This is a genomic window from Lysinibacillus sp. TE18511, from assembly GCF_054062295.1.
This window is the reverse complement of sequence record NZ_JBSSFD010000039.1, coordinates 1-46,298: the sequence shown is the minus strand read 5'-3', so window position 1 is coordinate 46,298 and position 46,298 is coordinate 1. Positions and strand designations below refer to the sequence as shown.

The 46,298-nt window shown below is 38.2% G+C and carries 41 protein-coding genes, 1 tRNA gene, 1 riboswitch and 1 other annotated feature; of the genes, 12 read left to right on the top strand and 30 right to left on the bottom strand.

Features of this window, described 5'->3' with window-relative positions:
- Positions 1 to 149 precede the first annotated feature (149 nt).
- The 8 genes from ACVWXS_RS21010 to ACVWXS_RS20975 form a co-directional block, all read right to left on the bottom strand.
- Entirely contained in the window at positions 150 to 842 is a 693-nt protein-coding gene (locus ACVWXS_RS21010) for an AIM24 family protein (RefSeq protein ID WP_368638199.1), read from the bottom strand.
- 84 nt (positions 843 to 926) lie between these two features.
- Entirely contained in the window at positions 927 to 1,115 is a 189-nt protein-coding gene (locus ACVWXS_RS21005; RefSeq protein WP_456960025.1) for a hypothetical protein, read from the bottom strand.
- Positions 1,116 to 1,447: 332 nt separating this feature from the next.
- Positions 1,448 to 2,719 (bottom strand): L-lactate MFS transporter, encoded by a 1,272-nt coding sequence (locus tag ACVWXS_RS21000; RefSeq protein ID WP_368638198.1) that lies wholly within the window; start codon positions 2,717 to 2,719, stop codon positions 1,448 to 1,450.
- Between the two features lie 815 nt (positions 2,720 to 3,534).
- On the bottom strand, positions 3,535 to 5,952 hold the full coding sequence (gene leuS, locus ACVWXS_RS20995; RefSeq protein WP_456960024.1) for a leucine--tRNA ligase: 2,418 nt from the start codon (positions 5,950 to 5,952) through the stop codon (positions 3,535 to 3,537).
- Between the two features lie 87 nt (positions 5,953 to 6,039).
- Positions 6,040 to 6,251, bottom strand: a binding site (T-box leader).
- Between the two features lie 129 nt (positions 6,252 to 6,380).
- Entirely contained in the window at positions 6,381 to 8,132 is a 1,752-nt protein-coding gene (gene dhaK / locus ACVWXS_RS20990; protein ID WP_456960023.1) for a dihydroxyacetone kinase subunit DhaK, read from the bottom strand.
- Between the two features lie 398 nt (positions 8,133 to 8,530).
- A complete protein-coding gene (locus tag ACVWXS_RS20985; RefSeq protein ID WP_456960022.1) occupies positions 8,531 to 10,297 on the bottom strand; it encodes a SulP family inorganic anion transporter in 1,767 nt (588 codons plus the stop codon).
- Positions 10,298 to 10,341: 44 nt separating this feature from the next.
- Positions 10,342 to 10,710, bottom strand: a complete 369-nt coding sequence (locus tag ACVWXS_RS20980; RefSeq protein WP_374965576.1) for an ArsR/SmtB family transcription factor — start codon at positions 10,708 to 10,710, stop codon at positions 10,342 to 10,344.
- A gap of 146 nt (positions 10,711 to 10,856) precedes the next feature.
- Positions 10,857 to 12,038, bottom strand: coding sequence for an MDR family MFS transporter (locus ACVWXS_RS20975; RefSeq protein ID WP_456960021.1), 1,182 nt, complete (start codon positions 12,036 to 12,038; stop codon positions 10,857 to 10,859).
- A 406-nt stretch (positions 12,039 to 12,444) separates the two neighbouring features.
- On the opposite strand from ACVWXS_RS20975, the gene ACVWXS_RS20970 reads away from it, so the two are divergent.
- The gene (locus ACVWXS_RS20970; protein ID WP_368638192.1) at positions 12,445 to 13,401 is read left to right on the top strand and encodes a TIGR01212 family radical SAM protein; all 957 of its coding nucleotides are present in this window, start codon (positions 12,445 to 12,447) and stop codon (positions 13,399 to 13,401) included.
- A complete protein-coding gene (locus tag ACVWXS_RS20965) occupies positions 13,398 to 13,976 on the top strand; it encodes a class I SAM-dependent methyltransferase (RefSeq protein ID WP_456960020.1) in 579 nt (192 codons plus the stop codon). Before ACVWXS_RS20970 ends, ACVWXS_RS20965 begins: the two co-directional genes overlap by 4 nt.
- A gap of 52 nt (positions 13,977 to 14,028) precedes the next feature.
- Here the strand turns inward: ACVWXS_RS20965 and ACVWXS_RS20960 are convergent, their stop codons facing one another.
- The 4 genes from ACVWXS_RS20960 to ACVWXS_RS20945 form a co-directional block, all read right to left on the bottom strand.
- Positions 14,029 to 14,178: a hypothetical protein gene (locus tag ACVWXS_RS20960; RefSeq protein ID WP_456960019.1), complete on the bottom strand. Its 150-nt coding sequence runs from the start codon at positions 14,176 to 14,178 to the stop codon at positions 14,029 to 14,031.
- A gap of 119 nt (positions 14,179 to 14,297) precedes the next feature.
- Positions 14,298 to 15,806 (bottom strand): alanine/glycine:cation symporter family protein, encoded by a 1,509-nt coding sequence (locus tag ACVWXS_RS20955; protein ID WP_456960018.1) that lies wholly within the window; start codon positions 15,804 to 15,806, stop codon positions 14,298 to 14,300.
- A 171-nt stretch (positions 15,807 to 15,977) separates the two neighbouring features.
- Positions 15,978 to 16,247 carry a hypothetical protein gene (locus ACVWXS_RS20950; RefSeq protein WP_456960017.1) on the bottom strand — a complete coding sequence of 90 codons (270 nt, stop codon included), beginning with the start codon at positions 16,245 to 16,247 and terminating at the stop codon, positions 15,978 to 15,980.
- A gap of 95 nt (positions 16,248 to 16,342) precedes the next feature.
- Complete coding sequence (locus ACVWXS_RS20945) at positions 16,343 to 17,149, bottom strand: alpha/beta hydrolase (protein WP_368638189.1); 807 nt, start codon at positions 17,147 to 17,149, stop codon at positions 16,343 to 16,345.
- A gap of 136 nt (positions 17,150 to 17,285) precedes the next feature.
- On the opposite strand from ACVWXS_RS20945, the gene ACVWXS_RS20940 reads away from it, so the two are divergent.
- Positions 17,286 to 17,804 (top strand): gamma carbonic anhydrase, encoded by a 519-nt coding sequence (locus tag ACVWXS_RS20940; RefSeq protein ID WP_456960016.1) that lies wholly within the window; start codon positions 17,286 to 17,288, stop codon positions 17,802 to 17,804.
- A 173-nt stretch (positions 17,805 to 17,977) separates the two neighbouring features.
- Here ACVWXS_RS20940 and metK read toward each other — a convergent pair whose 3' ends face one another.
- Positions 17,978 to 19,174, bottom strand: coding sequence for a methionine adenosyltransferase (gene metK / locus ACVWXS_RS20935; RefSeq protein WP_456960015.1), 1,197 nt, complete (start codon positions 19,172 to 19,174; stop codon positions 17,978 to 17,980).
- Between the two features lie 331 nt (positions 19,175 to 19,505).
- Positions 19,506 to 19,623, bottom strand: a riboswitch (SAM riboswitch).
- 747 nt (positions 19,624 to 20,370) lie between these two features.
- Between metK and pckA the strand changes: the two genes are divergently transcribed.
- The 3 genes from pckA (at position 20,371) to ACVWXS_RS20920 (ending at position 23,563) form a co-directional block, all read left to right on the top strand.
- Positions 20,371 to 21,957, top strand: coding sequence for a phosphoenolpyruvate carboxykinase (ATP) (gene pckA, locus ACVWXS_RS20930; RefSeq protein ID WP_368638186.1), 1,587 nt, complete (start codon positions 20,371 to 20,373; stop codon positions 21,955 to 21,957).
- 251 nt (positions 21,958 to 22,208) lie between these two features.
- Entirely contained in the window at positions 22,209 to 22,388 is a 180-nt protein-coding gene (locus tag ACVWXS_RS20925; protein ID WP_456960014.1) for a hypothetical protein, read from the top strand.
- 218 nt (positions 22,389 to 22,606) lie between these two features.
- On the top strand, positions 22,607 to 23,563 hold the full coding sequence (locus ACVWXS_RS20920; RefSeq protein WP_456960013.1) for an alpha/beta hydrolase: 957 nt from the start codon (positions 22,607 to 22,609) through the stop codon (positions 23,561 to 23,563).
- Positions 23,564 to 23,743: 180 nt separating this feature from the next.
- Here ACVWXS_RS20920 and ACVWXS_RS20915 read toward each other — a convergent pair whose 3' ends face one another.
- From ACVWXS_RS20915 to ACVWXS_RS20905, 3 genes are all read right to left on the bottom strand, one after another.
- Positions 23,744 to 24,520, bottom strand: a complete 777-nt coding sequence (locus ACVWXS_RS20915; RefSeq protein ID WP_456960012.1) for an alpha/beta hydrolase family protein — start codon at positions 24,518 to 24,520, stop codon at positions 23,744 to 23,746.
- The gene (locus tag ACVWXS_RS20910; protein ID WP_223556795.1) at positions 24,504 to 24,971 is read right to left on the bottom strand and encodes an NUDIX domain-containing protein; all 468 of its coding nucleotides are present in this window, start codon (positions 24,969 to 24,971) and stop codon (positions 24,504 to 24,506) included. Before ACVWXS_RS20910 ends, ACVWXS_RS20915 begins: the two co-directional genes overlap by 17 nt.
- A gap of 585 nt (positions 24,972 to 25,556) precedes the next feature.
- Positions 25,557 to 25,874, bottom strand: coding sequence for a transposase (locus tag ACVWXS_RS20905; RefSeq protein ID WP_068986876.1), 318 nt, complete (start codon positions 25,872 to 25,874; stop codon positions 25,557 to 25,559).
- 136 nt (positions 25,875 to 26,010) lie between these two features.
- On the opposite strand from ACVWXS_RS20905, the gene ytzI reads away from it, so the two are divergent.
- From ytzI to ACVWXS_RS20885, 4 genes are all read left to right on the top strand, one after another.
- The gene (gene ytzI / locus ACVWXS_RS20900) at positions 26,011 to 26,157 is read left to right on the top strand and encodes a YtzI protein (RefSeq protein WP_139114503.1); all 147 of its coding nucleotides are present in this window, start codon (positions 26,011 to 26,013) and stop codon (positions 26,155 to 26,157) included.
- A gap of 70 nt (positions 26,158 to 26,227) precedes the next feature.
- Positions 26,228 to 26,389, top strand: a complete 162-nt coding sequence (locus ACVWXS_RS20895) for a hypothetical protein (protein WP_368638183.1) — start codon at positions 26,228 to 26,230, stop codon at positions 26,387 to 26,389.
- A complete protein-coding gene (gene yidD, locus ACVWXS_RS20890) occupies positions 26,386 to 26,619 on the top strand; it encodes a membrane protein insertion efficiency factor YidD (protein ID WP_456960011.1) in 234 nt (77 codons plus the stop codon). Before ACVWXS_RS20895 ends, yidD begins: the two co-directional genes overlap by 4 nt.
- Before the next feature lie 108 nt (positions 26,620 to 26,727).
- Entirely contained in the window at positions 26,728 to 27,741 is a 1,014-nt protein-coding gene (locus tag ACVWXS_RS20885) for a metal ABC transporter solute-binding protein, Zn/Mn family (protein WP_456960010.1), read from the top strand.
- A 4-nt stretch (positions 27,742 to 27,745) separates the two neighbouring features.
- Here ACVWXS_RS20885 and ACVWXS_RS20880 read toward each other — a convergent pair whose 3' ends face one another.
- The 7 genes from ACVWXS_RS20880 to ACVWXS_RS20850 form a co-directional block, all read right to left on the bottom strand.
- Positions 27,746 to 28,906, bottom strand: coding sequence for a transglutaminase domain-containing protein (locus tag ACVWXS_RS20880; protein ID WP_456960009.1), 1,161 nt, complete (start codon positions 28,904 to 28,906; stop codon positions 27,746 to 27,748).
- Positions 28,907 to 29,506: 600 nt separating this feature from the next.
- Entirely contained in the window at positions 29,507 to 29,713 is a 207-nt protein-coding gene (locus ACVWXS_RS20875) for a hypothetical protein (protein ID WP_456960008.1), read from the bottom strand.
- A gap of 92 nt (positions 29,714 to 29,805) precedes the next feature.
- A complete protein-coding gene (locus ACVWXS_RS20870; protein WP_456960007.1) occupies positions 29,806 to 31,230 on the bottom strand; it encodes an o-succinylbenzoate--CoA ligase in 1,425 nt (474 codons plus the stop codon).
- Positions 31,231 to 31,443: 213 nt separating this feature from the next.
- Positions 31,444 to 32,262, bottom strand: coding sequence for a 1,4-dihydroxy-2-naphthoyl-CoA synthase (gene menB, locus ACVWXS_RS20865; protein ID WP_068986881.1), 819 nt, complete (start codon positions 32,260 to 32,262; stop codon positions 31,444 to 31,446).
- Positions 32,263 to 32,421: 159 nt separating this feature from the next.
- On the bottom strand, positions 32,422 to 33,255 hold the full coding sequence (menH, locus tag ACVWXS_RS20860) for a 2-succinyl-6-hydroxy-2,4-cyclohexadiene-1-carboxylate synthase (protein ID WP_456960006.1): 834 nt from the start codon (positions 33,253 to 33,255) through the stop codon (positions 32,422 to 32,424).
- On the bottom strand, positions 33,243 to 34,967 hold the full coding sequence (gene menD / locus ACVWXS_RS20855; RefSeq protein ID WP_456960005.1) for a 2-succinyl-5-enolpyruvyl-6-hydroxy-3-cyclohexene-1-carboxylic-acid synthase: 1,725 nt from the start codon (positions 34,965 to 34,967) through the stop codon (positions 33,243 to 33,245). The genes menH and menD overlap by 13 nt, the downstream gene beginning before the upstream one ends.
- Positions 34,960 to 36,345 carry an isochorismate synthase gene (locus ACVWXS_RS20850; protein WP_456960004.1) on the bottom strand — a complete coding sequence of 462 codons (1,386 nt, stop codon included), beginning with the start codon at positions 36,343 to 36,345 and terminating at the stop codon, positions 34,960 to 34,962. Before ACVWXS_RS20850 ends, menD begins: the two co-directional genes overlap by 8 nt.
- Positions 36,346 to 36,670: 325 nt before the next feature.
- Here ACVWXS_RS20850 and ACVWXS_RS20845 point away from each other — a divergent pair, with 325 nt between their 5' ends.
- Entirely contained in the window at positions 36,671 to 37,591 is a 921-nt protein-coding gene (locus tag ACVWXS_RS20845; RefSeq protein ID WP_456960003.1) for a 1,4-dihydroxy-2-naphthoate polyprenyltransferase, read from the top strand.
- Positions 37,592 to 37,618: 27 nt separating this feature from the next.
- Here ACVWXS_RS20845 and ACVWXS_RS20840 read toward each other — a convergent pair whose 3' ends face one another.
- The 5 genes from ACVWXS_RS20840 to ACVWXS_RS20820 all read right to left on the bottom strand — a co-directional run bounded on the left by ACVWXS_RS20840 (position 37,619) and on the right by ACVWXS_RS20820 (position 41,721).
- Positions 37,619 to 38,545 carry a dipeptidase gene (locus tag ACVWXS_RS20840; RefSeq protein WP_456960002.1) on the bottom strand — a complete coding sequence of 309 codons (927 nt, stop codon included), beginning with the start codon at positions 38,543 to 38,545 and terminating at the stop codon, positions 37,619 to 37,621.
- A gap of 48 nt (positions 38,546 to 38,593) precedes the next feature.
- A complete protein-coding gene (locus tag ACVWXS_RS20835) occupies positions 38,594 to 39,043 on the bottom strand; it encodes a TraR/DksA C4-type zinc finger protein (protein ID WP_374965555.1) in 450 nt (149 codons plus the stop codon).
- Positions 39,044 to 39,133: 90 nt separating this feature from the next.
- On the bottom strand, positions 39,134 to 39,895 hold the full coding sequence (locus tag ACVWXS_RS20830) for a MerR family transcriptional regulator (protein ID WP_456960001.1): 762 nt from the start codon (positions 39,893 to 39,895) through the stop codon (positions 39,134 to 39,136).
- A gap of 132 nt (positions 39,896 to 40,027) precedes the next feature.
- Positions 40,028 to 40,207: a hypothetical protein gene (locus ACVWXS_RS20825; RefSeq protein WP_456960000.1), complete on the bottom strand. Its 180-nt coding sequence runs from the start codon at positions 40,205 to 40,207 to the stop codon at positions 40,028 to 40,030.
- Between the two features lie 302 nt (positions 40,208 to 40,509).
- Entirely contained in the window at positions 40,510 to 41,721 is a 1,212-nt protein-coding gene (locus ACVWXS_RS20820) for a diaminopropionate ammonia-lyase (protein WP_456959999.1), read from the bottom strand.
- A gap of 139 nt (positions 41,722 to 41,860) precedes the next feature.
- Between ACVWXS_RS20820 and ACVWXS_RS20815 the strand changes: the two genes are divergently transcribed.
- A complete protein-coding gene (locus ACVWXS_RS20815; RefSeq protein WP_456959998.1) occupies positions 41,861 to 42,499 on the top strand; it encodes an NAD(P)-dependent oxidoreductase in 639 nt (212 codons plus the stop codon).
- A gap of 113 nt (positions 42,500 to 42,612) precedes the next feature.
- Here the strand turns inward: ACVWXS_RS20815 and ACVWXS_RS20810 are convergent, their stop codons facing one another.
- A complete protein-coding gene (locus ACVWXS_RS20810) occupies positions 42,613 to 45,405 on the bottom strand; it encodes an S-layer homology domain-containing protein (RefSeq protein ID WP_456959997.1) in 2,793 nt (930 codons plus the stop codon).
- 803 nt (positions 45,406 to 46,208) lie between these two features.
- Positions 46,209 to 46,280 (bottom strand) — tRNA-Glu (locus ACVWXS_RS20805).
- Positions 46,281 to 46,298 lie beyond the last annotated feature (18 nt).

Below are 46,298 nucleotides of genomic sequence, written 5' to 3'. Positions count from 1 at the left end.
TTATCAGCGATTCTGGACTTTTATCAGCGATTTCCTGTAAGTTATCAGCGATTCTGGACTTTTATCAGCGATTTCCTGTAAGTTATCAGCGATTCCAGATCTTCTATCCATTAAAAAAGCGTGTCCTTAAAAAAAACGGACACGCTCTTTTAGCTTTCTTTAGACACATACACTTCCTCAAACGGCTGAATAATGACAAAGCCTTCACCTGAGAAAGCCATTTGAATGGACTCACCGCTCCCACGACCGATAAACGTACGGAAGCTAATATCTGTTTTAAATTCTGGTTTCAAATTGCCTGACCATGCTACTGTTGCATGTGGGTCCGTATAAACCGTTTCACCAGGCTTCACTAACAAGGTAAGCGGTTCAAAATGAGTTGTAATAGCTACCTTCCCTTTCCCTTGTAACGTTACATTAAACAACCCACCTGACATGACTCCAGCCATTTTACGCATTAAATGAATATCCCATTCTATACTCGGTTCAAATGCGAGTAAGTCATTACCATTGACACAAATACTTTCACCCTTTAAATCGAAGATCGTTATTTTTTTTCCTTGATCGGCTAAGTACAGTCGCCCTTTCCCATTCGCTTTCATAAGTTGTATACCTTCGCCTGTTAATGCCTTTTTAAACATTTTACCTAATCCATGCTCCAACACACGCTCACGCTCAAACTTAATATCGCCTATGTAGGAAATCATTGCGCCCATTTTTGACCATACTTCACCATCTAGATTGACCTCTAATACACGTTCAGTTTCTAACTCGAAATATTCATTTTCGTTGTCGTCCTGTTGTGTTTTATTGACAAATTCATCTAAAGAAAATTTACCCATTCCAATTCCTCCCTTTTTTATCTTATATACGTTTAAACTAATGAAAAGATTCAATTCATTTTAATTCCTCTTGAATTTCGCACTCTAACTAAGGCTCTTCACCAAAATCTGTACTTGACAGCACATTCCACTACAGGCGGACGCTTTCCTGGGGGCGAACCTTGAGCCTCCTCGTCGCGTACGCTCCTGCGGGGTCTCAAGCTGTTCGCTAATCCCCAAGGAGTCGCCGCCTTCCGTTCCATGTGCTAATTTCGTTTTTAAAACCAAGTACATGTTTCGGTGATGACCCCTAACTAAACTTACAAACTTTAGCGTTAACGGTTGTGCCTAAATATTTCTGACAAATACATCCCCAATTCTAGGTCCCCCCCTTAATGATTGATCAATGAGCCCTGCATTTACTTTTCGTTACAAAAATTCTCTTTTGGTAGCAAAATCACTTTATTTCCCGTAATGATATTGACATCAGACAACAGCTGTTATACATTAAAAAAAGATTAATCTAGTGTTATATAACACCAGCTACAAAAAAAGACCATACAAGCGTCATGTGCGAAATGACACTCATATGGCCAATACCTTCAAGTGCGAATTGAAAGTAAAATTTATCGTGTAGCGGAGACGTCTCCAACCTTTTGAGAAGCTTCTTTTAATGCTGTTTGTTTACGTACGTCGGCACGTAAAGTTAATGCAATTATTAATGAAGCTGCAATTAATCCTGTAAACACATAGAATACTGGAATATAGCTTCCATAAGCATTTTTAATTGCGCTTACTAAAAGCGGTCCAAAAACACCACCTAATGACCATGTCGTTAATAAATAACCATGTATAACACCAAGTTGCTTCGTACCGAATAAATCACTTGCAAATGCAGGTAAATTCGAGAAGCCTCCACCATAGCAACTAACAACTAAGAAAATAAGTGCTTGGAAAATAATAGCGTTTGTTGTATATGGTAAGACGATAAATGTAACTAGCTGTACGATAAAGAAAATTACAAAGACGTTCGAACGACCAATATAGTCAGACACAGCAGCCCATACTAAACGACCACCACCATTAAATAATCCCATAATTCCTACCATTGCTGCGGCTCCCGCAACTGATAATCCTACAATTTCCTGAGCCATTGGAGATGCAACAGAAATCATCATAATACCTGCTGTTACGTTCACTAAATGCATCGCCCATAGCATCCAGAAATGCTTAGTTCTTACAGCTTCACGCGCTGACATTACAGCTAAATCTTTTTTCACAACTTCTTTCCCATTGTTTGCAGCAGCCTTCATATTCGCTGGCATATAACCAGGTGCAGGCGGCACTATATATAAAGCCCCTAAAATCATTAACGTGAAATAACTTGCCCCTAAAATAAAGTACGTTGTAGAAATACCCACAGCCTCCATTAAGTTAGCTGCGACAGGTGCTGTAATGAGTGCCCCTGATCCAAACCCAAGTACAGCCATACCTGTTGCCAAACCACGACGGTCTGGGAACCATTTAACTAATGTCGATACAGGTGAAATGTAACCAATACCCATACCCAATCCACTTAGTAAACCATATGTTAACCAGTACATTGTTACAGAATCCATTTCAATCGCTAGACCAGCACCAGCTTGTCCTGCTCCAAATAGAACAGCTGCAATCATCGCAGATTTACGTGGCCCCATTTTCTCTACTAAGCTACCAAATAATGCTGCGGAAGAACCCGCAAGCCCCATCATTATTGTAAAGGCAACCGTTACGTTTGTTTCACTCCAGCCCATCTCTGTGACAATCGGTAGCTTATATACACTGTATGCATATGCTCCACCGATCGAAAGATGAATAGCGATTGCGGATAATGCAATTAACCATCTATTTTTATTCATAAATTCTCTTTTCTCCCCTCTTTTGCTACCTGTGAAAGTTTTATGAACGTCCATGTAAAACAATTTACCATTTAGAATTATTCAAATGCAAGATGTTTTTCAAAAAAATATTATTTCCCCAAAAAGTTTTTTATTTTTCACCCTTGTTATATTACATCGAAAACCCTACAACCTCTAAGTAAATAGCTGTTTATTAAAGGAAAACCACAACACTTTTTAGCTAATATTACTTTTCCACACTATTACCTCAGTTCGAAATAATTATTCTGATATAATTAAATTTGTGCATATTTTCACATTCAAACTATGTATAGTTCATATTTTTCCGACTCAGTTATTTTTTTCGCCCTTCTCCATAAATCACAATCGAATATTAAATAGGTAGAAATATTAGGAATAAAAGAGAATTTTAAAACTTAAACAAAAGAAATTTTTCACACAAAAAGAAACCAAAAAATAATATTAAATGATATTTTTAACTTTTAATAAATTTCCACTTTAATAAACCCAATACATGTTGTGCATATTTTAAATTGAATGATCATTACCTATTCATTTTTATTATTCAAATATACATTTTTCTTTCAAAAGGAATCGTATACATTCTCATTTAACTATGGCTAGTGATGTTATTTAAACCCAAAAACAACTATTCCAATTAATTTTCATCAATAACATTTGTTATAGCACGCAAGTAAAAATTGTCCTTTTTAACTAATATTGGTTCACTACCATAACGTGTGGTTATAGTCGTATCGAAATCTCAGTTGGTTTCAGTATAAAAAAAGTGCCCAAATTGGGCACTTTTATCATTATTATTTAACTACGATGTTAACAAGCTTGCCTGGGATAACAATGATTTTTACTAAGTCTTTGCCTGCCATATACTCTTGTACTTTGTCATCTGCAAGTGCTACTTTTTCGATTTCTTCTTTTGAAGCATCTTTTGCTACGATGATTTTGGCACGTACTTTGCCGGCAACCTGAACTGCGACTTCCACTTCATCATCAACAAGTTTAGACTCGTCATATGTTGGCCATTGCTCATATGAAAGTGTTGCATCATGACCTAATAGCTGCCATAACTCTTCTGCAACGTGTGGAACCATTGGAGCTAGCATCTTCACAAAGCCTTCTGCGTAAGCTGTCGGAATAACATCTGCTTTGTAGCAATCGTTAATGAATACCATCATTTGTGAAATAGCTGTATTAAAGCGAATACCTTCATAATCCTCAGTCACTTTTTTCACAGTTTGATGGTATGATTTTTCAAGTGTTTTATCATCAGAAGCTTGAATTTTCGCAGCGATTGTTCCATCTTCTTCATTGATAAATAGACGCCAAATACGATCTAAGAAGCGACGTGCTCCGTCCAAACCATTTGTTGACCATGCAACAGATGCTTCAAGTGGACCCATGAACATTTCATAGAGACGTAAAGTATCAGCACCGTGTGAAGAAATGATTTCATCAGGGTTAACAACATTGCCTTTTGATTTAGACATTTTTTCATTACCCTCACCAAGAATCATCCCTTGGTTAAATAATTTATGGAATGGCTCTTTCGTGTGTACAACACCTAAATCGTATAGTACTTTGTGCCAGAAGCGAGCGTATAGTAAGTGTAATACCGCATGCTCTGCTCCACCGATATAAATATCAACTGGTAACCAGCGTTTTAGTAACTCAGGGTCAGCAATTGCTTCTTTATTTGTTGGGTCAATATAACGTATGAAGTACCAGCTAGAACCTGCCCATTGTGGCATCGTGTTCGTTTCGCGACGACCTTTTTTGCCTGTTTCAGGGTCAACAACATTTACCCATTCAGAAATATTTGCTAGTGGAGATTCACCAGTACCTGAAGGACGAATATTATCTGTTTTTGGTAGCACTAATGGTAATTCGGATTCTGGTACTGGCGTCGTTGTACCATCTTCCCAATGAATCATAGGAATTGGCTCTCCCCAGTAACGTTGACGAGAGAATAACCAGTCGCGAAGACGGTAAGAGATTTTCTTCTCCCCTACGCCTTTTTCCTCAAGCCATTCAATTGCCTTAGCAATACCGTCCTCTTTGTTTAAGCCATCAAGGAAGTCAGAGTTAATGTGCTTACCATCACCTGTGAATGCCTCTTTGCTAATGTCGCCGCCTTCAAGCACAGCAGTAATTTCTAAGCCAAATTCTGTTGCGAATTCATAGTCACGTTCATCATGTGCTGGAACTGCCATAATTGCGCCAGTACCGTATGATGCTAATACGTAGTCCGCAATCCAAATCGGCATTTTTTTACCGTTAATAGGATTAACTGCGTAGGCACCCGTAAATACGCCAGTTTTTTCTTTCGCTAAATCTGTACGCTCTAAATCAGATTTCATTTTTACTTTTTCTAAATAAACTTCTACAGCTTGGCGTTGTTCAGCAGTTGTAATTTGCTCCACTAATTTATGCTCAGGTGCAAGAACACAGTATGTAGCACCAAATAATGTATCAGGACGAGTTGTAAACACTGTGAAGTTTTCATCTGTGCCATCAATGCTAAATGTTACTTCTGCACCCTCAGAGCGACCAATCCAGTTACGTTGCATATCTTTAATAGACTCTGGCCAATCAACTTCTTCTAAGTCGTCGATTAAACGATCTGCATAGGCAGTAATTTTAAGCATCCATTGCTTCATCGGACGACGTTCTACTGGATGACCACCACGCTCTGACTTTCCATCAATAACTTCTTCGTTTGCAAGTACTGTTCCAAGTGCTGGGCACCAGTTTACAGCCACTTCATCTACATACGCTAAGCCCTTTTTATAAAGTTGAATAAAAATCCACTGTGTCCATTTATAATATTCTGGGTCTGTAGTGTTAATTTCGCGATCCCAATCATAGCTAAATCCTAGCTCTTGAATTTGACGCTTAAATGTAGCAATATTTTTCGCCGTAAATTCTGCTGGGTCATTCCCTGTATCAAGTGCATATTGCTCTGCTGGTAAACCAAACGCATCCCACCCCATTGGATGTAGAACATTATAGCCTTGCATACGTTTAAAGCGTGAAAGGATGTCTGTCGCTGTATAACCTTCCGGGTGTCCTACGTGAAGACCTGCGCCTGATGGGTATGGGAACATATCTAACGCATAAAATTTTGGTTTATCCGTTTCATTTTCAGTTTTGAAAGTTTTATTATCGGCCCAATATTGCTGCCACTTTTTTTCGATTTGTAGATGATTAAAACTCACGATTTTTCCTCCTTCGAATTTGTAATATTACTCTTCATAATAATTGACAAAATATTTAAAAAATAAAAAAACTCGCCCCTTTCTATAGAAAGGGACGAGAGAATTCGTATCTCCCGCGGTACCACCCAAATTAGTGATCACACTCGGCTTTAGCTTCCTTAACGCGGAAGGAACGGCACGCGCTGTTTCACGCGGGCAGACTCAGAAGGCGAGTTCAATTTGCTTTCCTACTAGCTCCCACCAACCGCTAGCTCTCTAAAAAGAAACACAAATTTACTATTCCTCATCACTGTCTTTTCATGTATTGCATTTATTCTAATGGAAAGTACTGAAAAGCACAAGGCTTTGTTTACATACTACCCATTATTGAACAATTCAATCCCTAAAGGTAGCAATACCCGAAATACATTGTGTCCATAGAGCTCGCATTATTTTAAACTATGAGAAAGCTCCGTAAAAATAACCCCTAGTGCATATGCACCAGCATCCGGATATCCTAGGCTTCTTTCACCAACTGTACCCGCACGACCCATTCGAGCAACAATTTCTTTTGTATATTCCGCTCCTTTAACAGCAGCCTCTGCCCCGTTTTCAAAAGCTATTTTAATATCCGTACCAGCTGCAGCGCTTTCTAACCAAGCATTTACACAAGGTACAAACGCATCTACAAGCGTTTTATCGCCTACCTCTGCTCCTCTTCCGAAAGAACGCTCACCAACAGACTGTATACCTTTTAGTGTAGCTTGTAACATTTCAGCAAACTCTCCGACTGTTAATTCCATTTTCTCTTCTACAGCTTTACTTGCAGCTCGGAAAGCTCCACCCCAAATTGGACCAGAAGCTCCTCCGCAATGTTCCATAATTATCATAGAACACGCATCCAGGAAAGTTCCAATATTTAAATGTTCTTGATTTAGAATCGAGCTCCATCCTCGTTTCAATTGCTTAAATCCTTTAGCGACACTCATTCCGAAATCGCCATCACCTGCATGGGTATCCAATTCGCAGAAAGGCACTTCGTTCTTGATAATAATTTCGCTCATTTTATCTACGAGATAAATTATATTGTTTAATGTGATTACCTCACTTTTGATGATAGCGTGTTCTTCCTCTGTTTCCGTCTCAAAGAAAACTCGCTTCTCTTCTACGTGATCATTAATATCTACGTATTCTACACGCTCAACTGGTCCATCTACCTTAAATGCAGGTGTATTACATTCTTTCGATAGTAATGCTTTCAGCTCATCATCTAGTTTCATTACTGTTAGAGAAATCCCAGCCATATCAATACTTGTCATGTAATTGCCGACAAACGTTCTATTGATTGGAATATTTCTTTTACTCAACTCTCTAGTAACTGCATTGTTAAACAGATAAAGTTCTTGCAGAGGTGTACCACCAAATCCATTTATTAGGATAGCAATTTCATCATCTTTATCTAGTCCTAAATCTTTCATTAGGTCATTTGTCATACGGAAGGCTAATTCATCTGCAGTCATCATTTTTTCACGTTTTCTTCCTGGCTCTCCATGAATACCGACACCATATTCCATCTCATCTTCACCTAATTTGAAAGTTGGTGATCCACTAGCTGGCACCGTACATGAAGTTAGTGCTAGACCAATTGTTCGAACATTTGCCGCTGCTTTTTCCGTCACAGCTTTGACCTGCATCAAATCCATACCTTCTTCTGCAGCGGCACCAGCGATTTTATGTACTAACACAACTCCCGCAACACCGCGTCGTCCTACTGTATAAAGACTATCTTCTACTGCAATATCATCATCTACGCGGACATACTCTACTTGAATGCCATCCTCAGAAGCTAGTTGAGCACCATTTTTAAAGTTCATAATATCTCCGCTATAATTTTTAATAATGAGCAGTGTACCTTTTTTGCTAGCTGTTGCTTTAATTGCTTGATATACCTGTATTTGTGAAGGAGAAGCAAAGACGTCACCGCATACTGCAGCGTCCAACATTCCTTTTCCGACTAACCCCGCATGTGCCGGTTCATGTCCACTACCGCCACCGCTAATTAAAGTTACCTTATTTTCATTCATTTCTTTTTTCTTAATTACTTTATATATTTTTAACAACTCAAGTTCCGGATGAGCCATAACCATCCCATTGCACATTTCCATAACGAGTGTTTCAGGTTGATTCATAATTTTCTTCATTTTTATTCCTCCTCTGTAAGCTTTGTTACATTCTTTGCAGCCTATTTCGTATCCATACTTCTATAATTATTCATAGGAGATTCCTGCTATGATAGGATTCCTATTATTTGAAAGCATATTCTTAATAATTATAGTAAAATGAAAGCGTTTTCTCACGGAAGGACAAAATGAACAATTTGCCTAAAGACACTCACCCTACATTAACGAATATAATTGCGGGGATGATTATAACGACCTCTCTGGCAGTTCATCTCCCACCTAACTTCTTTGCTTTCGCTAGATTTTGAGGTAGGAGACTTGTACCAAATGCTTCGCTTTCAATAAGATAAATTACTGCCCGTTAGGTTGGGATAAAGTGAAAATTTTAATCGGTGGGGATTCTTCATCCCCACCGATTATTAGTCTTCACCAATCAGGCAGCTAGGGGCAGTTACTTTATTTACTGTCCCTTCATCGCGAGATAATTCCTGACATTCACGGAAAGCAAAGTGCTTACACCCGATACATTTATTTATATCTAAATAGCTTAAAGCTTTATTAATTGCTTCTCCTGTATGCGGATAGAAATGATCCTCACCAATCTCAGCATATAAGCCATTGTTTTGTAATGCTAATTTCAATTCATCTTGAACACCTGTAACTAAAATAGTGTCACCCTGGGCTTTAAAATTCCGGACGACATTACCAAAATATGTCTCACCTGTTGTATCCAAAAAGGGCACTTTACTCATACGTAATATCAAAACTTTTTGTTGTTGTTGAACGGAACTTACAATTGCCTCCTCAAAATTTTGAGCTGCGCCAAAGAAAAGAGGACCCTCAATTGTATAAATACTAATTTGTGGACAGTCACGCTTCTGATGAACAACATGTGATTGTACCTTCCCACTCTCTTTCGAATGATCCGGTAATACCTTTGTTACTACAAGCTTTTCGCTCATACGCTTCGCAAATAATACAACTGCTAACACAAGCCCCACCTCTACAGCTAATGTTAAGCTTGTGAAAACAGTCAGTAAAAACGTAATCATCAAGACCAGGGAATCTCCTGATTTCAATTTAAGGATATGTGCAAAATGTTTTTGCTCACTCATATTCCAAGCTACAACCATTAAAACTGGCGCCATACTAGCCAATGGGATATGTGAAGCAACTGGTGCTAATAATAATAAAGTGACTAATACAAATACGCCATGGATAACACCTGACATTGGTGATGCTGCACCTGTTTTAATATTTGTCGCAGTACGGGCAATAGCACCCGTTGCAGGAATCCCCCCAAACAAAGGGGTTACAATATTAGCAATCCCTTGACCAATAAGTTCTCGGTTACTATTATGTTTTGTATTTGTCATCCCATCCGCTACTACCGCTGATAGAAGGGATTCAATTCCACCAAGCATAGCAATCACAAATGCTGGGCCAATAAGTAGCTGAATTCGCTCGAATGTGATTTCTGGAATTGCAAAATCCGGTAATGTATTTGGAATTACTCCATAGGCTGTTGCTATTGTGGCAACTTGTCCAGAAAAAAAGATTGTTGCTACAAGTGTAGAAACAACAATGCCTGCTAACGCCGCAGGTACTTTAGGTAAAACTTTCGGTGTAATTAATATAATGACAAGACTAATAATTGCCGTTAAAACACTATAAAAACTTGTCGTATTAATATGCGTAACAATTTCTTTTATATTGTCAATAAAATACTCATGATTTTCAACATTTTTCAAACCCAAGAAATTGGCAATTTGACCTGTAAAAATAATAACAGCAATTCCAGCTGTAAAACCTATCGTCACGGGACGTGGGATAAATTTTATTAATGAGCCTAGTTTAAAAATACCCATTAAGCACAAAATAATCCCGGCCATTAATCCAGCAATTAGTAAGTTTTCATAGCCATACGAAATGACGATCCCTAGCAGAATTGGCACAAACGCCCCTGTAGGTCCCCCAATTTGATATTTCGACCCACCAAAAATAGAAATAAGTATACCAGCAATAATAGATGTATATATGCCATACTCGGGCTTAACGCCTGACGCAATGGCAAAGGACATTGCCAGTGGTATTGCCACAATCCCGACAATAATCCCTGATATTAAATCTTTCTTTAAGTGATGAATAGAATACCCTTCATATCTCCCCGTAAACAGTGACTTCATCTATAAATCTTCCCTTCAAAAAGGTAAATGTTTCATAATAAACGCTACATATCCTCTTCATTTTCGTTAATAGCCATCTCTTCTAATCTTGTAATTGTATTTATTAAGTGATTGTTGAAAATATCCTTTGCTATACTAAGTAATTCAACAATCATCGGATCACTTAAAGAATAGTAAACTTTTTTACCCTCTTTCGTCCCATACACGATATTTTTTCCTCGTAATACACTTAATTGCTGAGAAACAGCTGAGCCCTCTTTTTCTAAGCAACTTTGAATTTCGTTGACACTTTTTTTACCATCTACTAGTAATTCCAATATTCTAATTCGTAATGGATGTGCTAAAGCTTTAAAAAAATCTGCCTTAAATTGTTGTAAGCTCTCTTCCACATATATCCCTCCACGGAACTTCATCTTTACATATTCAAATATTTGAATATGTATGATTGATTCTACGCTACAATATGTTTACTTTCAAGAGTAAAAATTAAAAAACGAGCAGAAAACGTGTTTCCCACACAGTTTTTGCTCGTTTCCGGAAAATTTTTGTTAAATTTAACCTATTGATCTGTCACTGTTTTATTCTCTCGTAAAGGATAATCATAGATAAGACATGGAATAATCGCAAACAATACTATAATTACTAGGATTAATACGAGTACAATCATGCCAAACTGATCGACCATAATACCACCAAATAGAGGACCTATCATACGACCTGCTGTTGCCGCACTATTGATAATCCCTTGATAAAAGCCCTGACGTCCTTTTGGTGCAAGCCGATTGGCGATGGTAGGTAAAGCGGGCGTATAAAACATTTCGCCAAACGTTAACACAACCATGGCGGCAGCAAACATTTTAAAATCACTAGCAAAGGCAATAATTCCAAAAGATAATGCGATAAGGACAATACCAAATACTAATTGCCGCTTCAATTTATTTTCCCAACGCTTCACTAGTGGTGCAATTAACGGCTGCCCTAAAACAATAAGTAGGCCATTAATAGTCCAAAGTAAGCTGTACTGTTTCAATCCTAATCCTAGATCTTGCGTATAAGAAGAAATAGTTGCACTCCATTGTGAATAAGCTAGCCAGCATAGCACAGAGGATGAACTTACAATTAATAATGCATAAAACGGTGCTTTATTAATAATTCGTTTACTTTCACTTACTACATTTTTCGGTGCAATGCTACCCTCTTCTAATCTTTTAAAAGTAAATAACGCTATAAAAAAGAACAAAATATACATAACTAAGTTGACTTTAAATACATAGTCAAACTGGTAATCAGCAACTACCCCAGCAAGTGCAGGTCCAATTGCCACTCCTAAATTTTGAGCTAAATAAATGGCGTTAAAGGCCTTCCGTCCGCCCTCAGGCCACGCAGTTCCAGCTAAAGCAAACATTCCAGGGAATACGATACCTCCACTAAAGCCAAGTATCGTTAAGAACCATACATAATGTGGCCATCCGTGCCAAATCGTTAAACCAATTAATGAGGCAATCGTCAAAAAAATGCCAAACATTATTGATTTATAGCCCCCTATTCTATCAAATAAATAACCGCCTAATAGATTTCCCAATACGCCGGCAGCAGAATTCAACATCAACACAAAGCCAGCCATCGCAAGCGACTTCCCTAAATAATCGTGCAAATAAATGGCGTTTAAAGGCCATAAAAAAGAGTTGCCCGTTGTGTTCACAAGCATTCCGATAATTAAAAACCACACACTTTTTGGCATAGAATGACCTCCATTATTTCGATACTCTAAATAGTTAGTTTATGTTGAAAAATACGAAAGCACAAGAAAAATAATTTTACTCTTTTTACATAGACTTAAGAATACTTTTAATGCAGGTGTTTTTAGTGTAGGTTCGTAAAGCCCTCTATGATTTGCTCTGGTGGATGCCCTTTTCGCTCAGCTATCACCACGATTCGCTCCGGTCATTAACCTTTTCGCTCGGCTTCCCCCATGATTCGCTCCAGTCATTATCCATCGCTCGGCTTCCCCATCCACTCGCACCAATCGTCTTATTTTTTCGCTCAGCTCTCCCAGTATTAAATAGTAAAGTCCTTAATAATAAATTCTTACCTCATGACGGAACCATTGACACATGATAAAATATAGTGTTAGAGGAGTGAAATAAATGACAGAAACAAACTTTCCTTTTCCTTCAGACGGGAAAAGATATTATACATGGAATCGCTATTTACGTGAGCAATTTGGTCATAAAGTTTTTAAAGTAGCACTGGATGCAGGTTTTGACTGCCCAAACCGTGATGGTACAGTTGCCTTTGGAGGCTGTACGTTTTGTAGTGCAGCAGGTTCTGGTGATTTTGCCGGCAACAAAGTTGATCCAATCGAGGTGCAATTTGCTGAAATCCGTGACAAAATGCATCAAAAATGGAAGGATGGCAAATACATGGCCTATTTCCAGGCATATACAAATACACACGCACCACTACCAGTATTAAAGGAAAAATTTGAGGCAGCTCTGGCCCAAGAGGGTGTTGTTGGATTATCCATTGCAACTCGCCCAGATTGTTTGCCAGATGATGTTGTCGAGTATTTAGCTGAATTAAATGAACGCACATATTTATGGATTGAACTTGGACTTCAAACTGTGCATGAAAAAACAGCAAATCTCATCAACCGTGCCCACGATTATGCAACATATGTAGAAGGTGTTGAAAAGCTACGGAAGCATGGTATTCGAGTATGCTCGCATATTATTAATGGCCTTCCACTTGAAGACTATGACATGATGATGGAAACTGCTCGCGAGGTAGCAAAGCTTGATGTACAAGGCATTAAAATTCATTTACTACACCTTTTAAAAGGCACGCCTATGGTTAAGCAATATGAAAAGGGTATGTTAGAATTTTTAGATCAGGAGGTTTACACAAAGCTAGTAGCAGATCAACTTGAAATTCTACCACCAGATATGGTTATTCATCGTATCACAGGCGATGGACCAATTGATTTAATGATTGGTCCGATGTGGAGTGTTAATAAATGGGAAGTATTAAATGGAATTGATGCTGAACTTGAACGCCGTGGAAGCTGGCAAGGGAAATTTTATAAAGCTGAGGTTCCGAAATGAAGCTACAACGCGTTTTACAATATGCTCAACAGCTAATAAAGGATGCAGTTGCCGAGGGCGATACTGCGGTGGATGCCACTGCAGGAAACGGCCATGACACATTGTTTTTAGCACAACTTGTCGGTGATGAAGGTCAAGTCTACGCCTTTGATGTTCAAAAAAGCGCAGTCGATGCAACTCTCCATCGCCTTTTAGATAATGGCTTAGAGCATCGTGCACTTGTTTTACACAGGGGACATGAAGAAATAGCCAAATATGTACACAAACAAGTAGCTGCTGCTATTTTTAATCTTGGTTATTTGCCTGGTAGTGATCATGATATTATTACAAAGCCTAATACTACGATACAAGCAATTCAGGATTTGTTAAAATTGCTCAAAGTCGGCGGTCTTATAGTCCTTGTCATTTATCACGGTCATCCGGGTGGCAAGGAAGAACGTGATACAGTGATAGAATATGTCAGTCAACTTCCCCAAAAATATGTACATGTATTAAAATACGAGTTTCTAAATCAACAAAATGATCCACCCTTTGTTATTGCTTTAGAAAAAATGAAAGATTACCCGTTAATCTAATCCATTTACGCCCGAAACAAGATAAGTATTTCGGGCCTTTTTTTGAGGCTTCTCACCATAACGTGGAGTTGATTTCCGTTCCGACTGGGCGCTTTCCTGGGGGCGTCCGATGAGCCGCTTGGGCCGACACGATGTTGGTCACGAAGGCGTTATCACAGGACGTGATGCTCTTAGCCTTCGTTCCTCTATCGCTAACCCCCAAGGAGTCGCCCAGTCGTAACGAAGATCAACTTACTCAGAACCACCAGGATTTTATTTTATAAAAAATAAAAGCTATCTAATAGAATATTACAATCTATTAGATAGCTTTCTCTTTATTGTCTATTTATTTTTACGTTTTTCATTATAGTCTATCCAGAAATCTGCACCTTTAATTCCTAGTTTACGAGGATCAAAAACAGGATCTTTTCCTTCTTTTTTCTGTTTCTCATAATCCTTTAATGCAACAATTGCAGGTTTCATAATAATTAAAATTGCTAAAACATTAATCCAAACCATTAGGCCCAGTCCAACATCCCCCATTGCCCAAGCAAGGTCAGATGTGCGTATAGTACCGTAGAACGAAGCAATTAAAATAGCAAATTTCGCAACCCAAATGGCGACTTTTTCTGTAGCTCCTGAGAATAGATACGCCACATTTGTTTCGGCAATGTAGTAATATGCCATAATTGTCGTAAAAGCAAAGAAGAATAATGCAATCGCTACGAATGGACCACCAAAGCCTGGTAGTGAAGAGTCAACTGCATATTGTGTGTATGCTGCACCTTCTTTAATACTTTTCGCAAATGTTATTTGTTCATCCCCAGTTAATCCGTCTTTATTGAATTCACCAGTATAAATAAATGAATCCGTACCTTCTGCAGCTTTTTCATCCTGTACATTATACATTCCAGTAAATAAAATCATAAATGCTGTAGCTGAACAGATTAATAATGTATCAATATATACAGAAGCCGCTTGCACGATTCCTTGTTTAGCAGGATGTGATACTTCTGCTGCCGCAGCTGGATGCGCTCCTGTCCCTTGACCGGCCTCGTTAGAATAAATTCCGCGTTTAACACCCCATGCAATAGCAGATCCGATTATACCACCAAAGATTTCTTGTGCACCAAATGCGCTAGAAAAAATTAATGCAATTACAGATGGTACTTCTTCAATATTCATTGCAATAATGATAAGGGCCATAAGAATATAAGCTAACGCCATGAAAGGTACTATAATCTGTGCAGCATTGGCAATCCATTTAACCCCACCGATAATAATGGCACCTAGTAATATGGCAATAATAAGTCCTGTAATCCAAGTTTCAATATTAAAAGCGTTTTCAACAGCTGTCGCAATTGCATTCGATTGAACACCCGGCATCAAGATTAACATTGCAGCTAATGCGGCAATAGCAAAAATAACTGCAAACCACTTTTGCCCCATTCCCTTTTCTATGTAATATGCGGGTCCGCCACGATATTCTGTATCTTTCTCTTCTTTATAAATTTGAGCCAACGTCGACTCAACGTAAGCAGTTGCCGCACCGATAAAGGCAATTGCCCACATCCAAAAAACAGCACCAGGTCCCCCCATCCCGATTGCTGTCGCAGTACCGGCAATATTACCTGTACCTACTCGACCAGATAATGCGATAGACATCGCCTGAAAGGATGAAATCCCCTTATCCGATTTTTCACCTTTAAACATTAAAACAAACATATCTTTGATGTGTCTTACTTGTAGGAATCGTGTAATGATTGAAAAAAAGAGTCCAATCAATAAGATACCATAAATAAACCACGGTCCCCATAAAATGTCATTCAATGTTCCAACAATTGCTTCCATCTTACCCCTCCAATTTTGAAATTTTACTTTAAGTCATTATAGTATTACACTTTTCAGAAAATTACAACATTATATTCGGAGATTATTTACCAAAAGTTGGAGGTGTGTTTTTTAAATATATGTCGTGTATGTAAGTCAATCGGAGTCGGAGCTGGACGACGCCTCGAGGAATTAGCGTCTTAGGTGAGACTCTGAGCGAGCCAGTAGAAGACGAAGGCTAATAAACGCCTTCGTGACCAACATTTGTGCTATTGTCGCTTTGCTTTCGCACATAAAACATTTGTTGCTGCCGCTTTGCTTTCGCACATAAAACATTTGTTGCTGTCGCTTTGCTTTCGCACATAAAACATTTGTTGCTGCCGCTTTGCTTTCGCACATAAAACATTTGTTGCTGCCGCTTTGCTTTCGCACATAAAACATTTGTTGCTCTAAGCGGCTCATCGGACGCACACAGGAAAGCGCATCAGTCGGAACCCATATTTATGGTGATGAGCCATGTTAGTAACAATACGTTAGCAAGTTTTAGAGAGGTTACACTACTCTATAATGTAACCAATTCTTCGAAGAGCATTATTAATAAAATCACGTATATAAACAAAAATTTCTTCACGCTCTACTTCATGAAATAGATTATGATAACAGTTTTCCCATTCTTTGAATTGAAACTCTGTAAATTCCTGCTGATATAGCCAATTACGGGTTTGTTTAGTTTCAGTAATACTATCTTTTTCAGCTGTCATAACTAACATAGGCCTATTAGGGAATTCAGCTTTAGGCAATAACACTAAATTACGCATCATTTGCTGTAGCTCTCTATACCATTTCACAGAAACGACTGACATAAAAGAAACCTCATCCTTCATCTCATCTCTTCCTTCTACACTGCGCGTTAACGTGTTTAATGTAATTTCATGAGTCATTTTCACATTTGCTGTCAGGGCACTTAGACTAGTTAGAGCATTCGATAGTTTACCTGGCAATAGCTTTAAATTTAGCCAAGGTGAAGTTAAAATAATACCTGCGCATTCATATTTTCGCTTATGCATGGTGTGTAGTAATAATGTTGCACCAAGCCCATGTCCTATTAAAAAGACAGGTAAATTATACGAAAAAGCATTCTCGATTAAATGCCTTGTATATTTGTTGTATTCTTTAAAATCTTCATCATGAACACGTGAAAATCCTACATCTACACCATGATTAGGTAAATCCCCCATGACTACGTGGAAGCCTTCCAATCTAAGTTTTTCTATAAGCCATGCATACCAGCGGTGATTTTCATATGCACCATGAATAATAGCAACCACAGCCTTTGCTTGCCCATCAGCTTCCCATTTCCACATTTCACATAGTCCTCCTAAAAAAATAATTACACAATGATTATATCGAAATATTTCGCTCATTTTAATTTTATATTTCCATCAAGTTGCGTATTTGATACGATAATAATACATCATAGAAAGAAAAGAGGCGATTCTCATGATCTATCCATTTAAAGGGAAAACACCAAAGATCGATCCATCTGTTTTTATTGCCGATTATGCAACCGTTACTGGTGACGTTATAATAGGTGCTGAAACGACAATTTGGTTTAACACAGTAATTCGAGGTGATGTATCACCAACAATTATCGGAAAACGAGTTAGTATTCAAGACCTTTGTTGTTTACATCAAAGCCCTAAATATCCGCTCATTATTGAAGATGAAGTAACAGTCGGACATCAAGTAACTTTACATAGCTGTACGATTCGTAAAAATGCCTTAATAGGTATGGGCTCAATAGTTTTAGACGGAGCAGAGATTGGAGAGGGTGCATTCATCGGGGCGGGTAGTCTTGTACCTCCAGGCAAAGTCATTCCTCCGAATAGCTTAGCATTAGGTCGTCCAGCAAAGGTTGTACGAGAATTAAATGCTGAAGATAAAGAAGATATGGAACGCATCGTACGTGAATATGCAGAAAAAGGTCAATACTATAAATCTCTTCAAACAAAAATATAAATAGCTATTTCAATTACATCGAAGCAGCTCCTCGTATTTTTGGACAACCAAGCCATACATAGTTGTAATTAGAAGCTATTTTTTTGGATAAAACTATTTCAGCGGATGTTTGGACACCCGCTGAAATGAGTTAAAATAATTTTACAGCTTCTGCATTGTTTTAGCTAAACTATTTATAATCCTGCTTTTTCCATTAATGCGTCAGCTTTATCTGTTTGTTCCCAAGGTACATTTAAGTCCGTACGACCGAAATGACCATATGCTGCAGTTTGCTTATAAATAGGACGACGAAGATTAAGCATTTTTATAATCCCTGCTGGGCGTAAATCGAATAGCTCGCGTACCCATTCTACGATATCAATTTCCTTAACTTTTCCTGTCCCAAATGTATCTACAGCAATAGATACTGGTTGAGCAACACCGATTGCATAAGCAAGTTGTACTTCAGCACGTTCTGCTAAGCCTGCCGCTACGATATTTTTTGCCACATAGCGTGCTGCATATGCCGCTGAACGGTCCACCTTAGTTGCGTCCTTACCAGAGAAAGCACCTCCACCATGACGCGCATAGCCACCGTATGTATCAACGATGATTTTACGTCCTGTTAGACCAGCATCCCCTTTTGGACCACCTATTACGAAACGGCCAGTTGGGTTGATGAAATATTTAGTATTAGCATCTAGTAATTCATTTGGCACAACCGGAGCAATAACGAATTCTTTTATATCTGCTTGAATTTGTTCAAGCGTCGCTTCTTCGTCGTGCTGTGTTGAAATTACAATCGTATCTACGCGCACTGGTACATTATTTTCATCATATTCAACCGTTACTTGCGTTTTTCCATCTGGACGTAAATATGCAAGTTCGCCAGATTTACGTGCTTCCGTTAAACGACGAGCTAATTTATGCGCTAAACTAATTGGTAATGGCATAAGCTCTGGTGTTTCGTTACATGCATAACCGAACATTAAGCCTTGGTCACCGGCGCCAATTGCTTCAATGTCAGCGTCTGACATAGAGCCTTCACGCGCTTCTAAAGCTTGGTCAACACCTTGCGCAATATCAGGTGATTGCTCGCCAATCGCAACAAGTACTGCTAGGTTTTCAGCATCAAAGCCATATTTCCCACGAGTATAACCGATTTCTGCTACAGTATCACGGACGATACCTTTAATATCGACATATGTAGAAGTAGTAATTTCTCCTGCTACTAATACTAAGCCTGTTGTTACAGTTGTTTCACACGCTACACGCGCATTTGGATCTTCTGCTAAAATAGCATCTAAAATGGCATCCGAAATTTGGTCACAAATTTTGTCTGGATGTCCTTCTGTTACACTCTCTGATGTAAACAATCGACGGTTTGTCATTTAGTTTTCCTCCTATTACTCTTACAAATAAAATTTGTGAATGAATACGGTACTCATTACCCATGTCAAGTCCGTTCCTAAGGATTGAACTCTCAAGCCGTTGTTGCTGTCGTTTCACTTTCGCACAAAAACAACCTGTTGCTGTCGTTTCACTTTCGTACAAAAAAAAACAGTTGCCGCTTTTAACACGAGGATTTTCGAAAGATCCGTCATTATAATAAGGAAAGGATTACACATACTTACCTTTACATTCGTTTTTTACAATAAAAAAAATCCTTCTCTCACGCTTACTTAACATGAGGAAAGGAAATAATGACTTCGTAACCTTTCACTCTTATCGTTCAAGGGTTTACCCTTGCATCAGGTTGGCACCAACGCATGTCGTGAAATAGTTCATGCAGGTTGCCGGGTTTCACAGGGCCTGACCCTCCACCAGCTCGGGATAAGAGTATCCGTTCAATATCTCATAATACGTAAAAGGTCGAACGTTGTCAATTATTTTTGCTTTATCCCTTATCAATTATGCCTTGCTATAATTGTGTCCGCTACGCTTTCAGTACAAAAATTATCTGCTGAAAGAAGTTAAAAACTATGGAATACACAAGGAATCAAAACACTTAACATTTGGATTATGCTATAATTTGAAGCACAGAGGCTTATTACCATAACGACATGGCAATAGTTTCAACAAACGTATCCTAACTTTTGGTGATAAGCCCAAAATAATCCCTACTCTCCACCTCACATCATGTGTTAACATATGTGTGACCCTTTAATCTTCATTCGACAAATGTTTTTTGTGGCGAAAGTAGATCGTCAGCTACGGAAGAATACCATCTCATTATGTGGTGGATGAAAATAGTTATGCCCCCTTTTCAGTCGGTGACACACTCCAACTGATAAAAACCAGCTAAAAATTTGACATCCTGTGCGAACCTCATGTTGGTCAAAAGCTTCCCAAACGCGATTCAACTTGTCGAAAGTGGTTGTGTAATCACTTGATTATAAATAGGGTAAAAAGCATTCTTAAAGCGAACAAATTAACTTTTTGTCGTTTTCTTGAAAAGTAATAAAATCTCAAAAATAATTTCTGAATTAGTATAGATTATTTAAGCAATTGTGTTATACTATTTTTGAAATTAAGAAAATCTCCCCAGACTCAAGGGAATACTATAAAAAAGGATGGTATTTAATCGATGAATTCAGTAGAAATTGCAAACGAACTGAAGGAATTATTAAACGGCGGTAACATTAATGTTCAACTTTCAGTACCACAATTAGCTGAAAAGGCAACATCTCGTGGTGAAGCTATGTTAACAGTAGATGGCGCTGTTCGTGCAGAAACTGGCAAATACACTGGTCGTTCACCTAAAGATAAATATATGGTAGAAGAAGAAAGCACAAAAGATAAAATTGACTGGGGAAAAGTAAACCAACCAATTTCTTCTGAAGTGTTCGATAACTTATATGTAAAAGTAGTAAAATATTTAAAAGAACGTGACGAATTATTCGTATTCAAGGGCTTTGCTGGTGCTGACAAAGATTCACAATTGAGCATCCAAGTAATCAATGAATATGCTTGGCACAATCTTTTCGCTCATCAATTATTTATCCGTCCAACTGCAGAAGAATTAACTTCTCATGTTGCTGACTTCACAGTGATTTCAGCTCCTAACTTTAAAGCAGACCCTGCTATCGATGGCACAGCTTCTGAAACATTCATCATTGTATCACTTGAAAAGAAAATCATCCTAATCGGTGGTACTGAATACGCTGGTGAAATCAAAAAATCTATTTTCGGTATCATGAACTACTTATTACCACAACAAGGCATCCTTTCAATGCACTGCTCAGCAAACGTTGGTGAAGCTGGTGATGTTGCATTATTCTTCGGTTTATCTGGTACTGGTAAAACTACTTTATCAGCTGATCCTGAGCGTAAGCTTATCGGTGACGATGAACACGGTTGGTCTGATAATGGTGTATTCAACATTGAGGGCGGTTGCTATGCAAAAACAATTAACCTTTCTGCTGAAAAAGAACCTGAAATCTACAATGCAATCCGCTTCGGTTCTGTTCTAGAAAACGTAGCTGTTGATCCAGAAACTCGAGTTTGTGACTATGATGATGGTTCATTAACAGAAAATACTCGTGTAGCTTATCCAATCCAATTCATTGAAAATATTGTTGATCCATCTGTTGCAGGTCACCCAAAAACAATCATCTTCTTAACAGCTGATGCATTTGGTGTATTACCTCCAATCAGTAAATTAACAAAAGAGCAAGCAATGTACCACTTCCTAAGCGGTTTCACATCTAAACTTGCTGGTACAGAACGTGGTGTAACAGAGCCAGAACCAGTATTCTCAACTTGCTTCGGCTCTCCATTCCTTCCACTTCCAGCAACAGTATATGCTGAAATGTTAGGTCAAAAAATTGACGAGCACGGTGCACAAGTATACTTAGTGAACACTGGTTGGACTGGTGGCGAATATGGTACTGGTAGCCGTATGAAGCTTTCTTACACTCGTACAATGGTACGTGCTGCAATTGATGGCCAATTAGCTGATGTTGAAACAATTCAAGATTCAGTATTCGGCTTAAACATTCCAACTGCTGTTGAAGGTGTACCAACAGAAGTGCTTAACCCTCGTGATGCATGGGCGGACAAAGCTGCTTATGATGCGAAAGCTTCTGAACTTGCTGGTCTATTCAACGAAAACTTCAAGAAATTCTCAAATGTTTCTGAAGCCATCACTAAACTTGGTGGTCCATTAAAATAATTTACTATGCAAAGGGAACGATTTCATAATCGTTCCCTTTTTTGTGTTGAAAAAGAAAATTTTCGTAAATATATAGCTCTCTTTAAACGAGGGTGATTTCCATTCTAGACTACTCGCTATCCTATGTATCTAGCCACTTCTTCTGCTTTGTGCTTTGCTACCGCTTCGATTTCGCACACATAACAGTACCGTTTTATCAGTATTAATTGAGAGTAGTATGCCAGAAGATACATGCCGAGTGAAAGGATTGATTGGAGCGGAGACTGGGCGACTCCTTGGGGATCAGCGATAGGGGAACGAAGGCTAAGAGCATCACGTCCTGTGATAACGCCTTCGTGACCAACATCGGTGCTGCTGCCGCTTCGTTAGCACTACGCTTTCGCGCAAAAAACATCTGTTGGCCCGAGACCCTGGAGCGAGCACGCGAGTGAAGCGGCTCATCGGACGCCCCCAGGAAAGCGCCCAGTCGAAGCGGAAATCAATCTCTCATTTTTGCCGAAGAGCCACACTAAATTATTAACATTTCGACAACAATCAAAAGGAACGATTCAAGTAGTTCCCTTTTTTATATCCCCTTATTTTGAAAAGTCTACTTTTCATATTAGTAACTTTGTGTATAATTCATAATAGTAGTTTTAGGGGGATACATATGAAAAGAAAGTATAAAGTGATTATTACCATTGTCAGTCTTCTATTAGTATTGTTTATTGGGGTTGGATTTTTTGCAGGGAATTATTTTTATAACTTCGCCTTAAATCCTAATATTGATAAATCAGAAGTGTTTAATGCTCCGCACAATTCTATTGCTGTTAGTCCTAAGGATGCTAAAGAAAAAGAAGAGAGTGAGAAGTGGTTTAAAGAGAATTATGAGGATTCTTATATACCGTCTTTCGATGATTTGAAATTACATGCCTATACGCTTAAAAATACAAACGAAACAAATAAATGGGCAATTATTTTCCATGGATACTCATCTGATGGCTCACAAATGACAAAGTACGCTAAGCACTTTTATGATACAGGCTACAACGTTCTCGTACCTGATGCAAGGGCTCATGGAAAAAGTGAAGGTGACTATATTGGTATGGGCTGGCATGATCGACTTGATGTAGTCTCTTGGATTAATAATATTATCAGTTCTGATAAAAACGCTGAAATTGTTTTGTATGGTGTTTCCATGGGTGGTGCTACAGTGATGATGGCCTCAGGAGAAGATCTACCTGACAATGTTAAGGCTATTATTGAGGATTGTGGTTATTCCTCAGTTTGGGATGAATTCTCCTATCAATTGAAAGCACTCTTTAATTTACCTGAATTTCCTATTATGCATTTTTCTTCAATTGTTACGAAGTTAAGAGCTGACTTTACGCTTGGTGAAGCTGATACCGTCAAGCAAGTAGCAAAATCGAAAACACCTATACTATTCATTCATGGAAGTAATGATACATTCGTTCCCTCTGATATGCTAAATGAAGTATATGAGGCCGCCAATGTACCGAAGGAGAAATTTATAGTTGAAGGTGCTGGACATGGTAATGCTGAAAGTGTTGCTGGAGATACCTATTGGGAAACTGTTAATAACTTTTTAGCAAAATATATAGAGTAAATATCCTTAATTTTTGCTACCGCTCAGGTGTCTACCCAAAGCACCTGAGCGGTTCTTTGTCCTACCCGAGCAGTTTTCCCACTGACCCGAGCAATTCTGAGGTCTACCCCAAGTTAATACCTTTTTGATTCAAAGAGTTTCTACATTAGAATCGTTGAATGGAAAGACAGCTTGAATACCTTATTGTCGTTTCATCCATTCACAAAGTGCATGTACTGTTGCTCTATTTTTTGCCGGTGGATACTGATGAGCGTAGCGGCTATCATACCATGTCTCATATGTTTTATCAGCATCCTTTAAATAAAACTCTAACTGTCTTGCATGTTCAATATCTACATTTTCATCACGGTAGCCATGAATAATAAGTACGGGAGCTGTAATGTGCTCTACCTCAAATAGTGGTGTTCGAGCATCATAAGCCTCTGGTACACGATTAGGCGTCCCTCCAATAACCCGCTTCATCATACGGCGCATATCTGTCCGCTCCCAATATGTAGCTGTTGCATCAGATACTCCTGCCCATGTCACAACAGAGGTGATATCTCTACGTAATATCGCTGTCCACAGTGCCATAATGCCACCACGCGAAAAGCCAAAGATATGGATATTATCATTACAAAACTTTTTTAGCACATCTACTGCGTATACAGCGTCATAACGATCCCCTCCAGCAAACTCATCTCGACCTTCTCCACCTCGATTGCCACGGTAATATGGGGCGAAAACGATAAAGCCTTGTGCTGCAAACTGTGCGACACGAGAAGGTCTCACCATACCAATGCTTTGCATACCTCCACGTAAATATAAAAAGCCATCATATGTACCTTCTGCCTTAGGCTCTGCTAATAATCCCTTCACACGTAGCCCCTGTGACATATAAGTAATTTCGGTTAAACGAATAGCTGGATTCGGCGAAGGATAGGCACGCTTTTTTACGATCTCACCATTGTTTGTCACGATGTTTCAACTCCTCCAGCATTTTCTTCATACCCTCATCCTTCATATGAAAACTCAAGTTAGGATGCTGAGCAAATTCTTCATCTGTTAACCAAAGCATGCCTGACGTTTCTAAATCAAATTCTATGTCCTCTTGCCCTGCAAATTGTGCGGTAAAGACCGTTTTACAAAATAAGATGTCCTCATGAACTGCGTATTCTGCAAACCATTTAAGATTTTTCACATGAACACCAGTTTCCTCAAACACTTCCCTAACTGCCGCCTGCTCCAATGTTTCTCCTGGTTCTTGCTTTCCACCCGGAACCTCTACACCACGGCGTTTATGAATCGTACATAACCACTTATTTTTATGTTTTAAAAAAACGAGTACATGCTTAGGCTCAACCTCAAGTTGCCCCCTTGTAAAGCTTAAATCTACTCGTAAACCATTTAAATCTGTAAATGAGAACACGCTCTTCAACTCCTTTTTATATTGCAAAAGCATTATTTCATACATTAAGTTAAATCTATTACTAAGAAATAATAGCATTCTTCAGCACATAGATAAAAATCTATGTCAGTATTGGCCTTAAAAGTATGTATCTCCTATAATTCACTGCTCTAATAAAGCGGATAGAGTATGTATTAAAAAACGCAGCAGTTTGACAGGCCAGAGGAATGTTTCTGCAATGTTCCAAATTCCATGTACTCACGCTCCTTCAACAGTCCTTAAAGATCCATTTATTTTTACTATAGACTATAGCTTAAATAAAGTGGTATTAGGAGTATTTTTTGCTAAAGTCTTATTTGCCTAGTTACTATTTTATTTATGCTTTTCGTTTTAAAGAAATCCACAATTTTTACAGATCGTGTAGCGCCATTTCCTCACTCTTTAACACTAGTATTGGAAAATAACATTCAAAAGAAATAGACTCTCGGTATATAGAACTCTTTCTATTTAATAATAGACATTGCAATCATTATAGTTTTCAATTTTAGCGTGCATTAAAAGCTTATACAAATTAGGGTCGCTGAAGTTTTTCAGTGACCCCTAATCTTAAACACGTTTATTGAAATAAGGAAGTTGTTCCACAAATGCTTTCGTATCATCATCCCCATACTCATGGACGAGTGCATAGATTTTTTTTAATCGCAAATCAATTTCATCATTTTCCCTATCTAGGTGATACTGTATATACGGTAACTGTGCACGCCATGCATTTGAAATTTCTAACAGCTGCATTTGCTGAAAAATCTTTTCAAAGACATCTAATGCTTGGCGGTCTATATTGAGTTCAAAGTTCCACGGTCCTGCATATGGATTTGTATAATACGTTCTATTGGCAAGTGAAAAATATACACGATGACGCTCCATCTCTACAAACCTCCTTTTTCCATAGTATGGAGGTAAAAGTGCCATTTTATTCGCTGGAATGTCAAACTTCCTTCACAACTAAGTAAGATTATCTAATTTATAATAGATATGATGATTAAGGAACGGAGGGAATGCCATGAGTTTAATCACGCTTTTAATTGTAGCAGCGATTATCGTTATTTTAATAACAGTCGCGACTATTATTAGTGTCAATCGCGCATATGCCTTTAAACATACAGTTGATGAAAAACCTAAGCAAAGCTTTCATCCAGATGAAGACTAGTTCAATTTGTACATTTTTTAAAGGAATTCTTTTATAATATTATTAACAAATAGAATTTGGAGTGAACACAATGGGCGTACCATTACCAATAATAATTATGATTGCAATGATGATGCTTATGTTTGGCGTTTCTGTCATTGTCCTTTTGAAGAAAAAAAGCAATTTCTTTACACAGACTATCGATGCTAAGCCTGAACAGGTCAATCCACAACAAAAGGATAAACAAATATGAAATATCCCTTTATATGGCTCATTAAGTTTTACAGAAAATTTATTTCACCTATGACGCCACCATCCTGCCGCTTCTACCCTACATGCTCCTCTTATGGGCTAGAAGCTTTTCAAAAACACGGTGCCATTAAAGGATTCTATTTAACGATTAAGCGCATATCAAAATGCCAACCATTACATCCTGGCGGCTTTGATCCTGTGCCTGAAAAATGGCCTTCGAAAAAGAATTAATTTTCGAGGGTCATTTTTTCTTGTACTTTTTTCAGATGTACGTTATTATAGAAACTGTTCTAATAACCAAATCGTAACGATTACTATTTGAAAGAGGTATGCTATAAAATGAAAAAGTTATTTTTGTTATGTTTAGTTGCAGTTCTTGCCTTATTCACTGCTGCCTGTGGAGATAAAACATCAACATCTAAACAGTCAGAGAAAAAGGATAAATTAACAATTTACACAACTGTATATCCGTTAAGTTATTTTGCACAACGAATCGGCGGCGATTTTGTAGAGGTTTCTTCCATTTACCCTGCTGGCGCCAATGAACACACATTTGAGCCAACACAAAAAGATATGATGAAACTAGCAGACGCTGATATATTTTTCTATATTGGTCTAGGACTAGAGGGCTTTGTTGAAAATGCCAAAAAAACACTAGCTAATGAAGATGTAACAATGGTTGCAACAGCGGATCAGGTTTCAGATGAAAAATTAGCTGTCAGCACTGGACATATACACGATGATGAAGATGACCATGCTACTACTACAGAAGAGCATAGCCACGGTGAAGACGAACACGGACATGACGATCATGATCATGGAAATATAGATCCACATGTTTGGTTATCACCTATTATTAGTCAAGACTTAGCACTTTCTATTAAAAACACGCTAGTTGAAAAAATGCCGGAACAAGAAGCTACATTTACAGCTAACTACGAAGCATTAGTAAAAGAACTCCAAGATTTAGACAACGAATTTAAAGCAATGGCTGATAAGGCACAAGAGAAGTCGTTCTTCGTATCACATGCAGCATTTGGCTATATCGCAGGTCAATACGGCTTAAAGCAAATACCAATAGCAGGTTTAAACTCACAAAATGAACCTTCTCAAAAGGAACTAACTAAGATTGTTGATAAAGCAAATGATTTGCATATTCATTACATTTTATTCGAGCAAAATGTTTCTTCTAAGTTAGCCGAGGTCATCCAAAAAGAAGTTGGGGCAGAGTCGCTTGTCTTGCATAATTTAAGCGTTTTAACAACGGATGATGAAAAAAATAATGAAACATACTTCACGCTAATGAAGAAAAATATTCAAACTTTAGATACTGCATTAAACTCCCACAAATAAATGACTAAGGAGGTGCCCCGACAATCGTTTGGGGCACCTCCTTTATTATGACGTATTTTTCTTGTGGCATTCGTTTTTCCGTTCTATAAATACTTATTAGCCTCTTTTTCATTTTTACCGAATCATGTTTCTTTTGCTCAGCCTTTATTTGTACTACTTTACTTTCTAAAATGATTGGTTCCCATTTATTTAGATGTAACTGAACAGAGTGATCGCTTTGATTTCCTTTTATAAGCTGTGTAGGCTGTTCTATTAATTGTTTTACAATTAATTTATTTTTACTTAAATTAGACAGTCTTTCATCAAAAGTAAAATAACTATCCAATATTGGTTTTGTAAGAACTTCAACCTTACTAGTTCTATGAAAATCTATATACGCTTCGCTTGTTGCAGCGGGGAAGCTCGCATAGTCCCAAGAGTGATCCTGTGCTAATTGGCGATCCGAAACTAAAAAGTAATTATAACGTACTTCACCTTTACGATCCGGCAAAGGATCATCCCATGTAACGTCGATATGATACCATTCATTATCAAGCTTTACTAAAACCCAGGCATGTAGCTGTTCACCTACTTTTCCTGGAACGTATTGTACCTCAAAGCCTAGCATCTCTAACATCCGATAAAGCACTAAAGCATATGCCTGACAGACTCCCTTGTTTTCCGTAAGCAATGTGTAGGGAGAATATTGACTTCCTTCGGTTTCCTTTGAATATTCAGCGGATAAGACAATAAAATCATGTGCAGCCCGTAGTTTCTGCAGATCACTTAATCCATGCATAGGTGCAATAATATTCGCCAAAGTCTGTTCTACAAATGCCTCCTCTGCTTGTGAAATATGATAAGTAAATTGAAATTTAATGACAATATTATTGGCATATCCATCATATTTCCATTTAAAACTAGAAATATTGGCGTAAATATATGGATCTTGAATAGCATGTTTAATAAGCTCTGATAGTTCATCTTTTATTTCAGTCGTATCACCTGTGTAATGGATGTCAAATTCAGTAGACAATTGCATAACTTGTTTATCAATTAGATTTTGTAGTGTTTCTATTGAATTTGCTGTTGCAATATTCTTTTGTTCATAGTTTGCGAATACTTGCACATGACTCATTTGTAAAACAAATAATATAATGACAACATTATATATATATTTTCTCATATGAGTCATTCTCCTTTACTAACTAGTTTATGCCTTCCATTTTTTATTATGTTAATGAATGATTAATTTAATTCTAAAAGTTTGCTAAAAAAGACATCCGCTGATAGAAGTTAAAACGAATAAAAGAAGCCCTCTTATCATGAAGGCTTCTTTTCAACTGATCGAATATAAATTAATTTGTATCCATAAACAAAGGTTGATTTTCACTCCGAGTGGACGCTTTCCGCGGGCTTGGCTTCAATCTCCTCGTCACTACGTTCCTGCGGGGCTTTCAGCGCAAGCTTATCCCGCAGGAGTCGCCACTCTCCGCAAAATCAACTGTTCCTCTTTAAAGGATGAGTCGGCAAGCTGAAACCAAAATTCTATTATGGTTATAATTAAAATACCAGAAAAAAACAGAAAAATTGTAAGGCAATAGGTTGGTTTTTTGTACAAAATAAATCTATCCATATAGGAAACAAGACAGCTTCGACGCTTCTCATGAAATATTAAGTAGCGTGGTCTACCAATTAAATGCTTTATGCAAACAAAATAATGTTTGTCTATAAACTGAAAGAAGCCCTCTTATCATGAAGGCTTCTTTCATAGTGTTGAAAAAAATTATTTTTTCATTGAAATTAAAGTATGGTACTCCAGCAAAATGAGTGGCTGATTTCCGTTCCGACTGGGCGCTTTGCCGCTGACGCTTCGCTTTCGCGCAGATAAAACATTTGTTGCTGTCGCTTCGCTTTCGCGCAGATAAAACATTTGCCGCTGACGCTTCGCTTTCGCACAGAGCAAAGCTTCCTGGGGCGCCCAGTCACTCAATCAACCAATTCACTTAGCATATCACTCAAATTTATAGTGATAAAATGAAACTTCAGCAGATGTTTTTTGTGCGAAAGTGAAGCGCCGCAACATTACTTCATTAATTTTCTACGAAGTAACTTATTAGCACCGTTACGAGGAAGCTTGTCCGTAATAATAATTTCTTTTGGCATTTTATATTTAGCAAGTTTCTGTTGACAAAATGCCTGTATTTGTTCGACCGGTACTTGTTCTTTTAATACAACAAAGGCAATTGGTACTTGTCCCCACTCATCATCTTCGATACCACATACTCCCGCTTCCTGAACAGCAGGATGTGTAAGTAACACATTTTCGATTTCCGCAGGATAAATATTTTCCCCACCTGAAATAATTAAATCCGCCCGACGATCAATGACAAATAAATAGCCTTCTTCATCTAAATAACCAATATCGCCAGTATGCAGCCAGCCATCGATCGTTGCATTTTTTTCGGCAAAACGACCAATATATCCTGGCGTTACATGTGGACCACGTATACAAATCTCTCCCTCACCATTGGCATTCGGCTCAGCAATGCGAATTTGGTTAAAAAACAATGGTTTTCCCGCTGAACCTATTTTTTGCATCGCATCTTCATTTGCTAATGTTGCCGTTTGTGATGAAGTTTCAGTCATACCATACGTTTGAGCTACAGCTAAATTTAATGCATGAGCTCTTTTTAAATAATCTACTGGCACAGGTCCTCCGCCTGCTAGCATCATTTTAAATTTCGGTGAGGCTTGTGCATTGTTCTGTTCAAGTGTATGTAGAATCCTTTCCAATGTAACAGCGACTACTGACATATGCGTAACATCACCATTTACTATATTTTCGGAAATGGCTTCTACATCAAAATGATTATATAAATTCACTTTATTACCGTACAATAGAGAGCGTACTAATATAGAAAAGCCACTAATATGAAAAAGTGGTACTGCACATAACCAAGCGTCATCAGCCTGCAAACCTAAATTAAGAACAGAGGACGTTGCACTTGCCTGATGATTTCCAACCGTTTGACGAACCCCTTTTGGAAAGCCAGTCGTACCAGATGTATACATAATTGATGTTGTTTGCTGTAAAGGCCATTCTTTTGCAACATCTATCGTCGTCTCCGAACTTTCTTCAATAGTTGAAAATAAGTGATGCGTAGTTTGCGACGGTAGTTTTTCTACATCCTCATCTGCAATTACTACTGTCACTGCCTCTGAATCCTCTAATTGATAGGCAATTTCAGCCTGTGATAGCCTCCGATTTAGCATGACCATTTCACATTGTAAATGCATACATGCATACATCATGATGACAAGTGCAGGCTTGCTCGGCCCCATTATAGCAATCCGGTCTCCTTGCTTAATTCCTAATGTAGTTAGTTGACGCGCACGCTTTAAAGACAAATCATTTAATTCTTGAAATGTCCAAGTTTGCCCGTTATATGTTAAACCGTTTCGTAACGGTGTTAAATACGCTCGCTGTAAAATCCAATTTGGATACATCTCGTTTTCCCTCCAATCAACCTTAATCTTACCGTTACATCGCATCATCCGTCTATCCGTCAGTTTGCGAGGTTTATCCATCACTTTGATCAGGCTTTCCTTCGCTTCGACTATTCTATCCGGCACTCTGACAAGTCTATCCGTCGCGCCCGTTTAGATATACAAAAAGCTCGTATCTCCAAAAAGATACGAGCTGTTCAACGCTTCCAATAATCAAGGGAATCTTGGGAATTGACCGAAATCTGGTTGACGTTTTTCTTTAAATGCGTCACGACCTTCTTTAGCTTCATCTGTTGTGTAATAAAGAAGAGTAGCGTCGCCAGCCATTTGTTGAAGACCTGCTAAACCGTCTGTATCTGCATTCATCGCTGCTTTTAAGAAGCGTAGAGCAGTTGGAGACATTTCTAGCATTTCTTCACACCATTGTACAGTTTCATCTTCAAGTTGCTCGTAAGGAACAACTGTGTTAACTAATCCCATATCAAGTGCTTGCTGTGCATCATATTGACGGCAAAGGTACCAAATTTCACGCGCCTTTTTATGTCCAATGATACGTGCAAGATAGCCTGAGCCATAACCAGCATCGAATGAACCAACTTTTGGTCCAGTTTGTCCAAAACGTGCATTGTCAGCAGCAATTGTTAGGTCACAAACAACATGTAATACGTGTCCTCCACCGATTGCATAGCCAGCAACCATCGCTACTACTGGTTTTGGAATAACACGGATTAAACGTTGTAAATCAAGAACGTTTAGACGTGGGATTTCATCTTCACCAACGTAGCCGCCATGACCGCGTACTTTTTGGTCCCCACCTGAACAGAAGGCATGTTCACCTTCACCAGTTAAAATGATAACCCCAACATTTTTGTCATCACGTGCACGTGAAAAAGCATCGATCATTTCCATTACCGTTTTTGGTCGGAATGCGTTGCGCACTTCTGGACGGTTAATCGTAATTTTTGCGATACCGTTATAGAACTCATACTTAATATCTTCGTAAGTATGTAAAGTAGTCCATTGACGTGTCATTGAATTGCCTCCTAATAAATATATTCGTCTCGTTCAGAACCGAGGCGGTAACGTAAAATTTTATTACGATCAATTATGCCTCGGCATAATTGCGTCTGGAATCGGCTTTGTGCAATCACAAAGAATTCCTTTCCGATTCCATGACATCCGCCGGAGGCTTTAACTTCTTTCATTGGTGTTGAAAGAAGTTAAATACTCCTCTACTATTGTAGCAAACTCAGCGGGATTTTCCACATGAATTGCATGTCCAGCGTCATTTACTGTCTTATGCTTAACAATATTTAATAACGCTTTCATTTCTAGTGCTATTTTACAAAATTTTTCATCTAATGAGCCTGTTATTAAAAGCACAGGAAATTCTAACTTAGTTAATGACAGCCAATTTGAAGGCTGGACGCCTGTCCCAATGCCTCGTAAGCTACCAGCCAGGCCTTCCTTCTTCTGAGAAAGTCTTTCTGCGCGAATAGCTTCTTGTATACTGCGAGGTAAACGTTTTTGTGATTCAAACATCGGAATATTCTCCCATGCGTTGACAAATGATAATAAACCGTTACGAACTATTTTTTCAGCTAGAGCATTATCCTTCACACAACGTTCAGAACGTTCCTCTAAAGTTCGTAAACCTGGAGAAGCACTTTCTAAAATTAGCTGATCCACACGTTCTGGGTAAGAGATTGCATACGATAATGCAATTCTTCCCCCCATAGAATAGCCTAACAACGTAAATTTCTTTAACTGTAGCTGACAACAAACTTCCTCTATATCTAGGATTTGTTCTTGCATAGAGAAGCGACTAATGGGCTGAGGTATAGCCGTTCGACCATGTCCAATTAAATCAATTGCAATCACTCTTACATTCGGTAATGCTTCCGCTAAAGTTCGCCATGTAGCCGTACTACCTGTAAAACCATGCAATACAACGAGCGTTTGCTGTGCTTCTTCATTCCAGATTTCTACGTACGTTTCCAGCCCTCGAATCATTAACTTTGCCATGCTTTTAATCCCGCATTAATGCGATTCCATAATGCCCGATGCGCATAAACATTTTCCTCTCTATCTGTGAAAATTTCGAATAAGCGCAATGGTCGTTTTTTTATTGTAGTAAACTTCTCTGATATCTCTGAAATATCTTCTACGCGAATATAGTCCATAGCGTACATATTGGCAATATCTCTGAATTCGAGTGCAGTTGGTGTGCCAAATAAATCTTCATAATGTGCCTCAACTGTGGATTGAGGTAAATAAGAGAAAATACCGCCGCCATCATTATTCATAACGATGATTGTCAGGTTGCATTCCTGGTATCTTGAAGCAATAAGACCGTTGACATCATGTAAAAATGCTAAATCGCCAATAAGCAAGTAGGTTTCACGGTTATTTCCTTGACTGAAGCCCATTGCAGTTGATACGACGCCATCGATACCATTCGTTCCACGATTCGCAACAATACGAATATCCTTCGATGTCGCCATTAAAAACGTATCAATATCACGCACTGGCATACTGCTACTAACAAAAATATCACTGCCATTCGGAATCATGTTCAGTAATCGACTTACCATTGCTCCTTCATCGATTGCAGCGTCAGAATAATGTTCAATATATTCCAAAGCTATATCATTAGCATCTTGCCACTCAGCTAAATATTCTGCCTCTAGTGCTGATTCAGTGATTTCTAATTGAGTGAGCCACTCACCAATGCTTGCGTGAATAAAATGAGTAGACACACTTGTAGAATCACGGAACATCGGATCTTCATCGACAATAATATAAGCATCAGGCTGAGATTTAGTTATAAACTGCATAATAAATTTAGAAACAGGCTGTGCGCCTAAACGTAGTACCGTATCAGGTTCAACTAATGCTTTAAAATCCTCACTCTTCATAATTGCATCATACGTTGTGATAATATATGGCAGACAATCCTCTGGGACAGATGCCCGCATATTCGATAAACTCTCGACAATGACAGGCCATTTTAATTGGCGAACAAACTCCCACATAATTGTTAAATCTGTACCAAGTGCTAGCTCACCAATAATAACAAAGCCTCTTTTGGTTGCGCTTAAAATCTCTGATAGCTCCTGTTGAGTGGCCGTTGAAGGCATTAACTGAGCTATACGATTATGCTTAAATGTTGCTTCTGGGAGCTCTTCTCGAAAATCAATCAACAAAGGTTCTCGGAACGGTACATTAATATGTACTGGTCCAAATGGTGCGCTCATTGCAATCGCTACTGCACGTGCAATATGGCGCTCGATAAACGGCAATGTTGGTGCTGCATCATCTGCCAACGGGAAATCTACGCTCCATTTGACATGCTTACCATATAAATTAGGCTGATCAATAGCTTGTGGTGCACCCACCTGTCGCAATTCATGTGGACGATCAGCTGTAATCACAATTAACGGTACACGAGCATAGTATGCCTCAACAATGGCAGGAAAATAGTTTGCTGCAGCTGTTCCTGATGTACATAAAAGTACAACTGGTTTCGCTGTAGCCTTTGCGATTCCTAGCGCAAAAAAAGCTGCCGAACGCTCATCAACTTGACGATACAACTGGAGCTGTTTCGTTGAAGCAAATGCATAAGCTAATGGTGTCGAACGTGAGCCTGGGCTAACAACAACATTCTCTACTCCAGCTTGCACTAATGATGCTACCATTTTATAAACATAGTCCGTTAAAATTTTCCGTTCACTCATGTAATTGTCCTCCTAGCGCACGAAGCATCGGACGGAATTTCACTAATGTTTCCTCATATTCAGAATGTGGCTCTGAATCTGCTACAATACCGCCACCAGCATATAAATAAGCTTTATCCTTAAGTAAAGCAGCCGAGCGAATGGCTACTGCAAATTCGCCGTTACCTTCAGCATCTACCCAACCGATTGGAGCAGCGTAAAGTCCACGATTCATAGGCTCGTATTTACGTATAGCTGCCATTGCCTCGTTTCTCGGTACACCACCTAAAGCAGGTGTAGGATGCAATGATTTTGTCAGTTGTAAAATCGTCGCGTCACTATTTAATTGACCTTCAACAGGTGTATATAAATGTTGTATATCTCGAATTTTTAGTAATCGAGGGCTATCTGGTATTGTCATCTCAAGACAATTTTTACGGAATGTTTCCGCAATCATATCGACTACATATTGATGTTCCCCACCATTTTTCGGATCATTCAATAAGCTTTGTCCATAGTTTTCATCTTCTTCAGCCGTCTTACCACGTTTAATAGAGCCCGCAACACAAGATGAAAAGGCACGTCCATCTTCTACTTTCACAAGACGTTCAGGGGATGCACCGAAGAACAATAATTCTTGACGCTCTAAGCCAAATAAATAGCTCTCTGGCTGTTCATGTATGATTTGTGAAAGTACTTGCGGTGAAGATACTTGCTCATTAAATTGCAATGCGAGTGACCGGGCAATTACAACTTTATCTGCCTTTTTCTGTTTAATTAATGCTGTCACTTGGTCAATTGAAGCTAAATATGGCTCCTTATACGGCTCATAATAACTTGTAATTTCAGGCTTTGAATACGTTTTCACTTCTTTTACCTGGGCAGCATGAATTAAATGATCCCGCTCTTTTCGTAGCGCTTCAAATCGAGCCTCTGCCTGCTGGTCTTTTGTAATAAGATGAAGGCTTACATACGCTTTGTCATCACGTATGACAAGCTGATAAGTTGCAAGCGCAAAATAAGCCTCTGGAAAGTCCGTCCATTCCCCAGCTACATTATTTTGCGGATCAAATGTAAAACCGCCAAATAAAATTGGCTGTAGCTCGCTTTGATCCTTTACACAGTTTTTCGTTAAGCTTTTCCATTCTGCTTCAACTGCATCAAAGCGATCATTTTTGGCGTTATTTTGAATCGTATGGGCATGTCCTAGCCCTACTAATGTCATCGTTTTTTCTCTATTTTGCCAATAAAATCGTTCACCTTTATAACGCTCCTCGCCCGCTGCATAAAATGCGAGCACCGATAAGCGACTTACTTCAATTGTTTCCATATAAAAATGAAGGCTTTGGCCCAAAGAGTCCACTTCTACCTCTGTGGCTTGGTACCACTTCTGTTGCATGAAAATTACCTCCGTTGTTGCAATGTACATAATGAGCGATGCCACGGTTCAAATACATATTGACCGAGACTATGCTTAATGAAGTGAACGTTTATATTTTCACCACATCATATTTCTTTGTTAAAATAGCTGTCATTGTTTGTTTGACAGCCTATTCTTCGTACTGTTGCGATTATCCTAATTGTTGTTTCCAGTTCATAAATGCATGTTCTATTGTATCATTTTTTTTACGGAACTGTATGTAATAAGCTGTGAACCTACCCAATTTCTCATTCTTCGTATAAAATAAGAAGAGTCCACAACATTCGAAGGAGAGAAAGACCTTATGACCAAAGTCATTGAAGCTGATAGGGGTTTTAAAGTTTGGTGGCATTTAACACGTCCACATACTTTAACCGCTTCATTCGTTCCAGTATTTTTAGGAACAGCAATTGCCCTAGCAATTGAAAAACAAACAATTGATTTTGGACTATTTTTTGCTATGCTCATTGCAAGTATGCTTATTCAAGCAGCAACAAATATGTTCAATGAATATTACGATTACAAACTAGGATTAGATAATGAACATTCTGTCGGTATCGGCGGAACCATTGTGCGTCACGGTGTCCAACCAAAAACAATTATGATTATTGCCTTAAGCTTTTATGCAATCGCTATGCTACTTGGCATATACATATGTGCCTCTACTTCTTGGTGGCTTGCTGCAGTCGGGCTAGTTTGTATGCTTATTGGTTTTTTATATACGGGAGGACCATACCCAATAGCTTATTCACCATTTGGGGAACTTGTATCAGGTGCTGTTATGGGGATGGGGATCGTCTTAATCGCCTTCTATATTCAAACACTTACTGTTACACTTGATGCTATTTTACTCTCAATACCAAGTATGATTTTAGTTGGCGCTATCATGCTGTCCAATAATATACGTGATATCGTTGGCGATACAGAGGGCGGTCGGAAAACGCTTGCTATTTTAGTGGGTCGTGATAATGCCATTTCTGTGCTTTCTGGCTTTTTTATCGTTTCGTACTTATGGGTAATCGCTCTTGTAGCAATTGATGGTATTACATTTTGGGCTCTAATCATTTTCTTAAGCGTTCCAAAACCACTTCGTGCGATCCAAATTTTCCGCGATAAAAAAGAAGCCAAAGAAGTTATGCCTGCGATGAAATTTACAGCGCAAACAAATACGTTCTTCGGCTTCCTCTTAGGAATCGGCTTATTAATTCAATATTTCTTTTATTAAGATACACCAGTAAAAAATGTAGCAGCCTTAACGGGTTGCTACTTTTTTTACATAGCGTCGAAAATTATTACTTGCTATACCACGAACCTCTTCGACTGAAAAATGCTCACGTAATGCCTCTAGTAAATTTTGCGCCTCTCCAGCGTGTGCCAATCCATTTACAGTAGCATCTATCCCGTCAAAGTCTGAACCTAGTCCAAGATTCTCTACTCCTACTAATTTCGCTAGATGCTTCACATGTGCAACTAAATCATCCAATGTAGCATCATCACTGATAAAAGTCGGGTAGTAAACGACATGAATATGCCCTCCATGCTCTACGAGTGCTTTTGCCTGAGCATCCGTTAAATTTCTTGGATGATCACAAATTGCCCGTGCATTACTATGGCTCGCAATTATATGCTTCGCTAGTGGCAACACATCCCAAAAGCTCTGTTCATTTAAATGAGCAACATCAATAGTAATATCTCGTTCATTTAGCAAGTTTACAACTTCTTTACCAAATGGCTTTAAGCCAAGACTCGCATCCTGTTCAGCACCGTGGGCCACAGCATTTTCTTCATTCCATGTAAGTCCAACAAGCTTCACACCCGCGTCTAATATAACGGAAAGCTTTGCTAAATCGTCAGCGATTGGGCCACAGCCTTCTAAGCTTAAGATGGCTCCAATTTCATGTGGAGCTAAAGTATCTAATTGTGACCAATTAGTAATATGCACCATTCCCTCAGTTTGTAATACATGTGTATGAAAAGCTTCAATTTGGCGCATTGCCTCTAAAAACTGCATACTTTGCGGGATGTTAGGATCAATAAAAATAGCAAATACTTGTGCCTTTACTTGCCCTAGATGTAATCTTCCTCGATTGGCATGCAACCGTAAATCATCCTCAAATTTTGCTGTTTCTAAAGTGGTTAATTTCAATAGTGCATCACAGTGTAAATCAATTATTTCCATATTCTCACCTCATACAGCTATTATACTGCTTGTGAGAGGAAATGCTTACTAACTTTTATCTTGAGGTGTATCCGAAGAGCCAAATTCCTCAAGCTCTATGAAATCATCCGATCTTGGTGTTGATGACAATACGTCTTCTTCCACCGGTCTTAAACCGTCTTCTCTTTGCTCTGCATGCTCAACACATGTCAATGCTTTCGGCATAGCTTCTAAGCGACCAATCGGAATCTCTTCACCACATACAGCGCATTTGCCATATGTACCGTCCTCCATTGCTTGTAGTGCGCGCTTTATTTCCTCAGCATTGTCACCACGGTGCTCATCAATTGCCATGTCCGTTAGCTGATCCGTTAAATCACTCGCATTGTCAGCCGGATGATTATCATAATTAGATAGCTCTGTCGCTTGTGGACGCTCTGTTTCCTCAAGTTGCTTTTCTATTTCCTGTAGTTCTTGCTCTAATTGCTGTTTTAATTTTTCCATTACTTGTGGGTTCAAAAAAATCTCCTCCTCATGCTTCATTTTTTCCTAAATTAATATTTCTAAAACATTAAAGCATGAGGAGGAATCACTTATTTTTTCGTATAATTACGCCAAAGCGAAATTGACTATAGCATCATGTAAAAATGTTGTGGCTCCCGGAGAAACACGCTCGTCATAATAAGCTGTAAATCGTTCATCTGCTATATACATCTGCGCTATACCAGCATGTGCCTCTTTAGAATATTGTGACCATGAAAAGCTTAGCCAACGCTTATGAAGCTCTGCTACCTCCATTGCCACATCATTTTTGGTATCGCCAATTTCCATCGCTTCTTTTAAACGATCAAATAATTGCTGTTCTAGCTGCTGCATTGCCTCATACTGCTCCTCTGTCATATTTCTGAACTTAGCATTCGATGCATCAACCGTTTTATTTCCATATTTTGAACGAATCTCTTGACCATATTGCTTTTCATTTTCTTCGATAAGCTTATCTTTAAAGCCATTAAATTTCTCTTCATTTGTCATTGGTTGTTCCTCCTCAATCGATTGAATTGTTTTTTCCACTGTTTGTAATATCTTTTCAAGTTGCTCCTTGCGCTGCAGTAAAGCAGTACTATGAGTCTTGAGTGCCTCTGTATGTTGAAAATCAGGTGCTTGAATAATTTCCTGAATTGTTGCTAGCTTCATATCTAATGCTCTATAAAATAAAATTTGCTGGAGCATATCAACCTCAAACTGTCCATAGAATCGATAGCCTGCTTCATTGGTTCTCGCTGGCTTCAGTAATCCAATTTCATCGTAATAGCGCAGTGTTCTTGTGCTAACCCCTGATAACTGAGCAAGCTCTTGGATTGTATATTCCACACTTTCTCACCTCCACTAATGCTACTGTAAACCTTTACGCAACGTTAAGGTCAACAAGAAATCTATAAAAAATCAGGTCTATTGAATAACCATTTTTATCCACCTTGATTAATTTGAAGGCTCTGATTTCCGCTACGGGCTACTCGCTTTGTTGCTGTCGCTTCGCTTTCGCACAGATAAAACATTTGTTGCTGACGCTTCGCTTTCGCACAGAGCAAAGCTTCCTGCGGGCGAGCGCCGAGCCGCTTCCTCCGCTAAAGGAACGAAGGCTAAGTGCGTCACGTCCTGTGACAATGCCTTCGTAACCAACATCGTGTTGGCCTCAGGGTCTCGTCTGTCTCGCTTTCCCGCGGGAGTCGAGTAGCCCTACACTACAATCAGTTGAAAATGGGAATATATTAGCAAAATACCAACAAAAAAATCCTTTTATCGCTCAATAATAAACCTGTTTTTTCCTAATCAACACGCCTGAAAAAAATGAAAAAAGCAAACTAGAAATTTTTTTATGCTAGTTTGCTATTCCGTCTTATCAATTTTGCCTCAATATAATTGCGTCCAGATTCATCTTTAGCTGACGCTTCGCTTTCGCTACAAAAAACATTCACTGAAAGAAGTTAAATTGTTGCATACTTTCCATGCCACACAATATTTCTGTAGTTTTCTACATCTGTGTCACCTTCAGTATTGATAAATAATACCCGAGAATTTTCATCTAATTGTAATGTATCTTTCAGTTCTGTATATTGTCTGTTCGTCATCAATTCATAAAAACATCCAACTGGGGCAGCTCCCGATTCTCCAGCAATAATTCGTTGATCTGTTGCTAATGGATGACCTAGAATACGCATACCAGTTGCAGCAACTTCTTCATCACAGCAGATACTCACCTTCGTATAAGTCTTTAAAAGTTCCCAAGCTAGTGGATTCGGCTCACCACAAGCAAGCCCTGCCATAATTGTTTGCATCTCTCCGCCAACTGTTACAAACTGCTCAGTACCTGCTTTAAAGCTCTCATAATAGCAATTCGCTACATAAGGCTCAACTAAGACAAATGTTATCTCTTGCTCATAATATTGTTGTAAGAAAGCTACAACTGCTCCGGCAAATGAACCAACCCCAGCCTGTAAAAATACATGAGTAGGTGCCTCATCCAACTGCTCAACAATTTCTTTTACTAGCGTCGTATAGCCTTGCATAATCCATAATGGAATTTCTTCATAGCCTTCCCACATCGTGTCCTGCACAATAATCCATCCATTTTCTTTTGCGAGCTGTGAAGTATAACGAACAGTATCATCATAATTCATTGTCGTTATTTCAGCATAAGCCCCTTCGTTTTCAATATTTTGCAGGCGTTCCTCTGCACTTCCAGCAGGCATATAAATCCGCGCTTGAAAGCCAAGCTCTCTAGCAGCCCAAGCCACTCCACGCCCATGATTGCCATCTGTCGTTGAAATAAATATTAAGTCGCCTAATTGCACTTTTACTTCCTCTGATTTCAGCTGCTCAAACGACAACTCATCAATATCTCTACCTAACTTATCGGCAACGTACCGCCCAATTGCATAAACACCACCTAATACTTTAAATGCATTTAAGTCAAAGCGAAAAGATTCATCTTTCACTATAACGTTTTCTACTCCAACTAATGAAGCAAATGCTTTTAAGCTACGTAAAGGCGTAATATTAAATTTTTCATATGTATGATGAAATTTTGTAACACGATGTACTTGGTCCAGTGTGAAATGAGATAAAAAAGATCCTGCTTGTTCTATATTCTTCTGTAATTGATATTGTTCATTATTAACCCACATTAATTTACACATCCATATCCCCCCTAGTATTGTCCCTATTTCCATTTTAACTATTTAAAACATAAAATTCAAAATACTTAAAATAAAGGAATTCGAAACCTATTAAATTTTTATACGTATAGCTACTATAATATTTTGTTGGAGGAATATAATGGATAACTCTTATAAGATAGCTATAATTGGAGGAACAGGGAAAGTAGGAAGACATATAGCAACCCATGCAATACAGAAAGGATATCAGGTTCGGATGCTTGTTAGAAATCCGGAAAGGTTACTGTATACAAATGAGAAAATTGAAATAGTGAAAGGGCAAGTACAAGATATAGATAGTATCCGAGAGCTTCTTAAAGATTGTAAAATCGTCATTAATACATTTGGTCAACCAACTAAAGGAGAACAAATATATAGTAAAGTAACGAAAACTATTTTTGCTGTGATGAATGAATTAAACATTAATCGATATATAGGTGTTTCTGGTGGCTCTCTAACAACTAATAATGATAAAAAAAGTATATTAAATCGCTTTGGGGCAAAGATGTTTGAAGTTTTCCTTCCAAAAATGATGCAGGATAAAAAATCAGAATGGGAATTTCTTTTAAATAGTAAACAGATCGAATGGACACTAATTAGATTGCCATTTGTAAAAGATAGCTTGAAATCATATCAAATTAAGGAAAACCTTATTGATATGCCTGGTACAAAAATTACGAATCAAGATATAGCTACCTTTATCATTGATCATATAAATAACCCCCAGTACATACACAAAGCACCGTTTATCTCCCATTAGTATAAATTCACATAAGAAAATAGCATGCTGATAATACATCTAGCATGCTATTTTTTATACTGAGGATTTCACAAACATTACGTCTTAGGAAATTCTCGTTAAATCCCTGTTATTTATTTTTGTACTGTAATTGTTTGTGAAGTGAAATCTAACTTATTCCCATTAGAATCCATAATAGCATTACGAGGTGAAGCTTGAATCGTAACAGTTCTACCATTTTCAAATAAATAGCCACCCTGTGGTATTGTAACTAACACTTTGTCATTTCCTTGTGAATAGGAACTATAGGTACTTGCTGCTACCGAAGAACCATTCACATTAACATCAAAGTCCATAGGATTAACGTTTATGACTGGCTCACTGAAAACAAGCTCTAATGTTTGTGAATTGCTCACATTCACACTCACAATCTTTGGTGCAATATTTTCTTTAAGATTAACTGTTGTTCGCACCTCATCGAATGTTTCCATAGAGTTAGCTGCTCTTAAGCCTCTAATCGTTAAATTACGTATGCCATTAAAATAATTTGAATCTTTTTTCAATGTGAGCTTAACACGATTTAAATTGGATGCCTCTACCACTGCACTTTCTACCTGAGCATTATCAATCGTATAATTTTGAACGTTTTGAGCAAGTGCTGCATCAACAGGATAATTGAAATTTAAATAAACAACATTATTATCTTTTATAGAATAATCTGTTGCCGATGTTTGAATTGGATTGTTCGGCAATAATGTAAGTTTATTTCCATTAACATTTAAATCACCATTACGTGTAAATTTTACATTTTGCACTTCATTGATCGGCACACCGTATGAATTTGTAACATTAAATAAAGTTAGTTTGCCATCGTAAGAAGCGCCCTTTATATCATAAGGGCCTAGCAGACCTGCTACTTTAACACGTAACTTCGTAGGTTGATCTTTTACGATATGCATATCACCTTGAGGTCCTCTTGATAACTCATACAAAATGTGGTTATTCATGTAGCTTCCAGTAAATGATGCTTTTGCGTAAGCTCCTAACTGCACTGGCTTATCGAAAGTTAATTGTAAATATTCTACATTATCCTCGTAAACAATTTCAGAACTCATTAATACAGGCGCTTTATCATCTTTTATAAAGTTATACACTGTTGAGAATGTTGCCGTTTCACCTGATAAGTCGGTAATCACACGGCTAGATGCTGTCCCAATCGTTGTAATTCCTTGAAGTGAACTTTTTGGATCAACGGTAACATTAAATAAACGACCATTTTTAGGGTCTTTCTCTACTTTGTTCACGGAAATAAAAGTTTGACCACTTTTGATTGAAAGATCGTATGGATAAAGTTGTTGAATCTCCTCTGAGAACAATAGCTGGAACGTATTTGGTCCAGTTTGTGTAACTGAAGATAATGTTGGTGCAATACCATCCTTATTTCCCTTTTTCACTGTTACAGTAGAAGGGTTTGGTGAAATTATGTTTCCTGATAAATCTGTTGCCGCTACGAATGTAATCTGCATAGATGTACCTGGTGATAAATAATTACCATTTACAGTTGCTGCTGATAAGTCAAAGGTTGCTTCCGTTTTGTTTTGCTCAATGCTGCCTACTACATTCGCTACCTTTGTACCATTTGGTAATGTAAATTGAATGCGTTCATTAGGAAATGCTGCCATTGGCTCAGAAAACTGCACTTTAACGATGGAAGAATTGTTTCCTTGCGTTGTCCCTATAATAGTAGGCGCTTGTGTATCCCCAGCAATGACGAAATTCGCATCTACTTTAGTAAGCATTGTGCCCTTTTCAGATTTAATGTTATTTAACACATAACGATGTGTACCTTTTAGTGGCTCATTCATTGTAAAGATGATTGATTTTTTATCAGCACTGATTTCTGTTTTCACAACTGTTAGTGCTTTTAAAGTATCCACATTAGAGAAAGCTACAATATTATCTTGTAATTTCCCATCTGCTTTTAACACAGAGTTTGGATCAATTGCTTGGTTGAAAACTACTTTAATCTGTGAAGCATTGATTCCCTCAACTGATTGTACTTTTAGCTCATTGACTTCATATGTAACAACAGCGGAATATGGTTTGTTATTAATTTTAAAATCCACTTTAGTTTCCACATTTTCAATAAGCGGCGTTGCTAATGTAACCTTGTGACTTGACCCATCTGTTAATGTTACCTGTAGTGTAGTTGCATCGACAACTTTAACTGTTTGGATAAGTAATGGCACTTCAGGTTTTTTGATCATTTCATTGATATTCATCATTGAACGATGTAAAAATGACGCAAATTGACCACGTGTTAATGTATTTTTCGGATTAAATGCTTTTACATTTGTAATCTTTGCATATTCTAATGCGATGATGGATTCACGATTTTCTGGTAAAGCAACTTTTAAATCTGTAATAGAAGATTTATAGTTTTCTTTTTTATACATCGCAATTAAATCGATATCGTAAACTGTTTCAATCGCACGTACTAAGATAGAAGCCATTTGTTCACGTGAGATTTTTTCGGAAGGTAATAACTTGTTGTTAGTACCTTTGTAAATACCAGTATCATTTATAAGCGCTGCATATTGTAGTAATTCTTTATCTTTTGTAGATGTAGGCAAGTCCGTAAAACGTACTTTTTTATTGTAATCTGCTGGCACTTGGAAGTTTTCAGATACAAGCCATTTCCCTAAAAATTTCGTTACATTTCCTTTAGTAAGGACCGCATTTGGCTTAAATGAGCCGTCCGGATATCCACCTATAATTTTTGCATCTGCTAATGCTAAAATGGCCTCTTTGTGGTCACTTTTTGCAATATCTGTAAAGCTCGCTGCACTTGCAGTAGGTACAATAGCTGCGGCAACCAATGCAGCAGATGCTGTACTTACAATCCATTTACTTTGCTTTTTTTTCACTTTTATAACCCCCTACGAATTCTATTCATCTCCATTATAAAAGAAAGATAGATATATTCCAAAGATTATACCAATATTATCGTCATTTACCATGGATTATTTGTGTAATAAAAGATGAAATTAGCAAAGTTAAGTTACATTTAGTTTGTTTGTCCATTTTTTGTATGAAATTGCACAATTTTTATTGACTTATATTGATAGTTACGAGGATGATCAGAAATGTTTTTTAGTAGTCTTATTAGGATAAAGCAAAAGGTTATATAGCAACATTTATTGAACGAATGATATGTAGGAATGTTTATCCATGATTGCTTAACGAAGACTTGAGCGTGCTATTCACCTCCCCTACATGAACAACTACCCAAAGGTGCTATCTAAACCACAACAACGGATCGTTTAAAGAATTTAGCTATTTTCAAGTGTTAGAGGAATGCCAATGGGGATAGATTACTACTTGAATTCTGCCTATAGAAAAAATTTTTGATAAGATATCGGAGGAAGTAATTGAACGGAGCCGTACACTAATTTAATAACTGGCCTAGAAAGTGGCTGGGAAAACAGCAAATGAGGCGTTTATGGAACAACAAAGTATCATAAAGAACAAATGCGCTAAAGCGCTGGAGAGCCCGAAACAAAAGTAAACGCTACATCACTTTTGCCCGATGGATCAAAGCGACCTACAGGATTAGCGCTTTAGCCTAGACGACGACTATGCTCTAGGTTATCTACAGGAAAAAAATCTATAGTTTCCCTTAACAATGAAAAAGCAGTAGATGTAAGTTACATCTACTGCTTTTCTAGTATGACCCGTACGGGATTCGAACCCGTGTTACCGCCGTGAAAGGGCGGTGTCTTAACCACTTGACCAACGGGCCAATGGCGGAGAAGGAGGG

Coding starts and splice junctions, on each gene's coding strand:
- ACVWXS_RS20845 (WP_456960003.1), top strand. CDS start 36,671: ATGACCAAAGTCATTGAAGCTGATAGGGGTTTTAAAGTTTGGTGGCAT.
- ACVWXS_RS20815 (WP_456959998.1), top strand. CDS start 41,861: ATGGATAACTCTTATAAGATAGCTATAATTGGAGGAACAGGGAAAGTA.
- dhaK (WP_456960023.1), bottom strand. CDS start 8,132: ATGAAGAAAATTATGAATCAACCTGAAACACTCGTTATGGAAATGTGC.
- ACVWXS_RS20880 (WP_456960009.1), bottom strand. CDS start 28,906: ATGAGAAAATATATATATAATGTTGTCATTATATTATTTGTTTTACAA.
- ACVWXS_RS20820 (WP_456959999.1), bottom strand. CDS start 41,721: ATGTGTAAATTAATGTGGGTTAATAATGAACAATATCAATTACAGAAG.
- ACVWXS_RS21010 (WP_368638199.1), bottom strand. CDS start 842: ATGGGTAAATTTTCTTTAGATGAATTTGTCAATAAAACACAACAGGAC.
- ACVWXS_RS20895 (WP_368638183.1), top strand. CDS start 26,228: ATGGGCGTACCATTACCAATAATAATTATGATTGCAATGATGATGCTT.
- ACVWXS_RS21000 (WP_368638198.1), bottom strand. CDS start 2,719: ATGAATAAAAATAGATGGTTAATTGCATTATCCGCAATCGCTATTCAT.
- ACVWXS_RS20870 (WP_456960007.1), bottom strand. CDS start 31,230: ATGTATCCAAATTGGATTTTACAGCGAGCGTATTTAACACCGTTACGA.
- ACVWXS_RS20945 (WP_368638189.1), bottom strand. CDS start 17,149: ATGTGGAAATGGGAAGCTGATGGGCAAGCAAAGGCTGTGGTTGCTATT.
- menB (WP_068986881.1), bottom strand. CDS start 32,262: ATGACACGTCAATGGACTACTTTACATACTTACGAAGATATTAAGTAT.
- pckA (WP_368638186.1), top strand. CDS start 20,371: ATGAATTCAGTAGAAATTGCAAACGAACTGAAGGAATTATTAAACGGC.
- ACVWXS_RS20970 (WP_368638192.1), top strand. CDS start 12,445: ATGACAGAAACAAACTTTCCTTTTCCTTCAGACGGGAAAAGATATTAT.
- ACVWXS_RS20885 (WP_456960010.1), top strand. CDS start 26,728: ATGAAAAAGTTATTTTTGTTATGTTTAGTTGCAGTTCTTGCCTTATTC.
- ACVWXS_RS20950 (WP_456960017.1), bottom strand. CDS start 16,247: ATGAGCCGCTTAGAGCAACAAATGTTTTATGTGCGAAAGCAAAGCGGC.
- ACVWXS_RS20940 (WP_456960016.1), top strand. CDS start 17,286: ATGATCTATCCATTTAAAGGGAAAACACCAAAGATCGATCCATCTGTT.
- ACVWXS_RS20825 (WP_456960000.1), bottom strand. CDS start 40,207: ATGTTGGTTACGAAGGCATTGTCACAGGACGTGACGCACTTAGCCTTC.
- ACVWXS_RS20905 (WP_068986876.1), bottom strand. CDS start 25,874: ATGGAGCGTCATCGTGTATATTTTTCACTTGCCAATAGAACGTATTAT.
- ACVWXS_RS20850 (WP_456960004.1), bottom strand. CDS start 36,345: ATGCAACAGAAGTGGTACCAAGCCACAGAGGTAGAAGTGGACTCTTTG.
- ACVWXS_RS20955 (WP_456960018.1), bottom strand. CDS start 15,806: ATGGAAGCAATTGTTGGAACATTGAATGACATTTTATGGGGACCGTGG.
- ytzI (WP_139114503.1), top strand. CDS start 26,011: ATGAGTTTAATCACGCTTTTAATTGTAGCAGCGATTATCGTTATTTTA.
- menH (WP_456960006.1), bottom strand. CDS start 33,255: ATGGCAAAGTTAATGATTCGAGGGCTGGAAACGTACGTAGAAATCTGG.
- menD (WP_456960005.1), bottom strand. CDS start 34,967: ATGAGTGAACGGAAAATTTTAACGGACTATGTTTATAAAATGGTAGCA.
- ACVWXS_RS20920 (WP_456960013.1), top strand. CDS start 22,607: ATGAAAAGAAAGTATAAAGTGATTATTACCATTGTCAGTCTTCTATTA.
- ACVWXS_RS20975 (WP_456960021.1), bottom strand. CDS start 12,038: ATGCCAAAAAGTGTGTGGTTTTTAATTATCGGAATGCTTGTGAACACA.
- ACVWXS_RS20965 (WP_456960020.1), top strand. CDS start 13,398: ATGAAGCTACAACGCGTTTTACAATATGCTCAACAGCTAATAAAGGAT.
- ACVWXS_RS20985 (WP_456960022.1), bottom strand. CDS start 10,297: ATGAAGTCACTGTTTACGGGGAGATATGAAGGGTATTCTATTCATCAC.
- metK (WP_456960015.1), bottom strand. CDS start 19,174: ATGACAAACCGTCGATTGTTTACATCAGAGAGTGTAACAGAAGGACAT.
- ACVWXS_RS21005 (WP_456960025.1), bottom strand. CDS start 1,115: ATGTACTTGGTTTTAAAAACGAAATTAGCACATGGAACGGAAGGCGGC.
- ACVWXS_RS20980 (WP_374965576.1), bottom strand. CDS start 10,710: ATGAAGTTCCGTGGAGGGATATATGTGGAAGAGAGCTTACAACAATTT.
- ACVWXS_RS20840 (WP_456960002.1), bottom strand. CDS start 38,545: ATGGAAATAATTGATTTACACTGTGATGCACTATTGAAATTAACCACT.
- yidD (WP_456960011.1), top strand. CDS start 26,386: ATGAAATATCCCTTTATATGGCTCATTAAGTTTTACAGAAAATTTATT.